Annotated in this window: 25 protein-coding genes (2 of these 25 only partly in view); 10 read left to right on the top strand and 15 right to left on the bottom strand. The window is 71.0% G+C overall.

The annotated features are described in order from the left end of the window. The 3 genes from CP982_RS37300 to CP982_RS37290 all read left to right on the top strand — a co-directional run. Positions 1 to 923, top strand: the 3' end of a protein-coding gene (locus CP982_RS37300; protein WP_150514517.1) for an ABC transporter transmembrane domain-containing protein. The gene continues 973 nt to the left of window position 1, outside the view; the window shows 923 of its 1,896 coding nt (coding positions 974–1,896); the start codon falls outside the window, past its left edge; the stop codon is at positions 921 to 923. Then, on the top strand, positions 920 to 2,701 hold the full coding sequence (locus CP982_RS37295) for an ABC transporter ATP-binding protein (RefSeq protein ID WP_150514516.1): 1,782 nt from the start codon (positions 920 to 922) through the stop codon (positions 2,699 to 2,701). The genes CP982_RS37300 and CP982_RS37295 overlap by 4 nt, the downstream gene beginning before the upstream one ends. Before the next feature lie 1,191 nt (positions 2,702 to 3,892). Further along, positions 3,893 to 5,359, top strand: coding sequence for an MFS transporter (locus tag CP982_RS37290; protein WP_150514515.1), 1,467 nt, complete (start codon positions 3,893 to 3,895; stop codon positions 5,357 to 5,359). A 144-nt stretch (positions 5,360 to 5,503) separates the two neighbouring features. Here CP982_RS37290 and CP982_RS37285 read toward each other — a convergent pair whose 3' ends face one another. Further along, entirely contained in the window at positions 5,504 to 6,298 is a 795-nt protein-coding gene (locus tag CP982_RS37285; protein ID WP_144322443.1) for a metal-dependent hydrolase, read from the bottom strand. A 61-nt stretch (positions 6,299 to 6,359) separates the two neighbouring features. Between CP982_RS37285 and CP982_RS37280 the strand changes: the two genes are divergently transcribed. The 3 genes from CP982_RS37280 to CP982_RS37270 are packed head-to-tail and all read left to right on the top strand — an operon-like array spanning position 6,360 to position 10,442. After that, positions 6,360 to 8,933, top strand: coding sequence for a DEAD/DEAH box helicase (locus CP982_RS37280; protein ID WP_150514514.1), 2,574 nt, complete (start codon positions 6,360 to 6,362; stop codon positions 8,931 to 8,933). A gap of 37 nt (positions 8,934 to 8,970) precedes the next feature. Then, positions 8,971 to 9,870, top strand: coding sequence for an acyl-CoA thioesterase (locus tag CP982_RS37275; RefSeq protein ID WP_150514513.1), 900 nt, complete (start codon positions 8,971 to 8,973; stop codon positions 9,868 to 9,870). Positions 9,871 to 9,914: 44 nt separating this feature from the next. Continuing rightward, the gene (locus CP982_RS37270) at positions 9,915 to 10,442 is read left to right on the top strand and encodes a tetratricopeptide repeat protein (RefSeq protein WP_150514512.1); all 528 of its coding nucleotides are present in this window, start codon (positions 9,915 to 9,917) and stop codon (positions 10,440 to 10,442) included. Here the strand turns inward: CP982_RS37270 and CP982_RS37265 are convergent. Both CP982_RS37265 and CP982_RS37260 read right to left on the bottom strand, forming a co-directional pair. Next, positions 10,439 to 11,434: a DUF6397 family protein gene (locus tag CP982_RS37265; protein ID WP_221514707.1), complete on the bottom strand. Its 996-nt coding sequence runs from the start codon at positions 11,432 to 11,434 to the stop codon at positions 10,439 to 10,441. The two genes, CP982_RS37270 and CP982_RS37265, sit on opposite strands and share 4 nt — an antisense overlap. A 143-nt stretch (positions 11,435 to 11,577) precedes the next feature. Then, on the bottom strand, positions 11,578 to 11,991 hold the full coding sequence (locus CP982_RS37260) for a roadblock/LC7 domain-containing protein (protein ID WP_150514511.1): 414 nt from the start codon (positions 11,989 to 11,991) through the stop codon (positions 11,578 to 11,580). A gap of 93 nt (positions 11,992 to 12,084) precedes the next feature. Between CP982_RS37260 and CP982_RS37255 the strand changes: the two genes are divergently transcribed. After that, positions 12,085 to 12,513 (top strand): PPOX class F420-dependent oxidoreductase, encoded by a 429-nt coding sequence (locus CP982_RS37255; RefSeq protein WP_150514510.1) that lies wholly within the window; start codon positions 12,085 to 12,087, stop codon positions 12,511 to 12,513. A 61-nt stretch (positions 12,514 to 12,574) separates the two neighbouring features. Here CP982_RS37255 and CP982_RS37250 read toward each other — a convergent pair whose 3' ends face one another. The 12 genes from CP982_RS37250 to CP982_RS37195 form a co-directional block, all read right to left on the bottom strand. Further along, entirely contained in the window at positions 12,575 to 13,189 is a 615-nt protein-coding gene (locus tag CP982_RS37250; protein WP_150514509.1) for a GTP-binding protein, read from the bottom strand. Beyond that, positions 13,170 to 13,583, bottom strand: coding sequence for a DUF742 domain-containing protein (locus tag CP982_RS37245; RefSeq protein ID WP_150514508.1), 414 nt, complete (start codon positions 13,581 to 13,583; stop codon positions 13,170 to 13,172). Before CP982_RS37245 ends, CP982_RS37250 begins: the two co-directional genes overlap by 20 nt. Positions 13,584 to 13,601: 18 nt before the next feature. Then, complete coding sequence (locus CP982_RS37240; protein ID WP_150514507.1) at positions 13,602 to 14,036, bottom strand: roadblock/LC7 domain-containing protein; 435 nt, start codon at positions 14,034 to 14,036, stop codon at positions 13,602 to 13,604. Then, positions 14,033 to 16,531 carry a sensor histidine kinase gene (locus CP982_RS37235; protein ID WP_150514506.1) on the bottom strand — a complete coding sequence of 833 codons (2,499 nt, stop codon included), beginning with the start codon at positions 16,529 to 16,531 and terminating at the stop codon, positions 14,033 to 14,035. The genes CP982_RS37240 and CP982_RS37235 overlap by 4 nt, the downstream gene beginning before the upstream one ends. A 64-nt stretch (positions 16,532 to 16,595) precedes the next feature. Beyond that, a complete protein-coding gene (locus CP982_RS37230) occupies positions 16,596 to 17,369 on the bottom strand; it encodes an MHYT domain-containing protein (RefSeq protein WP_150514505.1) in 774 nt (257 codons plus the stop codon). Between the two features lie 169 nt (positions 17,370 to 17,538). Then, on the bottom strand, positions 17,539 to 18,132 hold the full coding sequence (locus CP982_RS37225) for a cysteine dioxygenase family protein (protein ID WP_150514504.1): 594 nt from the start codon (positions 18,130 to 18,132) through the stop codon (positions 17,539 to 17,541). Beyond that, the gene (locus CP982_RS37220; protein WP_229879180.1) at positions 18,132 to 19,391 is read right to left on the bottom strand and encodes a cysteate synthase; all 1,260 of its coding nucleotides are present in this window, start codon (positions 19,389 to 19,391) and stop codon (positions 18,132 to 18,134) included. The genes CP982_RS37225 and CP982_RS37220 overlap by 1 nt, the downstream gene beginning before the upstream one ends. Positions 19,392 to 19,482: 91 nt before the next feature. After that, the gene (locus CP982_RS37215) at positions 19,483 to 27,921 is read right to left on the bottom strand and encodes a non-ribosomal peptide synthetase (RefSeq protein ID WP_150514502.1); all 8,439 of its coding nucleotides are present in this window, start codon (positions 27,919 to 27,921) and stop codon (positions 19,483 to 19,485) included. Continuing rightward, positions 27,911 to 31,267, bottom strand: a complete 3,357-nt coding sequence (locus CP982_RS37210; protein ID WP_150514501.1) for a non-ribosomal peptide synthetase — start codon at positions 31,265 to 31,267, stop codon at positions 27,911 to 27,913. Before CP982_RS37210 ends, CP982_RS37215 begins: the two co-directional genes overlap by 11 nt. After that, a complete protein-coding gene (locus CP982_RS37205) occupies positions 31,267 to 49,620 on the bottom strand; it encodes a non-ribosomal peptide synthetase (RefSeq protein WP_150514500.1) in 18,354 nt (6,117 codons plus the stop codon). Before CP982_RS37205 ends, CP982_RS37210 begins: the two co-directional genes overlap by 1 nt. 208 nt (positions 49,621 to 49,828) lie before the next feature. Further along, positions 49,829 to 50,056, bottom strand: coding sequence for an MbtH family protein (locus CP982_RS37200; protein WP_150514499.1), 228 nt, complete (start codon positions 50,054 to 50,056; stop codon positions 49,829 to 49,831). A gap of 334 nt (positions 50,057 to 50,390) precedes the next feature. Further along, positions 50,391 to 51,206, bottom strand: coding sequence for a thioesterase II family protein (locus CP982_RS37195; RefSeq protein WP_150514498.1), 816 nt, complete (start codon positions 51,204 to 51,206; stop codon positions 50,391 to 50,393). Between the two features lie 686 nt (positions 51,207 to 51,892). Here CP982_RS37195 and CP982_RS37190 point away from each other — a divergent pair. From CP982_RS37190 to sbnA, 3 genes are all read left to right on the top strand, one after another. Next, complete coding sequence (locus CP982_RS37190) at positions 51,893 to 55,396, top strand: non-ribosomal peptide synthetase (protein WP_150514497.1); 3,504 nt, start codon at positions 51,893 to 51,895, stop codon at positions 55,394 to 55,396. A gap of 212 nt (positions 55,397 to 55,608) precedes the next feature. Then, positions 55,609 to 56,652 carry a 2,3-diaminopropionate biosynthesis protein SbnB gene (gene sbnB, locus CP982_RS37185; protein ID WP_150514496.1) on the top strand — a complete coding sequence of 348 codons (1,044 nt, stop codon included), beginning with the start codon at positions 55,609 to 55,611 and terminating at the stop codon, positions 56,650 to 56,652. Between the two features lie 28 nt (positions 56,653 to 56,680). Further along, on the top strand, positions 56,681 to 57,671 hold the 5' portion of the coding sequence (sbnA, locus tag CP982_RS37180; protein ID WP_150514495.1) for a 2,3-diaminopropionate biosynthesis protein SbnA. Its footprint extends 17 nt past the window's final position; 991 of the gene's 1,008 nt are visible here — the first part of the coding sequence; its start codon is at positions 56,681 to 56,683; its stop codon lies off the right edge, out of view.

Here is a 57,671-nt window from a genome sequence, read left to right as displayed (position 1 = left end):
GGGTGCTGTCCCTTGAGCGCACGACGGCCGGGGGCACGGAGGAGGGCACGCCCGCGGCCCCCGCCGGAGCGGGGGCCGCACCTGGCGGAGAGCCGGTGGTGCCCGCCGGGGACCTCTACGACCCGGCCACGGGCCTGCTCGCCCCGGCCGGACGGCTCACGGCGGTCGTGTGCGGCGACCCGGACGCGGCCGGGCGGCTCGCCGAACGGCTCGGCGGGCACCCGGCGTTCGAGACGGACCTGCCGTCGGTGCGCCTCGGCGGCGTACCGCTCGACGGCCTGCCGCTCGACACCGCCCGCACCGCGGTCCTCGTCCAGGACAAGGACCCGGTGCTGCTCTCCGGAACGCTGCGGTCGCTGCTCGACGTACCGTCGTCCGGAGGGGTCGGCCCGCAGCGGGCGCTCGCCGCCGCGCAGTGCGCCGACGTCCTCGACGCGCTTGTGCAGGGCTCCGTGGCCGACGACCCGATGGACGCGCACCTCACCGAGCGCGGCCGGTCCCTGTCCGGCGGCCAGCGCCAGCGCCTTGCCCTCGCGCGGTCGCTGGTCACCGACCCGGAGGCACTGGTTCTCGACGAGCCGACGTCCGCCGTCGACTCCCACACCGAGGCCCGGATCGCGGACGGCCTGCGCGAGCTGCGCGCGGGCCGTACGACGGTGGTCCTCACCTCGTCGCCGCTGCTCCTGGACCGCGCGGAGCGCGTCGTGTTCCTGCGCGAAGGCGAGGTCGCCGCCGTCGGCGTGCACCGCGAACTCGTCGTCACACAGCCGGGGTACCGGGCGGTCGTGACCCGGGAGACCGACGAGGAGGCGGCCGAGGAGGCAGGGACCGCGCGGGCCGGACACCGTCCGGCCGACGACGGCCCGGGCTCCGCCGCGCCGCGAGCCCGTGTGAACACCATCGACATCGAGGAGACGGCATGATCGGCCTGGCGCCGCCGGAGTACGACCCGGCGGCCCCGACCACGTCGGAGACGCTGCCCGTCGGCGCCCCCGCGACCGTACGGGCTTATGTCCGCGAGCTGCTGCGACGGCACCGCAAGGCCTTCGTCCTGCTGGTCGTGGTGAACACGCTCGCCGTGACCGCTTCGATGGTGGGTCCCTATCTGCTCGGCGGCCTCGTCGAGGGCGTGTCGGACGACGCCCGGGAGCTGCATCTGGAGCGCACCGTGGGCCTGTTCGCGCTCGCGCTCGTCGTGCAGGCCGCCTTCGTGCACCAGGTGCGGCTGCGCGGCGCGATGCTCGGCGAACGGATGCTCGCGGACCTGCGGGAGGACTTCCTCGTCCGGTCGGTCGGACTGCCGCCGGGCGTCCTGGAGCGGGCGGGGACCGGTGATCTGCTGTCGCGCATCACCACCGACATCGACCGGCTCGCCAACGCCATGCGCGAGGCCGTGCCGCAGCTCGCCATCGGCGTGGTCTGGCTGGCGCTGCTCGTCGGCGGGCTCACCGTGGCGGCGCCGCCGCTCGCGCCCGCGCTGCTCGTCGCCGTGCCGCTGCTCGTCGTGGGCTGCCGCTGGTACTTCAAGCGGGCGCCGTCCGCGTACCGTTCGGAGGCCGCGGGGTACGCGGCCGTTGCCGCCGCGCTGGCCGAGACCGTCGACGCGGGCCGCACCGTGGAGGCGCACCGGCTCGGCGCGCGCCGCGTCGAGCAGTCGGAGCGGCGCATCAAGGAGTGGACGGCCTGGGAGCGCTACACGCTCTATCTGCGGTCGGTCCTCTTCCCCGTCATCAACGCCACCCACGTCACCGTCCTCTTCTCGGTGCTGATGATCGGCGGCTGCTTCGTCCTCCAGGGCTGGATCGGCGTGGGCCAGCTGACGACGGGCACCCTGATCGCGCAGATGCTCGTCGACCCGATCGGCATCATCCTGCGCTGGTACGACGAACTCCAGGTGGCGGGGGTCTCGCTGGCCCGGCTCGTGGGCGTGCGGGACATCGAGCCGGACGCCGGTGACGCGGGCGTGGCGCCCGACGGGCGCGACGTCCGCGCGGACGACGTGCACTTCGGCTACCGCAAGGACGTCGACGTGCTGCGCGAGGTGTCGCTGGCGGTCGCCCCGGGCTCACGGGTGGCGCTCGTCGGCCCGTCCGGCGCGGGCAAGTCCACGCTCGGCAGGCTGCTCGCCGGAATCTACGGTCCGCGTACGGGCCGAGTGACGCTCGGCGGCGCCGAACTGGCGCGGATGCCCGCGGAGGGCGTGCGCGCCCACGTGGCGCTCGTCAACCAGGAACACCACGTGTTCGTGGGCTCCCTGCGCGACAACCTGCTCCTCGCCCGGGCGGGGGCGAAGGACACCGAGCTGTGGGCGGCCCTCGGCGCGGTCGACGCCCAGACCTGGGCACGGGACCTCGACGAGGGCCTGGACACCGAGGTCGGCTCGGGCGGTCTGAGCCTGACGCCCGCGCAGGCGCAGCAGATCGCCCTGGCCCGGCTCGTCCTCGCCGATCCGCACACCCTGGTCCTGGACGAGGCGACCTCGCTCCTCGACCCGCGCGCGGCCCGGCACCTGGAGCGCTCGCTGTCCCGGGTCCTGGAGGGCCGCACGGTGGTCGCCATCGCGCACCGCCTGCACACCGCGCACGACGCCGACGTCATCGCGGTGGTGGAGAGCGGCCGCATCAGCGAACTCGGCAGCCACGACGAGCTGGTGCGCGCCCAGGGCGCGTACGCGGCGCTGTGGAAGTCCTGGCACGGGTGACGGTGGGACAGGGGCGGGGCGGTGGCCCGGTGCGCACCGGGCCACCGTCCTCCCCTCCTCGGCCGTGCCGCGCTCGGCACGGCCCCTCGGCAAGGTCTTCGGATGCGCCGACCGGTACGAGATCACCGGGGCCGCTGTCGCGGCGGGGGTCCGCCCGCTCCTCCCGGGGGAGGTTGAGGAGCGGGCGGACCGGTCTCAGACCGCAGGGCCGTGGCGGGTGCCACGGCCTGGACGAGTTCCTGCGCGGTCAACGACATCACATCCGCCCGATTCGGTGGAGAAGTACGGCAATTGCACGTGCCGAGGATCATTTCGGGGTCCGGTCACTGATTCTTAGTGCCCGTGCCCCATAGCGCTGTCGCACCGAATGAATACATTCCGGAAGACCGATATCGGAACCCTTCGACAGACGCGCGAGAACCACCTCTCTTATGCGGCAAGAAAGTACTAACAGGCAGTCGAACCGCAGCCAACACCCCGGGGTTCGATTCAGGCCGCCGGTCCGAAGGGGCGCCTCTTCCCGCTTGTCGCCGCGATATCCCAGGCCCGGCCGGGTGCTGGCGGCACGGACACGACGGATCGGCACCCGTACCCAGGTACCTCTGCGCGGCCCGCGGCTACGGGGCACCACAGGGCTTCGACGTCCGCCGGACCCCTCGGCGACGGTCCCGCATTTGATGGCCGAATCACGGCCTTCGGTATACGGAGAGCGTCGATTTGCACCAATTCCACGGGTGTGTGACCCCACACACGAAGGGGTTGGCAAGTGAATCCGTGTCAGTTACGGTGATGCTGCTTCAGTCGTCCGTTCGAGCGACGCCAGAGGGCAGCGGCCCTCCATTCAGCGCCCCTGCTCTCCTTTCGGCACTCGCGCTTCTTTCACCGGCTCCCAGGTTCTCCGGCTCTCACCTTTTCCGGATTCACCTTTCTCCGGTTCTCCGATTTTTCGGCCCTTGGGTCTCCGATTCCCTGGTCCGCGGCTCTCCCGATCTGCGGTTCTCAGGATCTCCAGCAGCAACGCTCTGTATACGAGGACGTTCTCCGGCTGCGCCAACCCCCTTCCGCAAGCAGCAGTTTCACCGCCGTACGTCCGTAGGGCGGTGTCCACGACGAGCGGCAAACGGCGCGCACGGGTCGGCGGGCAACGGTCGGCGAGCGGTGAGCGGCGGTGTCGCGCGGGAGGGCGGGAGTATGGCGGCGTCGGTCACGGAGCGGAGGCGGGCTCTCCTGGCCCTGTCCCTGGGTGTCTTCTGCGTCCAGCTCGATTCGTTCGGCCTGAACCTCGCCCTGGCGCGGATCGGCCGCGACCTGAACGCCGACGGGTCGGGACTCCCGTGGGTGATCAGCGCGTACCTGCTGTCCACCGGCACGCTGATGCTCGGCGCCGGACGCCTCGGCGACCTCTTCGGGCGACGGCGGCTCCTGGTCGCCGGGCTCGCCCTGTTCGGCGCGGCCTCGCTGGCGTGCGCGCTCGCCTCGACGCTGCCCTTCCTCGTGGGCGCCCGGGTGGCGCAGGGCGCGGGGGCGGCACTGATCATGCCGGTCGGTCTGTCACTGCTGACCAACGTCTACCCGAGCGACCTGCGCGGCCGCGCCACCGGCTGGGCGCTCGGCATCGGCGGCATCGCGACCGCCTGCGGGCCGTTCGTCGGCGGCGCCCTCACCGAAGCCGTGTCCTGGCGGGCGCTCTTCTGGCTCAGCGTCCCGCTCGCCGCCCTCGGCGCGGTCTGCGCCTCACGTACCGCCGAGAGCTACGACACCGGCGCGGCGCGCACCCTCGACCGGCGGGGTCTGCTCACCGCGACGGCCGCGCTCGGGGTGCTCGGCGTCCTCATCGACCGCGGCCCGGCCCTGCCCCGCCCCGCTGCCTTCGGCGGGGTCCTGCTCGTGGCGGTTCTGCTGTTCCTCTTCGTACGGCACGAACGGACCGCCCCGCATCCGCTGGTACGGCCCGCTCCCTTCCGCAACGGGCCCTACATGGCGCTCACGCTCGCCGGGGCCGCCGCCAACACCGCGACCGTCATGTTCCTGTTCGTCGTCCCCCTCACGCTTCAAGGGCAGTGGGGCCTCCCGGTGGCGTCAGCGGGCACGGCCTTCCTCGCCCCGGCCCTCGCCATGGCGCTCGCGGGCCCCGTCGCCGGGCGCGCACCGGCGCGGGCCGCCGTACCGCTCATGCTGAGCTGTCTGGGCACGGGGGCGCTCGCTCTCGGCACACTGCCCACGGCCTCGTCGCTGACGGCGTTCCTCGCCACCGCGACCGTGTGCGGCGCGGTCCTCGGCGTCGCCAACGCGCTGACCCTCATCGCCACACAGGCCGTCGTCAGGCCCGAGCGCGCCGGGGAGGCCTCCGGCGTCACCAAGACCACCATCACCGTCGCCGCCGGCCTCGGCGTGGGCCTCGCCGGAACCGTCACCGGCCGGCTCGACGGGGCGGGTGCCGGGGCTGCTTACGGCGGCGTGCTGCGGATCACGGCCGCGGTCTGCGGCACGGCATGCCTGCTGCTCGGTATATGGCGGGCGCTGGGAACGCGGCGAGCGCTGGGCACGCGGCGGGCTCGGGGACCGCTGCGGATCCTCGGGGCACGCGCGACGAGGGCGCGTACCGGAAGGGCGGACGTGGACGATGCCGGGCCGCCGGGCTGCGGCTCCGGACCGTGACCTCGGCTCTGGACCGTGACCTCACGGTGAGGTCGTGCCCCGGGGCATGGCCCGTGCCCCGGGTCACCCCGCGGCCCGGTCTCGCCCCGGTGCCCGACCGGGCGGCGGTGCGTCGGCTGGGCCGGAGGCGGGCTCGGCCCGGCCTCAGACGAAGTTCAGGGCGACCGCGCCGCCCGCTCCCCCCAGCAGCATGAACACCGGCATCAGCACCTTCAGCTCGACCCAGCTGCCCGCGCGGAACCGCAGCGCCCGCGGCGGCCCGATCGGGTACCAGCGCCTCCTGCCGATCGGGATGGGCCACAGGATCGGGCAGCCGGACACGGTCAGCGCGTCCCCGATGTCGTGCACCAGCGCGCCGAGCACCACCGGAAGCCCCAGCCACAGATACTCCTGGCCGTCCCCGGTGAACAGCCAGCCCGAACCATTGCCCGGTTTGTCCAGAACCCCGGCCATGATCCAGGCGCTGGTCGCGGCGAGCAGCCACACCAGCACATCGCTGCTCGAACCGCGCGCCGCCCGCCACAGCAGCCCTTCGATGGCGAGCACCATATGCACGAAGAGCAGGGCGAGCACGGCCCACCGGCCGCCGAGGACCGCGAGCGCCGACGAGCCCGCGCCGATCAGGACGGCCCACACCCAGGTGTGGGTGAGCGTCCGGTGCCCGCCGGAGCGGCGCGGGTCGCCCGGCTTGCGGGTGGCGCGGTAGACCGCGTACGAGAGCTTGTCGACGATCTCGCACACGCCGCGGGAGAGCGGGCCGAAGGCGCGCGAGATCGTCGCCGACTTGTGGTCGAGGTCCGGGGCGAGCGCGGCCCCGGCACAGATCAGGGCGCCGACGAGCAGTACCGGCCAGGGCATCGAGTGCCCGGCGGCCGTGGCGGCCGCGCCGACCCCCAGCCAGGCCGCCGCCCCCGACAGTGAGTGTGCCGGTCCCATCATTGCTGCCGCCCGCCCCATTTCCGTTGTCCCGATGCCCCGTTGGCGACCCAGCGTAGCGTTCATGATCTTCGTGCCGTCGTCCGGTTCCCTGATCCGGGCAGCGGGGAGGCAAGATGGGGGTGTGACCCTTATCGATCAGCTGCCGCAGGACGCCGACCCCGATGCCCTCTACGAAGCCTTTGAAGGCTGGGCCCAGGAGCGCGGCATCACCCTCTATCCCCACCAGGAGGAGGCTCTGATCGAGGCCGTGTCCGGCGCGAACGTGATCGTGTCGACACCCACCGGCTCCGGCAAGAGCATGATCGCGGCCGGTGCGCACTTCGCGGCCCTCGCGCGCGACGAGGTCACCTTCTACACCGCCCCGATCAAGGCCCTGGTGTCGGAGAAGTTCTTCGAGCTGTGCAAGCTCTTCGGCACCGAGAACGTCGGCATGCTCACCGGCGACGCCTCCGTGAACGCCGACGCCCCCGTCATCTGCTGCACCGCCGAGGTCCTCGCCTCCATCGCGCTGCGCGACGGCAAGGACGCCGACATCGGCCAGGTCGTCATGGACGAGTTCCACTTCTACGCCGAGCCCGACCGGGGCTGGGCGTGGCAGATCCCGCTGCTTGAACTGCCGCAGGCGCAGTTCATCCTCATGTCCGCGACGCTCGGCGACGTCGCCATGTTCGAGAAGGACCTCACCCGTCGCACCGGCCGTCCCACCTCGGTCGTCCGCTCCGCGACGCGCCCGGTCCCGCTGTCGTACGAGTACCGCCTGACGCCCATCACGGAGACGCTCACCGAGCTGCTCGACACCAAGCAGGCCCCGGTCTACATCGTGCACTTCACGCAGGCCCAGGCCGTGGAGCGGGCGCAGTCGCTGATGAGCATCAACATGTGCACGCGGGCCGAGAAGGACCAGATCGCCGAGCTGATCGGCAGTTTCCGCTTCACCACCAAGTTCGGCCAGAACCTCTCGCGCTATGTGCGGCACGGCATCGGCGTCCACCACGCGGGGATGCTGCCCAAGTACCGGCGCCTCGTGGAGAAGCTCGCCCAGGCGGGCCTCCTGAAGGTCATCTGCGGCACCGACACGCTCGGCGTCGGGGTGAACGTGCCCATTCGCACTGTGCTGTTCACCGCGCTCACCAAGTACGACGGCAATCGCGTGCGCACCCTGCGCGCCCGGGAGTTCCACCAGATCGCGGGCCGTGCCGGGCGGGCGGGCTTCGACACGGCGGGCTTCGTGGTGGCACAGGCGCCCGAGCACGTCATCGAGAACGAGAAGGCGCTCGCGAAGGCGGGCGACGACGCGAAGAAGCGGCGCAAGGTGGTGCGCAAGAAGGCGCCCGAGGGCTTCGTGGGCTGGACGGAGAACACCTTCGACAAGCTCATCGCCTCCGACCCCGAGCCGCTGACGTCCCGCTTCCGCGTCACCCACACCATGCTCCTCGCGGTGATCGCCCGGCCGGGCAACGCCTTCGAGGCCATGCGCCACCTCCTCGAGGACAACCACGAGCCGCGCAAGCAGCAGCTGCGCCACATCCGCCGCGCCATCGCCATCTACCGCTCGCTGCTCGACGGCGGCGTCGTGGAGAAGCTCGACGAGCCGGACGCCACCGGCCGCATCGTGCGCCTGACCGTCGACCTCCAGCAGGACTTCGCGCTCAACCAGCCGCTGTCCACCTTCGCCCTGGCCGCCTTCGAGCTGCTCGACCCGGAGTCGCCGTCGTACGCCCTCGACATGGTCTCCGTCGTGGAGTCCACGCTCGACGACCCGCGGCAGATCCTCGCCGCCCAGCAGAACAAGGCGCGCGGCGAGGCCGTGGCGCTGATGAAGGCCGACGGCGTCGAGTACGAGGACCGGATGGAGCGGCTGCAGGACATCACCTACCCGAAGCCGCTGGAGGAGCTCCTCTTCCACGCCTACAACACCTACCGCACCAGCCACCCGTGGGTCGGCGACCACCCCCTGTCCCCGAAGTCCGTGATCCGGGACATGTACGAGCGGGCGCTGTCCTTCACCGAATTCACCTCCTTCTACGAGCTCGCCCGCACCGAGGGCATCGTGCTGCGCTATCTGGCGAGCGCGTACAAGGCCCTGGAGCACACCATCCCGGACGACCTGAAGTCCGAGGACCTCGAGGACCTGATCGCCTGGCTCGGCGAGATGGTCCGCCAGGTGGACTCCAGCCTCCTGGACGAGTGGGAGCAGCTCGCGAACCCGGAGGTCATGACGGCCGAGGAGGCGCAGGAGAAGGCCGACGAGGTCAAGCCGGTCACGGCCAACGCCCGCGCCTTCCGCGTGCTCGTGCGCAACGCGCTCTTCCGCCGCGTCGAGCTCGCCGCCCTGGACCAGGTGGACGCGCTGGGCGAGATGGACGCCGAGTCCGGCTGGGACGCGGATGCCTGGGGCGAGGCCATGGACAAGTACTGGGACGAGTACGAGGACCTGGGCACCGGACCGGACGCGCGCGGCCCCAAGCTGTTGCGCATCGAGGAGGATCCCGAGCACGGTCTGTGGCGCGTCCGCCAGACGTTCGCCGACCCCAACGGCGACCATGACTGGGGCATCAGCGCCGAGGTCGATCTCGCGGCCTCCGACGCGGAGGGCCGCGCCGTCGTCCGGGTCACGGACGTCGGTCAGCTCTGAGCTCCCCACGTTCCCGGACAGGAGTCGAGGACTTCCCATGAACAACCCCGCGGACCGCCTGGTCGACCTGCTGGACCTCGAGCAGATCGAGGTGAACATCTTCCGCGGCCGCAGCCCCCAGGAGTCCTTGCAGCGCGTCTTCGGCGGGCAGGTCGCCGGGCAGGCGCTCGTCGCGGCCGGGCGCACCACGGAGGGCGACAGGCCGGTGCACTCGCTGCACGCGTACTTCCTGCGCCCGGGGCGTCCGGGCGTGCCCATCGTGTACCAGGTCGAGCGGGTCCGTGACGGGCGCTCCTTCACCACGCGCCGCGTCACGGCCGTCCAGCAGGGCCGTACGATCTTCAACCTCACCGCCTCCTTCCACAAGGCCGAACAGGGCGCCTTCGAACACCAGCTGCCGCCGCGCATCGACGCCCCCGACCCGGAGTCGCTGCCGACGGTCGCCGAGGAGATCAAGGAGCATCTGGGCGCGCTCCCCGAGCAGCTGGAGCGCATGGCCCGGCGCCAGCCCTTCGACATCCGCTACGTGGACCGGCTGCGCTGGACCGCCGAGGAGGTCAAGGACGCCGAGCCGCGCAGCGCCGTATGGATGCGTGCCGTCGGCCCGCTGGGCGACGACCCGCTCGTGCACACCTGCGCGCTCACATACGCGAGCGACATGACGCTCCTGGACGCCGTCCGCATCCCGGTGGAGCCGCTGTGGGGCCCGCGCGGCTTCGGCATGGCCTCGCTCGACCACGCCATGTGGTTCCACCGTCCCTTCCGGGCCGACGAGTGGTTCCTCTACGACCAGGAGTCGCCGATCGCGACGGGGGGCCGCGGCCTGGCGCGCGGGCGGATCTACGATCGTGAGGGACGGCTGCTCGTATCGGTCGTCCAGGAAGGTCTGTTCCGCCCGCACGCGCCCCGCCACCCGGATGGCCGGTCGGACGGCTGACACAGATTCCTCCTCACGCAGGGGGACGGGGACGGGAGCAGGGCATGAACGGCACCAGCGGCGCGGACGCCCAGGCGGGCACCGGACGGGACGAGACACTCGCCCGGGCCGTCCGGCTACGGGAGAGCGGCAGCCGCGAGGAGGCCCGCGCCCTCCTGCTCGCCCTGAGCGAGCGCCACCCCGACGATCCCGAAGTGGCCTACCAGACGGCCTGGGTGCACGACACGCTCGGCCTCGAGGCCGAGGCGCTGCCGCACTATGTGCGCGCGATCCGGCACCCCGGCCTGTCCGACGAGGACCGCCGGGGGGCGCTCCTCGGCCTCGGCAGTACGTACCGCGTCCTCGGCAAGTACCCGGAGGCCGTCGCCACCCTGCGGGACGCGGTGGCGGAGTACCCCGACGACGGAGCGCTGCGGACCTTCCTCGCCATGGCGCTGTACAACACGGGTCAGACCCATGACGCCATGACGATCCTGCTGAACCTGATCGCCGCCACGAGCCCGGACCCGGACATCGCCGGATACCGTCCCGCCATCGAGCACTACGCCAAGGACCTCGACGCGACCTGCTAGTCCTCCGGCCGTCCGCGCCTGCGGCGCAGCCACTTCAGCAGCCCGCGAGGCTCTTCCTTCCGGTCCGTCTCCCCCGCGCCGTCGCCGGTGACGGGCGCAGGCGGCTGCTCCGGCACGCGGTGCGGGCGCGGGGTGGCGGTGACGGGCGGACGGCCCGGCCGCGGCGCGGGCCGGTGCCGCCGTGCCTCTGCCAGACCGAGGCTCAGATTGGCCCGCAGCCAGCAGATCTCGTCGGGGTCGTCGGCCGTGGTGATCCGCTCGACGATGTGGGTCGTCGGGGATTCGGGGGCGGCCTGGGTGAGCGGCTGGGGCCTGAGACGGTGCAGATACGCCCGCTCATACGGATCCCTGACGAGTTGTGCGAGGCTCATCGGATCCAGGAAGGAGGCTGTCACGGCGACGCGCTCCCACGGATCCTCCGACTGCCTGAGGAGAAAGCCCATCTGCCGACGGCGCCAGTTGCGGGCCCGCAGGTCCGCACCGCTCGCCAGCTGCGCCCGCATCGTGTCCGGCGCACGGCCGGTGAACAGCGGGGCGTTGGCCTCGCAGGCGGCGAACTCGCGCAGCTCCTCCGCCAGATAGAGCCAGACGACGGCTCGATAGCGGTTCAGATAGAACTTCACCGGCGTCAGCACGCCCGTGCGGGCGAGCCGGGTGAAGCGGGCCTGTGTGATGTCGAGCAGGGCCGCGCCCTCGGCCGTCCCCACGGCCTTGACGCCCTCGCGCAAGGACTCCGGGAACCCGGGCGTCTCGCGGACGCGCTCGATCTCCGCGCGGCTCACCCTGCGGCGCGCCCCCGCCGGGTCGGCGACGGTACGGACCCGTCCCAGCATCACGGCCAGCTCGAACTCGCCCCGCTTGAGGCCCAGTTCCCGCGCGGCACTGCTGCGCGCCAGCGGCGCCGACCGAGCGGCCGGAACCGTCGGCGGCGCGGCCGCCTCCGTGGGCGTGGTGGACGCGGGCTGCGGAATGGTCTGCGTGTCGCCAGTCATGGCGGTTCTCCCCCGTGCTTGGTCACTGCTCCTGGGAAAAACCGTAGCCCGCGCGGCCCATCTCGCGCTCGGCCTGTGGATAACTCTGCCCGCGCCCGTGTTCGCGCAGGTCAGACACTGGTCAACCGCAGTTCACGTGCAGGTCAGGGGTCTACGACCGGTGTCCGCTGCGGATGCCGGGCGTCTACGCCCAGGTGCTCCCCCACACGGTTCACCAGCAGGGTCATCTCGTACGCGACCTGGCCTATGTCGGCCTGCGCCGTGCTGAGGACGCACAGACAGCTGCCCTCACCCGCCGCGGTCACGAACAGGACGGCGTCGTCGAACTCGATCATCGTCTGGCGTACGTTGCCTGCGTGGAAGTGGCGTCCTGACCCCTTCGCCAGGCTGTGCAGGCCGGACGACACCGCCGCCAGGTGCTCGGCGTCCTCGCGCGGCAGGTCCGAGCTCGCCCCCGTCACCAGGCCGTCGTTGGACAGCACCAGCGCGTGCCGAACGTGTTCCACGCGCTTCGTCAGGTCGTCGAGCAGCCAGCCAAGGCCCGTGTTCTGCGCCATGGTCCCTTCTCCCCGTGTGTCGCTCCCCCTGGCTGGAGGATCTGACCTGCCAGCCTTCACCACCTCCGGCGTCCCGGCAAGCATGATGGGGACATGGCACAGAAGATGACTGACGAGCAGTGGCGGGCCTTCGTCTCGCAGGGCACCCGCACGGGCAAGCTGTCCACCGTCCGTGCGGACGGCAGCCCGCACGTGGCTCCGATCTGGTTCCTCCTCGACGGCGACGACCTGGTGTTCAACACCGGCAAGGACACTGTCAAGGGGCGCAATCTCGCACGCGACGGGCGTGTGGCACTGTGCGTCGACGACGACGCGCCTCCGTTCGCCTTCGTCGTCCTGCAGGGCAGGGCCGAGCTGTCCGAGGACCTGGAGCAGGTACGGCACTGGGCGGCCCGCATCGGTGGCCGCTACATGGGCGAGGAGCGGGCCGAGGAGTTCGGCGCGCGCAACGGCGTGCCGGGCGAGCTCCTTGTACGGGTGAGGATCGACAAGGTGCTCGCGTACGCGGCCGTCTCCGACTGAGGGCGGCGCGCCACCAGGACCTCACGGAATCGGCCACTCGCCCGCGCGGCGGGGCGGCCCGTCAGCCCACCGAGTCGAGCAGCCGGGCGGTATGCCTCCGCCCGGCGTACTCGACGAGGCGGATCAGCACCTCCTTTCCCGAGTCCCGGTCCCGGGCGTCGCACAGCACCACGGGTGTTCCGCGGTCGAGGTCCAGGGCCCGTGACACCTCATGCGCGCCGTACGTCCGGGCGTTCGCGAAGCAGTTGACCGCCACGACGAACGGGATGTCACGGTGCTCGAAGTAGTCCACGGCGGGGAAGCAGTCCTCAAGGCGCCGTGTGTCCGCGAGGACCACGGCGCCGAGGGCTCCCTGTGACAGCTCGTCCCACAGGAACCAGAAGCGGTCCTGTCCCGGGGTGCCGAAGAGGTACAGCGAGAGCCCGGATCTGATGGTGATGCGGCCGAAGTCCATCGCGACCGTGGTCGTGACCTTGCGGTCCACGCCGTCGGTGTCGTCGACCGACTGCCCCGCCTCGCTGAGGAGTTCCTCCGTGCGCAGGGGCCGGATCTCGCTGACGGCGCCGACCAGGGTGGTCTTGCCCACGCCGAAGCCTCCGGCGACCAGGATCTTCAACGCCAGGGCCGTGTCGTCAACGGTCTCCTCGGGCATGGCGTCAGAGCGCTCGGAGCCCATCGATCACCTCTCGCAGAATCGTCTCGTCAGGTAGCTGGGCCGGAGGCACGGGCCGTCGCACCTGAACGCGGCCCTCCTCCAGGAGGTCGCCGAGCAGCACCCTGACCACGCCCACGGGCAGATCGGCACCGGCGGCGAGTTCGGCGACGGACTGGGTTTCGGCGCGGCACAGGTCGAGCAGCACCCGGTGTTCGGGGCCGAGGGCCACGTCGTCGCCCGGCAGCGTGGCGTCCTGGGTGAGGCCGACCAGGGCGATCAGGTCGAACCGCACCCCACTGGACGTGGGTCGGGTGCGTCCGCCCGTCATCGCGTACGGGCGGACCAGGGGTCCCGCCTCGCTGTCGTACCACTGGCTGCCGTGCCGTCGCGCGGCGCCGTCGCTGGTGTCGGTCATCGCTTCTGGCCGCCCCGGTCATCCGGTGCTCGGCGGCGGCTCGGAGAAGCGCGCGGGGGTCGTCAGATGCGCCCCGACGCGCTTGACCATGCGCGCCATCTCGTACGCGACGAGGCCGATGTCAGCGGTGACCGTGCTGAGGACGGCGAGGCAGGAGCCGTCGCCCGCCGCGGCCACGAACAAGAAGGCGTCGTCCATCTCGACCATCGTCTGGCGCACGCCGCCCGCCCCGAAGTGCCGCCCCGCGCCCTTGGCGAGGCTGTGGAACCCCGAGGCGACGGCGGCCAGGTGCTCGGCGTCCTCGCGGGTGAGGGCCGTCGAGGCGCCGACCGCGAGCCCGTCGTTGGACAGCACGACCGCGTGCCGCACGTCGCTGACGCGTGCCACCAGGTCGTCGAGGAGCCAGTCGAGTTCGCCGGACCGGTTCGCGGTGAGGCCGGTTTCCTGGATCATGCGGGGTCTCCTTCGCTGCTGTCGCTGCCGGGTGGGCGCCCGCCGCCCCGGGCCCAGCCGTCCCGGTAGGCGGCCAGTTGGCTCCGTACGCGCTCGGGGCTGCGGTCGTCGGCCGGTTCGGGGCTCCCGGTCGCGGGCGGACGCTCGCGCAGCTGCGGGGCGAGGCTCGCCTGGCGCACGCGGCGCGGCAGTTCGTCCGTCGCGTGCGGGGCGGGCTCGGGGGCCAGCGCGTCCCGAGCGGCTGCCGCGTCCGTGGGCCTGCGCAGGCGCAGTGCCGTGACGCCGGGAGGTGACGGCGCGGGCCGCTCGGCGGAAGGGCCCAGGGATCGGCGCTCGCCCGGTGGGGCACCGTCCAGCGCTCCGGGTACGCGGGCGGATGCGAACACCTCCTGTCGCTCTCCCCGTTCACGGCCGGGCACCCGGGCGGATACCTCGTTTTCCAGCAGTGCGACGGGCAGCAGGACCACGGCGGTCGTCCCGCCGTACGGGGAGGTGAGCAGGCGCACCTTGATGCCGTGTCGTGCGGCCAGTCTGCTCACTACGAAGAGGCCCAGTTGGTCGCTGTCGAAGAGGCCGAGCGCCTCGGACTCCTCGACCCTCCGGTTGGCCTCGGCGAGGCCGTCGGGGTTCATGCCGAGGCCTCTGTCCTCGACCTCCAGGGCGTAGCCGTTGCCCACGGGTTCGCCGGTGACCCGCACCTTGGTGTGCGGGGGCGAGAACTGGGCGGCGTTCTCGACCAGTTCGGCCAGCAGATGGGTGAGGTCGGCGACGGCACCGCCCACGACGGAGGCCTCGGGGAGCGGGCGTACCTCCACGCGCGCGTAGTCCTCGATTTCGGAGACCGCGGCGCGTACGACGTTCGTGAGGGGCACCGGAACACGCCAGGCGCGGCCCGGCGCCGCCCCGGAGAGGATGATCAGGCTCTCGGCGTGGCGGCGCATGCGGGTCGTGAGGTGGTCGAGCCGGAAGAGGTCCCCGAGCTCGTTCGGGTCGTCGGCGCGGCGCTCCATCGTGTCCAGGAGGCTGAGCTGCCGGTGGACGAGCACCTGGCTGCGCCGTGCGAGGTTCACGAAGACTCCGGAGATGCCGCTCGCCAGCTCCGCGCGCTCCACGGCGGCACGCAGCGCGGCGCGGTGCACCGTGCCGAGGGCCTCGGCGACCTGCCCCGCCTCGTCCTCGGCGGGCGGCCCCTCGGGGGCCTCGGCGGCGACGTCGACCTCTTCGCCCGCGCGCAGTCTCCGCATGGCGTGCGGGAGTTGACGGCGCGCGATCTCCAGGGCGCGATTGCGCAGTCCCACCAGCTCCACGACGAGGCCGCGGCCGATGCGTACGGAGATCACGAGCGAGGCCACGACGGCGGCGAGGCCGCAGAGCACGGCGGCGCCCGCGACGGTGAACACGCCGCGCGTCAGCGGGTCCGCGCGGTCAGCGGCGTCGCGTGCCGCGCGCTCCGCGATGGCGCGCTGGGTGTCCCGTACCGTCGCGTAGGCGGTGTCCCAGGTGCGGGCGGGGGCCGCTGCCATGGCCTTCTTGCCGGGCGGGGCGGCGAGCACCTTGTCCTCGACGGCGCGGACGTCGGCGTACGCGCGTTCCTTGGTGAGGCGTTGCCATGCCTCCCGCTCGGGTCCGCGCAGATCCGCCACGGCCGCTTCCGTGAGGGTCCGCCGGGTGTCCACGGCTCCGGTGAACCGGCGCAGCCGCTCCCCGTCGAGGGCGCCCGTGAGTCGGGCGCCGGCCAGCAGCGTGTCCTCGCGCGCCAGCATTTCGCCCGCCCTGGAGAACTCGAGCAGCACGCGCGCGTGGGAGCCCGGTTCGCTGCTCCGCAGCCCGGAGAGCGCGCCGTCGACTCCGAAGGCGGCCGTGATGGTCTTCGTGTACTGCCCGAAGGCGTCGTCCCACCCGGTGCGGCGGTCGAGGACGGACGTGCGCACGGTGCGCAGCCGCTCGGCGCCGGTGGCGAACTGTTCGAGCCGCCGCCCCACGGCTGCGGGCAGCCCGGCTCCGTCGGCGACCGTGTGGTCCTTGCCGAGGCGCAGCTTCGCCACGGCCCGGTCGGTCTGGTCCGCCTGTCTGCGCAGGGCGGCGGCCCGGTCGGCGGTGGGTTGCGTCGCGTGCCGCACGGCCGCGGCGCGTTCGCCCTGGAGGGCCGTGACGGCCGCGGCGACGGGCGCCCGCACGGCGGTGTCGACGTGCTGGGTCTGCCGCAGCGACGCGACGTCCTGGGCGGTGCTGACGGTCGCGTACGCCCACAGGGCGAGGAGGGACACGACCGGCACCATCAGCAGGCACACGACCTTGGCGCGCACGGTGCGGGGGCGGAACCACCGACGTCCCCCGCGCGGGGGCCTGTTGCCGGTGGGTCCTGTTCCGGTGGGCGAGGCCTCGCCCTCGGCGGACGGGGGTTCGTCGGCGGGCGGGCCCGCGTGCGCGCGGCGGCCACGGGCCGCGGGGGTGGCCGGGGTGCCGGTGTCGGGGGTGTTCCGGGGTATGCGCATGGCCTCCTCGCTCGGAAGGGTCGGGGGCGTGTGCCGCCCGCTCGTCGCCGGGTCGTGTGCGCCGCTACGGAGCGGTGCGTTCGGCGGGGCGTTGAGCCGTCGCGGAGGCCGCGCGTTCGCCCGCGCTGGGGGACAGCGCGACGAACGCCGAGGTCAGGAACAGATAGGAGCCCAGGCCCACGGCGAGGGGGAAGATGAACTGCATCGTCGTGGCCCCGGGCAGTGCCGCCCCTGAGGGGGCGACGCGCACGCTCACGGCGAGCATGCCGGTGTAGTGCATGCTGCTCACCGCGCCGCCCATGACGAGCGAGGCGACGGCCACCGCGAGCGTCGACTTGATGTTCAGGGCCGCCCAGAGGGCGGCCGTGGCCGCGACCACGGCGATCACCACGGACAGGGCGACGACGGCCGGGTCGTAGTCGACGTCTCCGTGGAGGCGCAGTGCGGCCATGCCCAGGTAGTGCATGCTCGCGACGCCGAGCCCCGTGCTGAGGCCGCCGAGGGAGAGCGAGCGCCCGCGGTCGCGGCCGTAGCCGACGGCGAAGACGCCGCCACCGACGACGGCCATGGCGACGAGCAGGCTCAGGAGCGTCAGCGGCACGTCGTAGCGGATCTCTGTGCCGCTGACTCCGAAGCCGAGCATCGCCACGAAGTGCATCGTCCAGATGCCGGTGCCGATCGCCGACGCCGCGGTGAGGAGCCAGTTGCGCCGCGAGCGTCCCGTCGTGCGCAGCGCACGCACGGTGCACTGCAGGCCGAGCGCGGCGCCGACGCACGCCATCGCGTACGACAGCGCGGGCGTCAGCCAGCCGAAGGTGGCGTGGTCCAGGTGTCCCATGGCCCAGGGACGCTAGACCCGCTGGGGGCGCGCGCCAGGGGCGCATTTCGAAAGCTGCTGGGATCTGGCACGGAGATGTCCCTGAACGATCGCGTCACGCTCGAACGTGCGCGCCCTGGTTCCCCCTTGAGGAGGCGCCGGGCCGGTGGAACCGGCCCGGCGCCCGGTGTCACGTACGGACGGCGGCGTCGCGGACCGGCGCGTCACCGACCGGCAGATCGCGGACCGGCAGGTCGTAGCTGCGCCGGATGCTGGTCCCCCGCGCTGCGACGTTCGCTCCGTAGATGTGCAGGGACACCACCTTGTCGCTGGTTCCGTTGCGTACGAGGTGGACGTCGCCGGGCGGGCAGACGGACGTCACGGAGCCCTCGGCGTTCACGCTGCGGGCCACCCGGACCAGATGCGGCCCCTGGTCGTCCGTGGCGACGCGGAAGTGCTCCTCCACCTCCTCGCCCCGGTGCACGCCCACCACGCACCAGGCCACGTGGTCATGGACCGGGGTCTCCTGGCCCGGCAGCCAGACCAGCGCCACCACGGAGAAGGAGCCGTCCGGTTCGGCGTGCAACAGGTGCTGCCGATAGGCGTGCGGATCGGCTTCCCACTGTTCCGGGGTCAGCAGGTCGGGGTCGTCGAGGAAGGAGGCCAGGACGTCCCCCGCGGTGGTCCACGGCTCCGGGTCCGCGCCGCCCGCCAGGGCCGTGGTGCCTATGCGGTCCCGCAGTGCGGACACCATCTCCGCCATCCGGGCGGTGACTGTCGTCATCACCGGCGCTCGCTCCCCACCGCGTGGGCGTCGACCGCGTCGAACAGCCCTCTGATGGAGTCGAGGGCCGCGTCGTGGGAGCCGTCCACCCGTACCCGGAGATGAGGCTCCGCCTGGCGCATCGCGTGGTCCCGGGCCATGCGTGCCCGGCCGCCGCCCGTGACGTTCAGGAGCACGGAGGCATCCCTCGGAATTCTGCCTTCCGCGACGGCGGTGAAGAGCGACGCCGCCGCCACCGCCGCGGCCGGTTCGAGGTCGATCGACTCCAGGTCGTCGAAGACCTGCCGGGCCGCCACGGCGGCCTCCTTGTCGACGGTGGCCACATCGCCGCCGCTCTCGGTGAGTACGTCGAACACGCCCGAGTGCACCGCGTAGGGCGGCCGCCGGTTGGTCAGCTCGTCCGCGAACACGTCACGGAGGGCGTTCTGGTCCCCTCCCGTGGGGGTGAAGGCGCGCGTCCGCCCCTGCCAGGCCCGGTGGATCGGGGCGAATCCGGCGTTCTGCGAGAGCATGAGGCGGGGCAGGGCGGTGGTGGGCGCGGACGTCGCCTCCCGTACGCGCTTGGCGGCCTCGTGCACGGCGATGGCGCCCGCGGCGCTGCCGACCGCCTGGAAGTAGTACTCGGGCAGTTCGCCCGTCTCTTCCGCCGCCGCGTACATCACGGTGCCGAGGCCGTCGCGGCGGGCGACGTTGCGCACGCCTCCCTCCAGGACGAATCCCGGCCATTTCGCGGCCTCTTCGGAGAGGGCGATCGCATCGGCGTAGTCGGCGTCCTCCACGACGACGAGGCGCACCGCGGGGTGCAGGTCCTCGCGCAGCTTGAGCCGGTCGAGGCCCGTCTCGGGAATGATCAGGAGGCACGGCACGGCATACCGGGAGCAGACCGCGGCGAACGCGGCCGCGGTGTTGCCCGCGGACGCGACGACCAGGACCGGCGCGTTCTCCGGCATCCGGCCGAGGACCGTGTACGCCTCCAGTTCCTTGAACGTCCCGGTCTCCAGGAATCCGCCCCGCTCCGGCCAGTAGCCGTTGAACGCGACGCGGAGACCGGGCATGCCGAGGAAGCGGCACAGGCGCTCGCTGCGCAGCACCGTCGTGCGCCCGGCCCCGGCGAACGTCCGGACGACCGGAAGCCACGGGCGGTACCGGAAGATCCCGTCGACGTCCCGCAGCGGCTCGAACGTCCGCGCCTCGTACTCCGTCTGCAACAGCGCCGGTGCGTGGTCGCTGGCGCAGGACAGCGTCAGTCCGTCGTCCACCTGCTTCAGCCCGCATACCGGACAGACCAGAGAATAATGGCGCATCTCTGATTTTCTCACTCTATTCCAATTCCGTCGGATGGCGGGTTCACTACCCCTGGATCGGGCGCGTGTGCTCGTTGGTCGGGCGCGCTTGCTCATGGGCCGGGCGCGCGTGTGCTGTCACGGCGTCCCAGACCCGTCGCAGCATGTCCGGGTGTGCCATGTCGTCATGCCGACAGGGCACTTCGGTCTCGGCCGTCGCGCCGGAGACGTGGGGGGCCCACAGTCCGGCGTCGGCACCGCTCTCCTCGCGGTCCGCGGCCGCCACGACGACGAGGGCGTCGCCGTCGAAGACCCCTGGCACGTGGGCGCGCTGGATGCGCGCGTTGTTCTCGATGACCCGCGCGAAGCGGTCGATCTCCTCCGGTGTCAGCTCGGCGCCGAAGCGGCCCGCGCCCTGCACCACGACCTCCGTGAGGTCCACGGGCTCGGCGCCGTCGTCGGCACGCTCCTCTTCCGGCATCGGATAGGCGTCCATGATCACCAGGGGGGCGACCTCGTGGCCGTCGGCCCGGAGCAGTACGGCCATCTCATGCGCGACGATGCCGCCGAAGGACCAGCCCAGGAGGTGGTACGGCCCCGTCTCCTGGACCGCGCGGATCTGGGCGACGTAGTCCGCCGCCATGTCCCGCACCGAGGACGGCAGTTCCTCCGGCACGGGGCCGAGGCCGCGCGCCTGCAGCGCGTACAGCGGCTGGTCCTGGGGCATGTGGCGCGTCAGCGGGACGTAGCACCAGCTGGCCCCGCCGGCCGGGTGGACGCAGAAGTACGGCGGCCTGCTGCCCTTGGCGCGGATGGGGAGGAGACCTCCGAGCGCTTCCTGGGTCATCCCGGCGTCCGCGAGGCGGGCGGCCAGGGCTTCGGGCGTCGGCGCCTCGAACAGGTCGCGGATGCCGATCTCGACGCCGAGCACGGACCGGATCCGGTCGGCGAGGCGCACCCCGAGGAGGGAGTGGCCGCCCAGCTCGAAGAAGTTGCCGTCGACGCCGACCTGGGGCAGCCCCAGGACCTCGGCGAAGACACCGCAGAGCACCTCTTCCTGCACCGAAGCGGGGGCCCGCCCGGCCACGCCGGGGGCGTGGTCGGGCGCGGGCAGGGCCCGCCGGTCCAGCTTGCCGTTGGCCGTCTGCGGCAGGGCGTCCAGGACCACGAAGGCCGCGGGCACCATGTACTCGGGCAGCCGGTCGCGCAGGTGGTCGCGGAGCGTGCCGGTCAGGGCCGCCGCGCTCCGGCTCCTGGCCACGGGGTTGTTGGTGTACGAGGCGAGGTCGGACCGGCTGGGACCCGCGGGCCGGTACGTGTCGGCGGATCCGACCGTACGGGGGACGCCGGAATCCAGTGCCTCGGAGACAGCTGGTGCGATGACGGCCGATGTGAAGACGGCCGGTGTGAAGACGGCGTCCATGGAGCCGTCGTCGGCGGCACCGGTCAAGGTGACCGCGGTCCGGTACCCGAGGCGCTCGCCCAGCAGGTGGAGGTCCTCGGCGTCCAGTGCCCCGGTCGCCGAGCCGTCGTCGCCGAGCGCGGCGAGCGCCGTGTCCACGGGCTCGCCCGCGTCCAGGAGGCGCAGCGCGGCGATCTCACCGGCGAGCCCGCGATGGGGCACGCGGGTCACGCGGAGCGTCCCGGACCGGTCGGCGCGCAGCAGGTCGGCGAGCCCGGCGAGGTCGGTCACGTCCGTGCCCCAGCGCAGCGTCGTCTCCTCAGTGCCCGCGACTGGCTGCGTGGGGGACTGTACGGAGAGCTGCACGGAGGACCGCGCGTTGGACTGCGCGTTGGACTGCGCGGACTGCGCGGACTGTGCGGAGGACGTCTTGTGCAGGACCACGTCGTAGCGGTGCCGGGACATCTCGTGGTGGTGCACGCCCCGCTTCACCAGGATCTCGGCGTGCTCCAGCTCCGCCGACGCGGCGCAGAGCGCGGGGAAGAAGTCGGGGTCGACCAGCAGTTCCTGCTCGCTCAGGAGCATCTGCTCGACGGCCCGGCGCACGGCATCCGCCCCGCTCCCCTGCTCGTGCCTGCGCAGCGCGACCGCGGCGGACAGATAGCGGTGCAGACGCAGGTTGCGCACGTCACCGATGAAGATCCGCCCGCCGGGGGCCAGGAGGTCCACGGCGTTGCGCAGGACTTCCAGGAGGTACTCCGTGTTCGGGAAGTACTGTACGACGGAGTTGAGCACGATGGTGTCGAAGTGCTCCCGCGGCAGACCGTCGGTGACGTCGGCCCCCTGCGCGCGCAGGTGGACCCGGTCGCGCAGTTCCGGCTGCTGCTCCACTCCCCGGCGGAGCACCTCGATGCCCTCGGCCGAGAGGTCGGTGCCCCAGTACTCCTCGCAGCGCGGTGCGAGGCGGGCCAGGAGCGGGCCGTTGCCGACGCCGAGTTCGAGGATGCGGCGGGGTTCCAGGTCGAGGATGCGGTCCACGATGACGGACCGCCACTCCTGGAGGTGGCTCTCCGGGATGCGGCTGCCGTCGTAGACGCTGATCCAGACGTCGAAGTTCTCGCCGAGCTCGGTGCCGTCGTCCGGTGCCATGTCCCGGTACAGGGAGTCGTACACGCTCTGCCAGTCCTCGACCTGGCGGTCCTCGCGCTCCTGGTCGCGTTCCTCCGCGCGGGAGCCCGGGACCACGTAGGCGACGAGTTGCCGCGAGCCGTGGGCGTCGTCGCGGGCGACCACCGCGGCCTGGGCGACCTCGGCGTGGGCCGTGAGCCCCGCCTCGATCTCGCCGAGTTCGATGCGGAACCCGCGGATCTTGACCTGGTCGTCGACGCGGGTGAGGTACTCCAGGCTGCCGTCGGCGTGCCAGCGCACCAGGTCGCCCGTGCGGTACATGCGCTCGCCGGGAGCCCCGAACGGGCAGGCCACGAAGCGCTCCGCCGTCAGGTCCGGGCGGCCCTGGTAGCCGCGCGCGAGCTGGTCGCCGGCCAGGTACAGCTCGCCCGCGACGCCCGCGTGGACCGGCTGCATCCTGTCGTCCAGGACGTATGCCCGGGTGTTCCACAAGGGGCGGCCGATCGAGGCCACGGAGCCCTGGCCGCCCGCGGTCAGTTCGGCGGTGGTGGCCCACACGGTCGCCTCGGTCGGGCCGTACAGGTTCATGGCCTTCCCGGGGGTGGCCAGCATCCGCTCGGCGAGGGTGGAGGGCAGCGCCTCGCCCCCCACGAGGATGCGGGCGCCCTTCAGGGCCGTGGGGTCCTCGTCGAGCAGGGCCTGCCACAGCGTCGGCGTGGCCTGCACGACTGTGACGTCGAGGCGTTCGGCGAGCGCCACGAGCAGGCGCGGGTCCCGTACCGCCGTACGCGGCGCGACCACCACGGACGCGCCCGCGAGCAGCGGCAGGTAGAGCTCCAGGACGTGGATGTCGAAGGCCACGGTGGTGACCGCGAGCAGGCGGTCCCGCTCGTCCAGCGGGCAGCGGTCGCCGATCGCCGCGAGGAAGTTCGTCACGGCCCGGTGCGGCACGGCGACGCCCTTGGGGCGGCCCGTGGAACCCGAGGTGTAGATGACGTACGCGGGGTGGGACGGCAGCAGCGCGGACGTGCGCTCCTTGTCGTCGACCGGCCCGGCGTCCAGGTCGGCCAGCGTGGACACCGTGCGCGGGTCGTCGACCACGATCCGGTCGGTGCCGTTGCCCGTCTCCAGTGCCGCGTCGGTGACACGGCTGGTGAGGACGACCGCGGGCCGCGCGTCGTCCAGGACGTGGGCGATGCGGTCGGCCGGGTACTCCGGGTCGATCGGTACGTACGCGCCACCGGCCTTCAGGACCGCGAGCAGCGTCACGACCAGGTCCGGCGAACGCTCCATGCAGACGGCGACGAGGGTCTCAGGACCCACGCCGTGCGACATGAGCAGCCGTGCGAGGCGATTCGCCCTGGCGTGCAGCTGTGCGTAGGTGAGTTCGTCGCGCTCGTGCCCGAGCCCGTCCTCGACGTCCTGGAAGAGCACGGCGACCGCGTCGGGGGTGTGCTCCGCCTGGTGCCGCAGCAGCTCCGGGAGGGTCCGCGCGGGGGTGCGGTGCTCGGTGTCGTTCCACTCCTCGAGGATCGTCTTCCGCTCGGCGTCCTCAAGGATCTCCACCCGGCTGAGGGGCGTCGAGGGGTCGGCCGTCACGGCGTCCAGGACCCTGGCGTAGAGCTTGGCCATCCATGCGGCCGTCGTGGGGTCGAACAGGTCCGTGGCGTAGATGATGCTGCCGTGCAGCCCGATCGGCTCGCCGCCGGGGCCGAACCGCTCGCTGAGGCCGATCTCCAGGTCGAACTTGGCGGACACGTGGCCCGCGGGCACGGCCTCGGCCCGGAGGCCGGGGAAGTCCAGGTCGGCCTGGGCGTTGTTCTGCAGGGCCAGCATGATCTGGAAGAGGGGGTGGCGTGCCATGGACCGCGTCGGCGCCAGCTCCTCCACGAGCCGCTCGAAGGGGATGTCCTGATGCGCGTACGCGCCCAGGCCCGCTTCCCGCACCCGCTCCAACAGCTCCGCGAACGACGGGTCCCCGCTCACGTCCGTGCGGATGACCAGCGTGTTCACGAAGAACCCGACCAGCTCCTCCAACGCCTCGTCCGAACGCCCCGCCACCGGAACACCGAACGGAATGTCACGGCCCGCACCCAAGCGGCTCAACAGCGCCGCCATACCTGCCTGCAACACCATGAACAGCGTCACGCCATGTGCCCGTGCGACCTCCACCAGCCGCGCATGGACGTCCGGCTCGACGCCGAGGTCCACGATGCCGCCGCGGTGCGACGCGATGGCCGGGCGCGGTCGGTCGACAGGGAGTACCAGCTCATCCGGTACGTCGGCCAGTGCCTGGCGCCAGTAGACCAGCTGCCGCGCCATCACACTCTCGGAATCACTCTCCTCCCCGAGCAACTCCCGCTGCCACAACGCGTAATCCGCGTACTGCACCGCAAGCGGCTCCCACACCGGAACACCACCCGCAGCACGCGCCGCGTACGCCACCGACACATCACGCGCCAACGGCGCCATCGACCAGCCATCACCCGCCACGTGATGCAACACCAACATCAACACATGCTCCTGCGGACCCGTCGTGAACAACCACGCCCGCAACGGAACATCCACCGACAGATCAAACACACACCCGGCCACCTCAGCCATCACCCCCTCCACATCCCGCGTGGAGACATCCGCGACCTTCAGCTCACACCCGGCCGAGCCGACGTCGAGAACCCGCTGCTGCGGCTGGCCCCCCACCATGGGGAACACCGTGCGCAGCACCTCGTGCCGTGCCACCACGTCGTTGAGCGCCGCACCCAGGGCTGCGACGTCCAGCTCGCCCCGCAGACGGATACCCGCGGGAATGTTGTACGTCGCGTTCGGCCCCTCCAACTCCCCCAGGAACCACAACCGCTGCTGCGCGAACGACAACGGCACCAACTCCGGACGCACCCGCGCCGACAACGCCGGCCGCGCCCCCTCAGCACCCTCCAACCGCCCCACCAACAACCCCACCGACGGCGCCTCAAACACCGCCCGCACACCAACCTCCACACCCAACACCGACCGCACACGACTCACCAAACGAACCGCGAGGAGAGAGTGACCGCCCAGCTCGAAGAAGTTGTCATCGACACCCACGCTGGGCACCCCGAGGACCTCCGCAAACACCGCACACAGGATCTCCTCCTGAACGTTCACCGGTGCCCGACCAGCCAAGACCATGTATTCAGGGGCGGGGAGCGCACGGCGGTCCAGCTTGCCGTTCACCGTCACCGGCAGCGCCTCCAGCACGACGACCGCCGAGGGAACCATGTACTCCGGCAGCACCCGGCCCACATGCGCCCGCAACACCGCCGCGTCCACTACGCCCTCGGCCGGGACCACATACGCCACCAGACGCTTGTCCCCGGGCACGTCCTCGCGCACCAGCACCGCCGCCTGCGCGACATCGCCGTGCGACAGCAACGCCGTCTCGACCTCGCCGAGTTCGATCCGGAAGCCCCGGACCTTGACCTGGTCGTCGGCGCGGCCGAGGAACTCCAGGTTCCCGTCCGCGCGCCAGCGCACCACATCACCCGTGCGGTACATCCGCTCACCGGCGGCACCGAACGGGCAGGCGACGAAGCGCTCCGCGGTCAGCCCGGGCCGACCCAGGTATCCCCGTGCCAGCTGTGCGCCCGCGACATACAGCTCGCCCGCGACGCCCACCGGCACCGGCCGCAGGCCCGCGTCCAGTACGAAGACGCGCGTGTTCGGCGTGGGGCCGCCGATCGGCGGGGCCTGGCCGTGGGACGGCGGGAGACAGCGCATGAGCGTGACGGCGACAGTGGTCTCCGTAGGCCCGTAACCGTTCCAGAACTCCCTGTCGGGGCTCGCCCATTGATCGACGAGTCGACCGGCGGGCAGCTCGCCTCCCGTGGACACCAGGCGCAGCGCGGGCAGTTCGTCGGGACGCAGCAGCGGCATCAGCGCGGGCGGCAGCTCGGCGACCGTCACCTCCTGCTCGGCCATGAGGGCCTGGAGCCGGTCGGCGTTGAGACGGTCCTCGTCCCCTGCCAGGACCAGCGTGGCCCCGACGAGCAGGGTGGTGAACACCTCGAAGACGGACACGTCGAAGGTGAAGGCCGCGAAGCCGAGGACGCGGTCCTGTGCGCCGATCTCGTAGGCCGAAGTGATGCCGGTGGAGAACTCGGCGGCGGACCCGTGGCTGACGACGACGCCCTTGGGGCGGCCCGTCGAGCCCGAGGTGTAGAGGACGTACGCGGGGTGGGACGGCAGAGCTGCCCGGGGCGCACGGCCGGCGGACGGTTCGGCGCGGTCCATGTCCTCGACGAGGAGCTGGGGCACGGCCGTGTCCGCGAGGCCCTCCGCCAGAGCCGCGGCTGTGATCAGTGCGATGGGGCGCGCGTCCTTCAGCACGTGCGCGGTGCGCTCGGCGGGGTGGCTCGGGTCCAGCGGCAGATAGGCGCCACCGGCCTTCAGCACCGCGAGGAGCGCCACCACCGTGTCCGCGGAGCGCGGCAGGGCGATCGCCACGAGCTGCTCGGGCCCGACGCCCTTGCCGATGAGCACCTCGGCCCATCGATCCGCCCGCGCGTCGAGCTCGGCGTACGTCAGTCGCGCGCTTTCGTCGACGAGGGCGACGGCCTCGGGCGCCCTGGCCACCTGTGCGTGCCACAGCTCGGTCAGCGTGGTCGGGCGCGTTTCCCGTGCCGTGTCGTTCCAGGCGGTGAGCACGCGGTGGCGCTCGGACTCGCCGAGGGCCTCGATGCGGCACAGCTCGGTGGCGCTCTCCTTTTCGAGCCCCTCTGCCCGCTCCTCTTCCAGTGCGCGGACGAGCTCCGCGGTGACGGTGTGGACCAGCGCGCAGACGTCGTGCGGCGCGATGGGGTCGGCCGCCTGGACGGTGACGCCGAAGTCCGTGCCCGCGTCGTCGATGGACACGGCGAGGGGGTAGTTCGTGCGCTCGTGGGCCGAGAGCAGTTCGACCCCCTCGAGGGCGCCGCTCATCGCGTCGTCCGGGCCCGCGCCACTGGCCATGTCGTGCCGGTAGTTGAGGAGGGAGGTGAACAGCGGGGTCTCCGCCGCGAGGTCAGCCGCCTGCTGGGCGAGGGTGAGCGGGGCGTGCTCGTGGACGAGGAGGTCGGCGAGCTGCTTCTGCATCCCCCGCACGGCCTCAGTCACCGAGACGTGCCCCGTGGGCACACGTACGGGAAGGGTGTTGATGAACAGACCCGGAGTCCGGTCCGCACCCGCGCCCGCCTGCATACGACCGAACAGCACACTGCCGAACACGACATCATCGCGACCCGACGTCACCGCGACGACCCGCGCCCACACCAGATGGAACAGCGTCGCCGGGCTCACACCCAGACGCCGCGCCTGCTCCCGCAAGCGCACAGCGAGACCGGCGTCCAGCGTGGTGCTCACGTCGGTGATGCCGGCGGATCCTTCCTTGCGCAGGTCGAGGAGACCGTACGGCGCCGTCGGCTCGGTCACGCCGTCGAGCAGCTCACCGAAGAACCGCTCGTGCTCCGTGCGTGACACACCGAGGCGCGCCTGCGCCACGAACTCCCGGAACGGGACCGGCGCGGCCAGCCCCTCCGCGTCACCGCGCAGCAGGGCACGCACCTCGTCCAGGAGGACATCAAAGGTGGTGTGGTCCAGTACGAGGTGGTGGTTCTGGAGGACCATGAGCCAGCGGTCGCCGCCGGGTTCGGCGGCGATGTACGCACGCAGCAGCGGAGCACGGCCGACGTCCATCGAAGTGGCGCACGCCGCGAGGAGCCGCTCGACCGGGTCCCCGTCGGCCTGCGCGTCGAGGTGGATCTCGTCGGCGGGGACAACGGCCTTGCGCGCCACTACCTGCACCGGTTCGCGCAGGCCCTCCCACGCGAATCCCGTCCGCAGGATGTCGTGCCGGTCGACCACCTTCTGCAGCGCGTCGAGGAACTGGTCGAGCCGCCCCCGGGAGTCGAACCGCAGCGCCGTCTGCTGGAGGTAGACGTCCGTTCCGCCCTCACCGGTCATCAGGTGGTGGAAGAACAGGCCTTCCTGGAGGGGGCGAGGGGTAGACGTCGGCGATGTTCGCCGCGCCGCCCGGCACCCGGGCCGAGATCCGCTCGATCTCCTCCGCCGTCAGGTCCACCAGCGGCAGCATCTCCGGCGTGATGGCCTCGGCGCCCGCCTGAATCAGGTTCTCCGGCACCGTTACGGCTTCCCGGTCCAGGGAGGCCGCGGCCAGCCCGGCCGCCGTCGGAGCGGCGAACAGCGCCCGCACGCTGACCGGCACACCGCGTGCCCTCAACCGCTCCACCAGCGATACCGCGAGGAGCGAATGACCGCCCAGCTCGAAGAAGTTGTCGTCGACACCCACGCTGGGCACCCCGAGGACCTCGGCGAACACCGCACACAGGATCTCCTCCTGGAGCGAGGCGGGGCCGCGGCTGCTACCAGCAGCCTTGTACTCGGGCGCGGGGAGCGCACGGCGGTCGAGCTTGCCGTTGACCGTGACCGGCAGCGCCTCCAGCACGACGACCGCTGACGGGACCATGTACTCCGGCAGCACCCGGCCCACATGCGCCCGCAACACCGCCGCATCCACTACGCCCTCGGCCGGGACCACATACGCCACCAGACGCTTGTCCCCGGGCACGTCCTCGCGTACCAGCACCGCGGTCTCAGTGACAGCAGGGTGGGACTCCAGGGCCGCCCCGATCTCACCGAGTTCGACCCGGAAGCCCCGCAGCTTCACCTGATCATCCGCGCGCCCCAGATACTCCAGGCTCCCGTCCGCACGCCAGCGCACCACATCACCCGTGCGGTACATCCGCTCACCCGCAGCACCAAACGGCGAAGCGACAAAGCGCTCCGCGGTCAGCCCCGCACGACCCACATACCCACGCGCCAGCTGCACGCCCGCCAGATACAGCTCCCCCGCCACACCCACCGGCACCGGACGCAAACCCGCATCCAACACAAAGACACGCGTGTTCCACACCGGACGGCCAATCGGCACCACCGGCCCCTCACCCGCACCACACGCCCACGCCGTCACATCCACCGACGCCTCCGTCGGACCATACAGATTGTGCAGCTCCACACCCTCAAGCACACCGAAGAACTGATCCCTCAGCTCCGCCGCCAACGCCTCACCACTGCACACCACCCACCGCAGCCCCGAACAAGCCCCCGCACCCGGCTCACGCAAAAACACCCGCAGCATCGACGGCACGAAATGCGCGACCGTCACCCGCTCTCGACGGATCAACTCCGCCAGATACCCCGCATCCCGATGACCACCCGCACGCGCCACCACCAGACCCGCACCCGCGACCAACGGCCAGAAGAACTCCCACACCGACACGTCAAAACCAAACGGCGTCTTCTGCACCACCCGGTCCGACCCACCCAGACCAAACACACCCTGCATCCACAACAGACGATTCACCACACCCCCATGCGGAACCGCCACACCCTTCGGACGCCCCGTCGAACCCGACGTATAAATCACATACGCCACATGCGACGGCAACACCTGACCACCGCGCTCGACATCGGTGACAGCGTCCCCGGCCAGCTCCGCCAGCGCGGACAGGGTCTGCGCGTCGTCGACGACGACCCGCTCCAGATCCTCCACCACCGGTACGACCGACTGGACCGACTCACTGGTCAGGACCAGAACGGGGCGTGCGCCCTCCAGGACGTACGCGATGCGGTCCGCCGGATACTCCGGATCGACCGGCACATACGCACCACCGGCCTTCAGCACCGCAAGCAGCGACACCACCAGATCAGCGGAACGCTCCATACAGACCGCGACCAGCGACTCCGCACCCACACCACGCGAAATCAACAACCGCGCCAGGCGATTCGCCCGCGCATCCAACTCGCCGTACGACCACTCAACACCCTCGAAGACCACCGCAGTCGCATCAGGGGTACGCGCTGCCTGAGCCGCCAACAACTCCGTCAACGACACCTGCGGAACAGACCGATCCGTGTCGTTCCACCCACGCACCAACCGATCCCGCTCCGCCCCGTCCAGAACCGGGACTTGGCGTACGCGGACCGACGGGTCAGTGGTGCACGCGTCCAGGACGCGTACGAAGCGGGCGCTGAGGTCGTCCACCGCCTCGCGGTCGAACAGGTCAAGGGCATAGGTGATCGACCCCTTGAGCCCGGCGGGGCGGCCCTGCGCGTCGAACTCCTCGCTCAGGTCGAAGGACAGGTCGAACTTGGCCGGGGCCTTGCCGCCGGGCAGCGCGCCGACCTGGAGCCCGGGGAGGTCGAGTACGGCCTGGGCGTTGTTCTGGACGGCCAGCATCACCTGGAACAGGGGGTGGCGTCCCATGGACCGCGTCGGTACGAGTTCCTCGACGAGGCGCTCGAACGGCACGTCCTGGTGGGCGAACGCGCTGAGGTCGGCGTCGCGCACCCGGGACACCAGTTCCGTGAACGACGGGTCCCCGCTCAGGTCCGTGCGCATCACGAGCGAGTTCACGAAGAAGCCGACGAGATCGTCGAGGGCGTCGTCCATGCGGCCCGCGATGGGAGTGCCGACCGGGATGTCGTCGCCCGCGCCGAGCCGGGAGAGCAGCACCGCGAGACCGGCCTGGAGCACCATGTAGAGGGTGGCGCCCTCCGCACGGGCCAGTTCGGTCAGCCGCTGGTGCAGCTCCGCGTCGATGCGGAGCGGCACCTGGTCGCCCCGGTAGGAGGCCGTGGCCGGGCGCGTCCTGGCCGCGGGCAGCCGGAGCTCCTCCGGCACGTCCGCCAGCGTGGTCCGCCAGTAGGAGAGCTGCTCGGCGAGCACGCTCTCCGGGTCGCTCGCGTCCCCGAGGAGGTCGAGCTGCCACATCGTGTAGTCCGCGTACTGGACCGGGAGCGGCTCCCACTGGGGGGCGTGACCGGCGCGGCGCGCGCCGTAGGCCTCGGAGATGTCCCGTGCGAGCAGCCCCATGGACCAGCCGTCGCTGGCGATGTGGTGGAGGACGAGGAGCAGGACGTGCTCCTGCGGCTCCAGTTCGTGGAGCCGGGCGCGGATCGGGATGTCCGCTGCCAGGTCGAACGGCTGGGCCGTGGCCTCGGCGAGGGCCGTGGCCAGGGCTTCCTCCCCGGCCGTCGGGATCACCGGCAGATCGAGGGACACCGCGCCCGTGTCCAGGATCCGCTGGTGCGGAGTTCCGTCGGCGGCGGGGAACACGGTCCGCAGGACCTCGTGCCGCTCCACCACGTCCCGCAGCGCGGCGCGCAGGGCGGCCACGTCCAGCTCACCCCTGAGCCGCAGGGCGGCGGGGATGTTGTACGTGGGGTTCGGGCCCTCCAGCTGCGCCAGGAACCACAGGCGCCTTTGGGCGAACGACAGCGGGATCATCAGTTCTCCTCCTGCATCGGCCTCGGCCGCGGCCGCAGTGCAGGCCGTGCTCTCTTCGTGTTCGTCTGTGCTTCGAGGCGGCTCGCGAGTCCGGCCACGGTCGGTGCCTCGAACAGCGTCCTGATCGGCAGCTCCGCGCCCAGGGCGGTGCGGATGCGGCTCACCAGGCGGGTCGCGAGGAGCGAGTGCCCGCCCAGGTCGAAGAAGGAGTCGTCGACTCCCACCTCCGGCAGCCCGAGGACCTCGGCGAACAGGTCGCAGAGCTCCTTCTCACGCGGCGTGCTCGGGGCCCGGTTCGAACCGGCGACCCGGTAGTCCGGCGCGGGCAGCGCCCGACGGTCCAGCTTCCCGTTGACGGTCAGCGGCAGGACGTCGAGCCGCATGACGGCGGAGGGCACCATGTGGTCCGGGAGCCGCTCGCGCACGTACCCGCGCACGGCCGCGGACAGCGCGGAGGCGGACAGGTCGGCGGCCGCCCCGCTGTTCTCCGCGGTCGGGTCCGCGACCACATAGCCGACGAGCCGCTTGTCCCCCGGGGTGTCCTCGCGTACGACCACGGCCGCCTGGCCGACGAGCGGGTGCGAGGCCAGGACGGCCTCGATCTCGCCCAGCTCGATGCGGAACCCTCGGACCTTCACCTGGTCGTCGGCGCGCCCGACGTAGTCCAGGTGTCCGTCGGCACGTCGGCGCACCACGTCGCCCGTGCGGTACATCCGCTCCCCTGCCGCTCCGAACGGGCAGGCCACGAAGCGCTCCGCGGTGAGGCCGGGGCGGTGCGTGTAGCCGCGCGAGAGCTGGGCTCCGGCGAGGTACAGCTCACCGGCGACGCCGACCGGAACGGGGCGCAGGCCGTCGTCGAGCACATACGCCCGGGTGTTCCACATGGGGCTGCCGATCGGCAGGACCCCGGCGCTGTCCTCTTCCCGGGCGCTGACGGGGTACGCCGTGCAGACGACGGTCGTCTCGGTCGGCGCGTACATGTTCACCAGGGCCGGAGCGTCCTCGGGGTGACGCGCGAACCACTCGGTGAGACGCCCGTGGTCCAGTGCCTCACCACCGAAGATCACGAAGCGAAGGGCGAGGCGGGAGCCCAGGTCGGGCGCCTCGGCATCGGCCTGGACGAGCTGGTAGAACGCCGACGGCGTCTGGTTGAGCACGGTCACCCGCTCACGGACGAGCAGGTCGAGGAACCCTCCGGGCGACCGGGAGATCCCGTGCGGCACGACCACCAGGCGGCCGCCGTGCAGCAGGGCGCCCCACATCTCCCAGACCGAGAAGTCGAAGGAGAAGGAGTGGAACCAGGTCCACACGTCGTCCGCGCCGAAGTCGTACCTGCTCTTCGCCGCCTCGAACAGCTGGACCACGTTGCGGTGCGGGACGGCCACCCCCTTGGGGTTGCCGGTGGAGCCCGACGTGTAGATGACGTACGCCGGGTGGTCCGGCAGCAGCGCCCGGCGCCGCTCGGCCTCGGCGAGTTCCCCGGCGTCCAGTCCCGCCAGGGCGGAGACCGTCTGCGGCTCGTCGACGACGACCCGTTCGAGGCCCGCCACGACGGGCAGGCCGCCCGCCGCGGACCGGCTGGTGAGGACGAGGACCGGTCGGGCGTCACCGAGCATGTACGCGATGCGGTCCGCCGGGTACTCCGGGTCCACCGGCACGTACGCGCCGCCGGTCTTCAGGACCGCGAGCAGCGCCACCACCAGTTCGGCGGACCGCTCCATGGACACGGCGACCACGGACTCCGGCCCCACGCCGCGGGAGATCAGCAGCCGGGCCAGACGGTTGGTGCGGGCGTCGAGGTCGGCGTACGACAGCTCCGTGCCCTCGAAGGTGACGGCGACGGCGTCCGGGGTCCGCCCGACCTGCTCGGCGAAGAGCCTGGGCAGCGTCGTGACCGGAACCTCGTGCGCGGTGTCGTTCCACCGCGTGAGGAGCTGTCGCTGCTCCGTCTCGTCGAGGACCTGCACCTCGTGGAGCCCGGTGGCGCCGGTCTCCTCTTCGAGCGCGGTGACGAGGTTCGCCGCGGCCGCGTGGATCAGGCCGGTCACCGCCTGCGGCGAGAGGGGCGCGGCGGCCTGGACGACGACGTCGAAGCGGGAACCCGAGTCGTCGACGGACACCGTGAGGGGGTAGTTGCTGCGCTCGTGGGCCGAGAGCAGTTCGACCCCCTCAAGGGCACCGCTCATCACGTCGTCCGGGCCCGTGCTTCCGGCCGTGTTGTGCCGGAAGTTGAGCAGGGAGGTGAACAGCGGAGTCTGCGCGGGCAGTCCGGCGGCCTGCTGGGCGAGGGTGAGCGGGGCGTGCTCGTGGACGAGGAGGTCGGCGAGCTGCTTCTGCATCCCCCGCACGGCCTCACCCACCGAGACCCGACCGGTCGGAACCCGCACGGGCAGGGTGTTGATGAACAGACCCGGAGTCCGGTCCGCACCCGTACCGGCCTGCATACGCCCGAACAGCACACTGCCGAACACGACGTCATCGCGACCCGACGTCACCGCGACGACCCGCGCCCACACCAGATGGAACAGCGTCGCCGGGCTCACACCCAGACGCCGCGCCTGCTCCCGCAGGCGGGTGGCCACGGCCGCGTCGAGGGTGCTCATGACCTCGTCGACCTCGGTGCCGTCACCCCGTACGTCGAGGAGACCGTACGGCGCTGTCGGCTCGGTCACGCCGTCGAGCAGCTCACCGAAGAACCGCTCGTGCTCCGCACGCGACACACCCAGGCGTGCCCGCGCCACGAACTCCCGGAACGGAACCGGCGTGGGCAGCGCGTCCTCCTGGCCTTCCAGGTGGGCACGCACCTCGGCGAGGAGCAGTTCCAGAGCGGTGTGGTCCTCGACGAGGTGGTGGTTCTGGAGGACCATCAGCCAGCGGTCGCTGCCCGGTTCCGCGCCGATGTACGCGCGCAGCAGCGGGGCACGACCGACGTCCATGGCCTTGTCCGCCGCGTCCAGCAGCTGCTGGACCGGGTCCTGGCCCTCGGAGGCCGCATCGAGTGCCACCTCGTGGACCGGCACTTCGGCGCGCCGGACCACGACCTGCACCGGCTCGCGCAGACCGTCCCACGCGAAGCCCGTACGGAGGATGTCGTGCCGCACCATCACGGCCTGGAGCGCCTCGACGAACCGGTCGACGCGCTGGCGGGCGTCGAACCGCAGCACTGTCTGCTGGAGGTAGACGTCCGTTTCGCCCTCACCGGTCATCAGGTGGTGGAAGAACAGGCCTTCCTGGAGGGGGGCGAGGGGGTAGACGTCGGCGATGTTCGCCGCGCCACCCGGGACCCGGGTGACGATGCGGTCGAGTTCCTCCGCCGTCAGGTCCACCAGGGGCAGCATCTCCGGCGTGATGGCCTCGGCGTCCGCCGGGATCAGGTTCTCCGGCACGACCACCGCGCCCTGGCCGCCCGCGCCGGCGGCGGCCGCGAGCCCGGCCACCGTGGGCGTCGCGAACAGGCTCCGCACGCTCACGGGCAGACCCCGCTCACGCAGGCGCTCGATCAGCGACACCGCGAGAAGCGAATGACCGCCGAGTTCGAAGAAGTTGTCGTCCACACCCACACTGGGGAGGCCGAGTACGTCGGCGAACACCGCGCACAGGATCTCCTCCTGGAGCGAGGCGGGACCACGGCCGTCGCCGTGGCCAGCAGCCGTGTATTCCGGTGCGGGGAGTGCGCGGCGGTCCAGCTTGCCGTTGACCGTCAGCGGCAGCGCCTCCAGCACCACCACTGCGGACGGGACCATGTACTCGGGCAGGGCCCGGCCCACGTGCGACCGCAACACCGCCGCATCCACCGAGCCCCCGGCCGGGACGACGTAGGCGACCAGACGCTTGTCCCCGGGCACGTCCTCGCGCACCAGCACCGTGCTCTGGGCGACATCCGCGTGCGACTCCAGCGCCGCCTCGATCTCACCCAGCTCGATCCGGAACCCACGGACCTTCACCTGGTCATCCGCACGCCCGATGAACTCCAGGTTCCCGTCCGCACGCCACCGCACCACATCACCCGTGCGATACATCCGCTCACCCGCAGCACCGAACGGACACGCCACGAAACGCTCCGCCGACAACGCCGGACGGCCCACATACCCACGGGCCAGCTGAGCACCCGCCACATACAGCTCACCCGCGACACCCACCGGAACCGGCCGCAGATCCGAACCCAGCACGAACACCCGCAAGTTCGGAATGCCCACACCGACCACACTGCCCGCACCACCAGCAACCACAGCCTCATCCAAAGCCATGTAACTGACGTGCACCGTGGTCTCGGTGATGCCATACATGTTCACCAACACCGGCGCATCCGCCGCATGCCGCGCATACCACTCACGCAACCGCGACAGATCCAACGCCTCACCACCGAACACCACCCACCGCAACACCAACCGCTCACCCAGCAACGGCTCCCGGCCCTCAGCCGCCATCAACTGATAGAACGCCGACGGCGTCTGGTTCAGCACCGTCACACGCTCAGCGACCAGCAACTCCAGAACCTCACGCGGACTCCGCGACACCTCACGCGACACCACCACAAGACGCCCGCCATGCAGCAGCGCGCCCCACAACTCCCACACCGAGAAGTCAAACGCGAACGAGTGGAACCACGCCCACACATCACCCGCACCAAACCCAAACCAGCCATCCGTCCCACCGAACAGCGCCACCACATTCCCATGCGGAACCGCCACACCCTTCGGACGCCCCGTCGAACCCGACGTATAAATCACATACGCCACCTGCGACGGCAGGACCTGACCACCGCGCTCGGCATCGGTGACAGCGTCCCCGGCCAGCTCCGCCAGCGCGGACAGGGTCTGCGCGTCGTCGACGACGACCTGCTCCACATCCTCCACGGTCGGCACAGCCGACTGGACCGCCGTGCTGGTCAGCGCCAGGACCGGCTGCGCGTCCTCCAGGACGTACGCGATGCGGTCCGCCGGATACTCCGGGTCGATCGGCACATACGCACCACCGGCCTTCAGCACGGCAAGGAGTGCCACCACCAGATCAGCCGAACGCTCCATGCAGACCGCGACCAGCGACTCCGCACCCACACCACGCGAGATGAGGAGTCGGGCCAGCCGATTCGCCCGCGCGTCCAACTCCGCGTACGACCACTCCGTACCGCCGAAGGTGACCGCCGTCGCATCAGGCGTGCGTGCTGCTTGAGCCGCGAACAGCTCCGTCAGCGACGCCTCCGCCACCGGACGGGAAGCACCACTCCACTCCCGCACCAGACGATCCTGCTCCGCCTCGCCCAGAACCGGCACGCGCTCCAGAAGCAGGTCCTCGGACTCCTTCTCCAGTGCCGTGACGATGCCCTCGGCCGTGGCGCTGACCAGGCCGCACACCGCTTGCGCAGCGATCGGAGCAGCCGCCTGAACCGTCAGGCCGAAGCCTTCGCCGGTGTCATCCACCGACACCGTCAGCGGGTAGTTCGTCCGCTCGTGAGCCGACAGCAGCTCGACGCCGTCCAAGCCGGTGTTGAGCTCTTCGATCGACCTGCCGAGCCGCTGAGCGGCGTTGGCGTTCTGCCGGTAGTTGAGGAGGGAGGTGAACAGCGGCGTCTCCGCCGCGAGGTCAGCCGCCTGCTGGGCGAGCGTGAGCGGGGCGTGCTCGTGGACGAGGAGGTCGGCGAGCTGCTTCTGCATCCCCCGCACGGCCTCAGTCACCGACACCCGACCGGTCGGAACCCGCACGGGAAGGGTGTTGATGAACAGACCCGGCGTACGATCCGCACCCGCGCCCGCCTGCATACGGCCGAACAGCACACTGCCGAACACGACGTCGTCACGACCCGACGTCACCGCAGCAACCCGCGCCCACACCAGGTGGAACAGCGTCGCCGGGCTCACACCCAGACGCCGCGCCTGCTCCCGCAAGCGAGTAGCGAGACCCGCATCCAGCACCTCCGTCGCCTCAGCGACATCGGAGCCGTCACCATGCACGTCCAACAGCCCGAACGGCGCCGTCGGCTCGGTCACGCCGTGGAGCAGCTCACCGAAGAACTGCTCGTGCTCCGTGCGTGACACGCCAAGCCGCGCCTGCGCCACGAACTCCCGGAACGGAACCGGTGCGGGCAGTTCCTCCGCCTCACCGCGGAGCAGCGCGCTGACCTCTGCGAAGAGGACGCCCATCGCCGTGTGGTCCTGGACCAGGTGGTGGGCCTGCATGACCATCAGCCAGCGGTCGCTGCCGGGCTCCGCCGCGACAGTGGTCCGCAGCAGCGGGGCCTGCCGGATGTCCATGGACGGGCTGCACAGGTCGAGCAACCTCTGTACCAAGTCCCCGTCGGCGCCCCCGAGATCCACCTCGTTCACGGGAATCTCGGCGTGGCGCACCACAACCTGCACCGGCTCGCGCAGACCCTCCCACGCGAAGCCCGTCCGCAGGGTGTCGTGCCGGTCCACGGCTGTCTGGAGCACGCGCAGGAACTGGTCGAGCCGTTCCCGGGAGTCGAACCGCAGCACCGTCGGCAGCACGTACACGTCCGCGCCGTTCTCGTTGCCGATGACGGAGTGGAAGAAGATGCCTTCCTGGAGGGGGGCGAGGGGGTAGATGTCGGCGATGTTCGCCGCGCCGCCCGGCACCCGGGCCGTGATCCGCCCGATCTCGCCCGTTGTCAGCTCCACCAGCGGCAGCATCTCCGGCGTGATGACGTCGGCACCCGCCGGAATCAGGTTCTTCGGGACGGTGACCGCGCCCTGGCCCTCCGCGCTGACGGCGGCTGCGAGCCCGGCCGCCGTCGGCGTCGCGAACAGGCTCCTCACGCTCACGGGCATGCCCAGCTCACGCAGGCGCACGACGAGCTTGACGGCCATGAGGGAGTGCCCGCCGAGTTCGAAGAAGTTGTCGTCTACGCCGACCTGCGGCAGGTCCAGCATCTCGGCGAACACCGAGCACAGGATCTCCTCCTGCACGGACGAAGGCCCACGTCCCCGAGCGGGCTGTCCCGCGTCGACAGCCGTCGACGCGTTCGGCTCCTGCTCGTCGCGCGCCTTGCCCACGAGTTCCAGGCTGCCGTCCGCGCGCCAGCGCACCACGTCGCCCGTGCGGTACATCCGCTCACCGGCGGTCCCGAACGGGCACGCCACGAAGCGCTCCGCCGTCAGGCCGGGACGACCCTCGTAGCCGTGGTCCTTCAGACCGCCCGCGACGTACAGGTCGCCCGCGACACCGGCAGGGACCGGCTGGAGCGCCGCGTCGAGTACGAACACGTTGCTGCCCGTGTCCGCTCCGCCGTGCGGGGCGGCGTCCAGCACGGGCAGCGTACGGGCCGGAACGCCCGCCGCGGAGTCCTTCCACTCGTTCAGGATCCGGTCCCGCTCCGTGGCGCCGAGGATCTGGATCCGGCTCACGGGCTGGTGCGGATCGGTCGTCACGGCGTCCAGCACGCGTACGAAGCGCTCGACGAGCTCCGCGACCGTGGGCTCGTCGAACAGGTCCACGGCGTAGACGACCGTGCCGTCGAGACCGGCCGGGGCACCGGAGGCGTCGAACCGCTCCCTCACGTTCAGGTCGAGGTCGAACTTGGCGGCCACCTCCTTGCTCGCGATCACTTCGGCCTCAAGCCCGGGCAGGTCCACGACCGCGTCCGCGTGCGTGTCCAGACCCAGCATGATCTGGAAGAGGGGGTGGCGTGCCATGGACCGCGTCGGCGCCAGCTCCTCCACGAGCCGCTCGAACGGGACATCCTCATGGGCATACGCGCCCAGGCCCGCTTCCCGCACCCGCTCCAACAGCTCCGCGAACGACGGATCACCGCTCACGTCCGTGCGGATGACCAGCGTGTTCACGAAGAACCCGACCAGCTCCTCCAACGCCTCATCCGAACGCCCCGCCACCGGAACACCCAGCGGAATGTCACGGCCCGCACCCAAGCGGCTCAACAGCGCCGCCATACCTGCCTGCAACACCATGAACAGCGTCACGCCGTGCGCCCGAGCGACCTCCACCAGCCGGGCGTGCACACTCGGCTCCACGTCGAGCCGTACGACACCGCCCTGATACGTGGCCACGTCGGGTCGCGGTCGGTCGACGGGGAGTACCAGTTCGTCCGGTACGTCGGCCAGTGCCTGGCGCCAGTAGGCCAGCTGCCGCGCCATCACACTCTCGGAATCACTCTCCTCCCCGAGCAACTCCCGCTGCCACAACGCGTAATCCGCGTACTGCACCGCAAGCGGCTCCCACACCGGAGCACCACCCGCAGCACGCGCCGCGTACGCCACCGACACATCACGCGCCAACGGCGCCATCGACCAGCCATCACCCGCCACGTGATGCAACACCAACATCAACACATGCTCCCGCGGACCCGTCGTGAACAACCACGCCCGCAACGGAACATCCACCGACAGATCAAACACACACCCGGCCGCCTCAGCCATCACCCCCTCCAGCTCATCCGAGGAGACGTTCACGGCCTTCAGTTCACAACCATGTGACGCGGCATCAAGTACCCGCTGCTGGGCCGTGCCCTCGACCATCGGAAACACCGTGCGCAGCACCTCGTGCCGTGCCACCACGTCGTTGAGCGCCGCACCCAGGGCTGCGACGTCCAGCTCGCCCCGCAGACGGATACCCGCGGGAATGTTGTACGTCGCGTTCGGCCCCTCCAACTCACCCAGGAACCACAACCGCTGCTGCGCGAACGACAACGGCACCAACTCCGGACGCACCCGCGCCGACAACGCCGGCCGCGCCCCCTCAGCACCCTCCAACCGCCCCACCAACAACCCCACCGACGGCGCCTCAAACACCGCCCGCACACCAACCTCCACACCCAACACCGACCGCACACGACTCACCAAACGAACCGCGAGAAGCGAATGACCGCCCAGCTCGAAGAAGTTGTCGTCAACACCCACACTGGGAACGCCGAGGACCTCCGCAAACACCGCACACAGGATCTCCTCCTGAACGTTCACCGGTGCCCGACCAGCCAAGACGGTGTACTCGGGCGCGGGCAGCGCACGGCGGTCCAGCTTGCCGTTCACCGTCACCGGCAGCGCCTCCAGCACGACGACCGCTGACGGGACCATGTACTCCGGCAGCACCCGGCCCACATGCGCCCGCAACACCGCCGCATCCACTACGCCCTCGGCCGGGACCACATACGCCACCAGACGCTTGTCCCCGGGCACGTCCTCGCGTACCAGCACCGCGGTCTCAGTGACAGCAGGGTGGGACTCCAGGGCCGCCCCGATCTCACCGAGTTCGACCCGGAAGCCCCGCAGCTTCACCTGATCATCCGCGCGCCCCAGATACTCCAGGCTCCCGTCCGCACGCCAGCGCACCACATCACCCGTGCGGTACATCCGCTCACCCGCAGCACCAAACGGCGAAGCGACAAAGCGCTCCGCGGTCAGCCCCGCACGACCCACATACCCACGCGCCAGCTGCACGCCCGCCAGATACAGCTCCCCCGCCACACCCACCGGCACCGGACGCAAACCCGCATCCAACACAAAGACACGCGTGTTCCACACCGGACGGCCAATCGGCACCACCGGCCCCTCACCCGCACCACACGCCCACGCCGTCACATCCACCGACGCCTCCGTCGGACCATACAGATTGTGCAGCTCCACACCCTCAAGCACACCGAAGAACTGATCCCTCAGCTCCGCCGCCAACGCCTCACCACTGCACACCACCCACCGCAGCCCCGAACAAGCCCCCGCACCCGGCTCACGCAAAAACACCCGCAGCATCGACGGCACGAAATGCGCGACCGTCACCCGCTCTCGACGGATCAACTCCGCCAGATACCCCGCATCCCGATGACCACCCGCACGCGCCACCACCAGACCCGCACCCGCGACCAACGGCCAGAAGAACTCCCACACCGACACGTCAAAACCAAACGGCGTCTTCTGCACCACCCGGTCCGACCCACCCAGACCAAACACACCCTGCATCCACAACAGACGATTCACCACACCCCCATGCGGAACCGCCACACCCTTCGGACGCCCCGTCGAACCCGACGTATAAATCACATACGCCACCTGCGACGGCGAGACCTCAACAGAGCGAACAGGCTCAGCAGACAGCGTCTCCAACTGCGCCAGCACCTCGGCACCGTCCACCACGACGCGCGCCGGGACGCCCGCCCCCTCGGGAACGACACCTTCCGTCGCCCTGCTGGTCAGCACCAGAGCCGGCTTCGCGTCCTCCAGGACGTACGCGATGCGCTCCGCCGGATACTCCGGATCGACCGGCACATACGCACCACCGGCCTTCAGCACCGCAAGGAGTGCCACCACCAGGTCAGCCGAACGCTCCATACAGACGGCGACCAGCGACTCCGCGACCACACCACGGGATATGAGGAGCCGCGCCAGACGATTCGCCCGCGCGTCCAACTCCGCGTACGACCACTCAACACCCTCGAACACCACCGCAGTCGCATCAGGGGTGCGCGCTGCCTGAGCCGCCAACAGCTCCGTCAACGACACCTGCGGAACAGACCGATCCGTGTCGTTCCACCCACGCACCAACCGATCCCGCTCCACCTCATCCAGAACCGGAATCCGGTGCAGAACCAGGCTCGCGGCCTCGTCCTCCAATGCCGTGACGATGCCCTCGGCCGCGGCGCTGACCAGGCCGCACACCGCTTGCGCAGCGATGGGAGCAGCCGCCTGCACCGTCAGGCCGAAGCCCTCGCCGGTGTCATCCACCGACACCGTCAGCGGGTAGTTCGTCCGCTCACGTGTGTAGACGATGTCTACGCCGCCGAGGTCGAGGCCCATCTCCTCACGCGGTCGGTCGTTGTGCCGGTAGTTGAGGAGGGAGGTGAACAGCGGCGTCTCCGCCGCGAGATCAGCCGCCTGCTGGGCAAGGGTGAGCGGGGCGTGCTCGTGGACGAGGAGGTCGGCGAGCTGCTTCTGCATCCCCCGCACGGCCTCAGTCACCGACACCCGACCGGTCGGAACCCGCACGGGAAGGGTGTTGATGAACAGACCCGGCGTACGGTCCGCACCCGCGCCCGCCTGCATACGGCCGAACAGCACACTGCCGAAGACCACGTCGTCACGACCCGACGTCACCGCAGCAACCCGCGCCCACACCAAGTGGAACAGCGTCGCCGGGCTCACACCCAGACGCCGCGCCTGCTCCCGCAAGCGAGTAGCGAGACCCGCATCCAGCACCTCCGTCGCCTCAGCGACATCCGAGCCGTCACCATGCACATCCAACAGCCCGAACGGCGCCGTCGGCTCACTCACACCACCCAACAGTTCGCCGAAGAACCGCTCATGCTCCGCACGCGACACACCCAGGCGCGCCTGCGCCACGAACTCCCGGAACGGAACCGGCACCGGCAGCGCCTCCGCGTCACCGCCGAGCAGCGCACGCACCTCGCCCAGGAGAACAGCCAGAGCGGTGTGGTCCTGGATCAGGTGATGGACCTGCAAGGCGAGCAGCCAGCGGTCACTGCCGGGCTCCGCCGCGACCGTGGCCCGCAGCAGCGGCGCCTGCCGGATGTCCATGGACGGGCTGCACAGGTCAAGGAGCCCCTGCGCCAGATCCCCATCGACACCCTCAAGGTCCACCTCGTTCACGGGAATCTCGGCGTGGCGCACCACAACCTGCACCGGCTCGCTCAGACCCTCCCACGCGAAGCCCGTACGGAGGATGTCGTGCCGGTCCACGACCGACTGCAACGCCTCAAGGAACCGCTCAGCCCGGCCACGCGAATCAAAGCCCAAGACCGTCGGCAACACATACACATCCGCACCGGAGTCACCCCCCAGCACCGAGTGGAAGAAGATGCCCTCCTGCAACGGGGCAAGCGGATACACATCGGCGATGTTCGCCGCACCGCCCAGCACACCGGCAGAGATCCCCTCGATCTCGTCCGCCGTCAGCTCCACCAGGGGCAGCATCTCGGGCGTGATGGCCTCAGCACCCGCCTGAATCAGGTTCTCCGGCACCGACACCAGCTCGCCGTCGGCCGAAGCCGCCGCCAGGCCGGCCACCGTCGGGGCTGCGAACAGGTCGCGCACGCTGACCGATACGCCACGCTCACGCAGGCGCTCGATCAGCGACACCGCGAGGAGCGAATGACCGCCCAGTTCAAAGAAGTTGTCGTCGACACCGACGCTGGGGAGGCCGAGTACGTCGGCGAACATGGCGCACAGGATCTCCTCCCGCACACCCGACGGAGCCCGGCCCACCGACACGGTGTATTCCGGTGCGGGGAGCGCGCGGCGGTCGAGCTTGCCGTTGACCGTCAGCGGCAGCGCCTCCAGGACGACCACTGCGGACGGGACCATGTACTCGGGCAGGGCCCGGCCCACGTGCGACCGCAACACGGCCACATCCACCGTGTCGCCGGAGACGGCCGGGACGACGTAGGCGACCAGGCGCTTGTCCCCGGGCACGTCCTCGCGCACCAGCACCGTGCTCTGGGCGACATCCGCGTGCGACTCCAGCGCCGCCTCGATCTCACCCAGCTCGATCCGGAACCCACGGACCTTCACCTGGTCATCCGCACGCCCGATGAACTCCAGGTTCCCGTCCGCACGCCACCGCACCACATCACCCGTGCGATACATCCGCTCACCCGCAACACCGAACGGACACGCCACGAAACGCTCCGCCGACAGCCCCGGACGGCCCACATACCCACGGGCCAGCTGAGCACCCGCCACATACAGCTCACCCGCGACACCCACCGGAACCGGCCGCAGATCCGAACCCAGCACGAACACCCGCAAGTTCGGAATGCCCACACCGATCACACTGCCCGCACCACCAGCAACCACAGCCTCATCCAAAGCCATGTAACTGACGTGCACCGTGGTCTCGGTGATGCCATACATGTTCACCAACACCGGCGCATCCGCCGCATGCCGCGCATACCACTCACGCAACCGCGACAGATCCAACGCCTCACCACCGAACACCACCCACCGCAACACCAACCGCTCACCCAGCAACGGCTCCCGGCCCTCAGCCGCCATCAACTGATAGAACGCCGACGGCGTCTGGTTCAGCACCGTCACACGCTCAGCGACCAGCAACTCCAGAACCTCACGCGGACTCCGCGACACCTCACGCGACACCACCACAAGACGCCCGCCATGCAGCAACGCGCCCCACAACTCCCACACCGAGAAGTCAAACGCGAACGAGTGGAACCACGCCCACACATCACCCGCACCAAAACCGAACCAGCCATCCGTCCCACCGAACAGCGCCACCACATTCCCATGCGGAACCGCCACACCCTTCGGACGCCCCGTCGAACCCGACGTATAAATCACATACGCCACCTGCGACGGCGAGACCTCAACAGAGCGAACAGGCTCGGCGGACAGCGTCTCCAACTGCGCCAGCACCTCGGCACCGTCCACCACGACGCGCGCCGGGACGCCCGCCCCCTCGGGAACGACACCTTCCGTCGCCTGGTTGGCAAGCACGAGAACGGGGCGCGCGTCTTCCAGGACGTACGCGATGCGGTCCACCGGATACTCCGGGTCGACCGGCACATACGCACCACCGGCCTTCAGCACCGCGAGCAGCGACACCACCAGATCAGCGGAACGCTCCATACAGACGGCGACCAGCGACTCCGCACCCACACCACGCGAAATCAACAACCGCGCCAGGCGATTCGCCCGCGCGTCCAACTCCGCGTACGACCACTCCGTACCGCCGAAGGTGACCGCCGTTGCATCAGGCGTACGACCCACCTGAGCCGCGAACAGCTCCGTCAGCGACGCCTCCGCCACCGGACGGGAAGCACCACTCCACTCCCGCACCAGACGACCCTGCTCCGCCTCGCCCAGAACCGGCACGCGGCCCAGCAGCAGGTCCTCGGACTCGTCCTCCAGCGCTGCGACAACGCCCTCGGTCGCGGCACCCAGCAGGTCACGCACGGACTCGGCATCAATGGGAGCAGCCGTCTGAACCGTCAGACCGAAGCCGTCACCCGTGTCGTCGACCGACACCGTCACGGGGTAGTTCGTACGCTCACGAACAGACAGCAGCTCGACGCCGTCCAGGTCGATGCTCGGCTCGTCACCCGGTCCGCCCGCGCTGTGGCGGTAGTTGAGGAGGGAGGTGAACAGCGGGGTCTCCGCCGCGAGGTCAGCCGCCTGCTGGGCCAACCCCAGGGACGCGTGCTCGTGGACGAGGAGGTCGGCGAGCTGCTTCTGCATCCCCCGCACGGCCTCAGTCACCGACACCCGACCGGTCGGAACCCGCACGGGAAGGGTGTTGATGAACAGACCCGGCGTACGATCCGCACCCGCGCCCGCCTGCATACGACCGAACAGCACACTGCCGAAGACCACGTCGTCACGACCCGACGTCACCGCAGCAACCCGCGCCCACACCAAGTGGAACAGCGTCGCCGGGCTCACACCCAGACGCCGCGCCTGCTCCCGAAGACGCACCGCAACACCCGCATCCAACTGCGCCGTCGCCTCAGCAACATCCGAACCGTCACCATGCACATCCAACAGCCCGAACGGCGCCGTCGGCTCACTCACACCACCCAGCAGCTCACCGAAGAACCGCTCGTGCTCCGCACGCGACACACCCAGGCGCGCCTGCGCCACGAACTCCCGGAACGGAACCGGCGCCGGCAGCCCCTCCGCGTCACCGCCGAGCAGCGCACGCACCTCACCCAGCAGGATCTCAAGGGTGGTGTGGTCACGGATCAGGTGGTGTGCCTGGAGGGCGAGCAGCCAGCGGTCCGTGCCCGGCTCCGCGGCGAGGGTGCCCCGCAGCAGCGGGGCCTGCCGGATGTCCATGGAGGGGCTGCACAGGTCAAGGAGCTGCTGCACGTGGTCGGTGTCCGGCTGCGGGTGGAGCTGGAGTTCCTCGACGGGAATGGCCGCCTTGCGCAGCACTACCTGGACCGGCTCGCGCAGGCCTTCCCACGCGAAGCCCGTACGGAGGATGTCGTGTCGGTCCACGACCGACTGCAACGCCTCAAGGAACCGCTCAGCCCGGCCACGCGAATCAAAGCCCAGAACCGTCGGCAACACATACACATCCGCACCGGAGTCACCCCCCAGCACTGAATGGAAGAAGATGCCCTCCTGCAACGGGGCAAGGGGATACACATCGGCGATGTTCGCCGCACCGCCCTGCACCCGGGCCGAGATCCGCTCGATCTCCTCCGCCGTCAGGTCCACCAGCGGCAGCATCTCCGGCGTGATGGCCTCGGCGCCCGCCGGAATCAGGTTCTGCGGCACAGTGACACCGCCCGCGCCCGCCGACGTGGCGGCGAGACCGGCGGCCGTCGGAGCGGCGAACAGGTCGCGCACGCTCACGGAAACGCCCCGCTCGCGGAGCCGTTCGATCAGCGACACCGCGAGGAGCGAATGACCGCCCATCTCAAAGAAGTTGTCGTCGACACCCACACTGGGAACACCGAGGACCTCCGCGAACACCGCGCACAGGATCTCCTCCTGGAGCGAGGCGGGAGCGCGGCCGCCGCTGGCAGCGGTGTACTCGGGCGCGGGGAGCGCGCGGCGGTCCAGCTTGCCGTTGACCGTCAGCGGCAGCGCCTCCAGGACGACCGTCGCCGACGGAACCATGTACTCGGGCAGGGCCCGGCCGAGGTGGCTCCGCAGCGCCGCCGTGTCCACCGTGTCGCCGGAAACGGCCGGGACGACGTAGGCGACCAGGCGCTTGTCCCCGGGCACGTCCTCACGCGCCAGCACCGCGGCCTGCGCCACATCCGCGTGCGACTCCAGCGCCGCCTCGATCTCGCCCAGCTCGATCCGGTAACCGCGGATCTTGACCTGGTCGTCGGCGCGGCCGAGGAACTCCAGGTTTCCGTCCGCGCGCCAGCGGACCACGTCACCGGTGCGGTACATGCGCTCGCCCGCGGCGCCGAACGGGCAGGCGATGAAGCGTTCGGCCGAGAGGCCGGGCCGGCCCAGGTATCCGCGCGCGAGCTGGTCGCCCGCCAGGTACAGCTCACCCGGGACACCCGCGGGGACGGGCCGCAGAGCCGCGTCCAGGACGTAGACGCGCGTGTTCCACATGGGGCGGCCGATGGGCAGCGTGCCGGTCTCGGTGTCGTCGTCGGCGGTGACCACGTAGTCGGTGCAGCCGACGGTCACCTCGGTGGGACCGTAGTGGTTGACGACGGCCACGGACGGGTGGCGGCGGCGCCAGTCGCGGATCTGAGTGCCGCCGACGGCCTCGCCGCCGACCATGAGCTGACCCGTCGGGGCGCAGCTCTCGTCGAATCCGTCCATGTACGCGAGGTGGCTCGGGGTGGCCTTCAGGAAGGCCAGTTCCTGGGTGCGCAGCCTGGCGGGCAGGTGCTCGTCCATGGGCGCGACGATCACGCGGCCGCCGCACGTCAGGGCGCCGTACAGCGCGGTCACACCGGCGTCGAAGGAGATGGACGCGTGCAGCAGGGTGGTGCCGTGGAGGTCGGGGTAGGCCTCCGTGCACCGGGTCACGTAGTTGACCAGGTTCTGGTGCGTGATCAGGACGCCCTTGGGGCGCCCCGTCGAACCCGAGGTGTAGATGACGTACGCGGGGTGGGACGGCAGCTGCGGTCCGCCGCGCTCGGACGCGGTCAGGGCGGCGGTGTCGAGGCCGTTCAGCGCGGCCGTGACCTGCGGCTCGTCGACGACGACGCGCTCGGGGCCCACCACGTCGGGCAGGGACGGTGCGACCGCCTCGCTGGTGAGGACGAGCACGGGCCGCGCGTCTTCCAGCATGTAGGCGATGCGGTCCGCCGGGTACTCCGGGTCCACCGGCACATAGGCGCCACCAGCCTTGAGGACCGCGAGGAGTGCCACCACCAGGTCGACGGAGCGTTCCATGGAGACGGCGACCAGGGACTCCGGCCCCACACCGCGGGAGATCAGAAGGCGGGCCAGCCGGTTCGCGCTCGCGTGCAGCTCCGCGTACGAGCGCTCCACGCCCTGGGAGGAGACGGCGGGCGCGTCGGGGGTGCGGGCCGCCTGCTCCTCCAGGAGCGCGGTCAGCGTGGTCGCGGGGACGGGCCGGTCCGTGTCGTTCCAGTCCTGGAGGACCTGGCGGCGCTCGGCCTCGTCGAGGATCTCGACGCGTCCGACGCGGTCCTCGGGGGCGGCCGTCGCGAGCCAGGTCAGGACGTTGTGGAGGCGGTCCGTGTGCCGCTGGTTGGCGTCCTGCGAGTACAGCTCGGGGTTGGCGTCCGTGGCGATCTGGATCCGGCCGTCCGCGGACCGGTCGTAGACGCAGAACGCGACGTCGTTGAAGTGGCCGCTGCTCAGCGCGTGGGCGCGGACCTCGCAGTCGCCGAAGGAGAAGTCGTAGGCGTAGGGGACGACGTTGACGACCATGCTGGCGAGGTTGCCGCGGCCGATGAGCCGGAGGTCCCTGAGCATGTCCTCGTAGCGGTACTTCTGGTGGCGCAGGGCGCCGCGCACCTGGACGGAGACCTGGCGTACGAGCTCCTCGACGGTCATCGAGGAGCGGACCGTCAGCCTGATCGGCAGCAGGTTGGTCGCCATGCCCGGGGTCTGGCGCTGGGCGCTGCCGAACCGTCCGAAGACGGGGAGGGCGACGACGACGTCCTCGGCTCCCGTGGCGCGGTTGAGGTAGACCGCGGCGGCCGCGATCGCCATGCCGGAGATGCTGGTGCGCAGCGAGCGTGCCGTGGCGCGCAGGTCAGCGGCGGCCTCGGGGCGCACCTCCGCCGTGCCGCGGATCAGGTGGTGCGGTGTGCCGGTGGGGAGTTGGCCGCTGAGGCTGACCGGGGTGGGCAGGTCGGCGAAGATCTCGCCCCAGTACGCGCGGTCCTTCGCCTGCTCCTCCGAACCGCGGTAGGCGCGGTCGGCGTCGAGCAGGTTGGAGAAGGGGGCGAGCGCGCCCTCGTCGTAGGTGTCGCCCGCGCTGAGGGCCGCGTAGATCTGCGCGATGCGGTTGTTGACCAGAGGGCCGGAGAAGCCGTCGCCGAGGATGTGGTGGCAGCGCTGGTACCAGTACACGTGGTTCGGGCCGAGCCGGAGCATCGCCTGGGTGAACAGGGCGCCGGTGCGCATGTCGACCGGGCGGCGCATGTCCGTCCGCATCCACTCCTCGGCGCGGGCCCGCGGGTCGGGCTCGCCGCTGAGGTCGATCTTGTGGAAGGGCCAGTCGTCCGACACCTTGACGTGCTGCCGGACGGATTCGCCCTCGCCGACGAAGCGGGTGTGGACGGCCTCCGCTTCGCGCAGCGCGGAGCGCAGGGCCCGCTCGAAGAGTTCGACGTCCAGGTCGCCGTGGATCTCCATGTATTCGCCGACGTTGTAAATGGGGTTGTCGGGGTGCAGATGCTGAGCAGTCCAGATTCCCAGCTGCGCAGCCATCAACTCGTGGAAGACGCCGTCCTGCTCAGACACACCAATACCCCTTAATTGATCTATTCAAAGAGTTCTGCGGGCGGCGGGCAGTCCACATGCGGCCGTCCGGGCATTCCTGTGACACGCCGGAAGTCGGCGCGGCCCGGTACACGGGCCGGCCGCTCCTGGACGCCGACGGTCACGAGAAGACGGGTTGCCGGGGAATCGGGAACCGGCACCCGGAAAGTATCGAAAGGACTGACCTGCGTCAGGCCTTGGCTTCAACTCCGGCTTCCATGGCGGAGATCAGGCTTGCCGGACGCATATCGGTCCAGGACTGCTCGACGAACTCGAGGCACTCGGTGCGCCCGGCTTCACCGAACACCTTGGTCCAGCCAGCCGGAACGTCGGCGAAAGTGGGCCAGAGCGAGTGCTGGCCCTCGTCGTTGACGAGAACGACGTACGTGCCGTCGGCGTCTTCGAACGGGTTGCTCATCGGTTTCTCCTCTTGCGTGGGAACTTGACTGGGATCTCGGGTGGGATCTTGTGTGGATCTCGGGTGGGGCTTGCACCCGACTTGCGCGGGCTCGTGCGCGTCTTGATGCGGGCGTAGAGGGGAACTCGCGGGTCCTACTGGGGACTTGACAACGGCTTGCCTGAGATCTCGTACGGCATTCCCGGTGCGCCGACGATCCGGCGATCCGAATCCCCCGAACACCGGCCGCGGCATGCCGAAGAGGCCGAGGCGCGTGCGTCAGCGGGCCGCTCCGACGCCGTGCGGGGCGGCGCAGTGGTGCCGTACGAGCTCGCGACCGGTTGGCGGCGGCGGGTCAGCGCACCCGTCTGTCCAGGAGGGGCCGGAGGCTGCCGACGACGTCGCCGACGAGTTCCTCGGCGTGCCGCGCCAGGTAGAAGTGGCCGCCGGTGAAGCTCCGCGCGGCGAACGGGCCGCTCGTCACGGCCGCCCACGCCTCGATCGCCTGCGCGTCGAGATAGGTGTCGTCGTCACCGTAGTAGGCGTGGACGGGGATGTTCAGGGCGCGGCTGCCGGGGCTCTTCCTCCCGTAGCGCTCCACCAGGCGGAAGTCCGAGCGGATGACGGGAAGGACCAGATCACGGAGTTCCGGATCGGCGAAGGCATGCGCCTGGGTGCCGCCCATGCCGATGACTTCGTCCATCAGTTCCTGGTCGTCGGCCTCGCCCAGATTCCGCGTGCGCTCGTGACCGGGGCCCGCGCGGCCGGAGAGGAAGAGCGCCATGGGTGCGGTTCCGTGGAGCGGGGCGCGTTCCGCGTGCGGTCGCGCCGTCGCGTGCAGCCGCGCCGCGACCTCGTAGGCGACGGACGCCCCCATGCTGTGCCCGAAGAACGCCACCGGTCTGTCGAGCAGCGGCCGAACGGCGGACAAGACGTCGTCGGCCAGTTCCTCCATGGACTCCGCGAAGGGGTCCATGAGGCGGTCTTCCCTGCCGGGATAGCGGACCGCCAGTACTTCGATGTCGGACGGGACGAGGCGGGACCAGCCACGGAAGTAGCTAGCGGTGCCGCCGGCATGGGGAAAGCAAATGAGGCGGGCCCGCGGGCTTCCGCCCCACGTGGTGATCCGCCGGAACCAGCGGTCGGCCGGGGCAACGTTTTCGCTAAGCATGTGCCAAGGTTTCTTCAATAAGCCTGGGAGATACGGAAAGTGCCGGGACAGCACCTGTTCGGACGGCCGTCCCGATGGGGCGCCTTACTCAACGGGACACTGCCCATTGCGCGGCGACTCCCTTTCCGACAGTCGATGTCGTCGTACACGCCGAATCGCTGAAACCCATCACACTTCCCCCGTTTGCCCGTTTTCGCGGCCTCGGCACCTACCGCCGACCGCGTGCAGATCTTGCCTGCAGGTCAGCACCGATCCAAGGCCCTGTGAGATTACTCACCGATGCCGTCAGGCAACATCAAGACGTCTGCGTCCTGTTGACGTCCGCCATCGGTCGCGCCCTCACGACACTGTCATGAAGACCCGATCTGGACAAAATTCATTGGCCGTCGCGTCCAGCCGTACCGGACGCGCCGTCAGTTCCCTGTCGAGCAAGGGCGGAACGCCCTCAGGAACGGGCTCTCGGCGGCATCCTCGATGCGGTCCGGAACGCCCTCGCGAACACCCTCCCGACGGTCCAGACCGGTGAGGTAACGTTTGACCGTCTTCGACTACGAGTAGTTCAGGGGGATCGGGCACGGGCCCGACATTCGTAGCCGTTCCACGGGGCGTCAAGCTGCTTTCCGTCAACCGGATTTCGATGCGCCGTTCACCCCTCCCCTCGGCTTCCGGCCCCACAGGAGAGAGCGATGACGATCACTGGAGCACCGCAGCGGCTGATACCTCGTTGGGTGCCGCCGACCAGTGCCCGACCCGGACACGCGGAGCTGACCCGGACGGTCCCCGTGCGCCTGGCCGCTCGCGTCCGCCTCCTGGCCCGCCGTTCCGCCGCGCCCTGGGAGGCGGCGGCGCTCGCCGCGCACACCGCGGTCCTCGGCGCGCTCAGCGGTGAACAGGCCTTCGTGACGGGGTACGTCGCCCCGACCTCCGCCGCCGCACCGGTCGATGTCCGGGCATGCACGCTCACCCTGGACGACGGAAGCTGGCGGAAGCTCCTGACCACGGCCGCACGCGCCGCGCAGGACACCGCGGGCGGCGCCTTCGAGACCGTCCTCGACCTCGGCCCCGGGCAGCCGCACCAGAGCCCCGACGCCGCCCTGACCGTCGCCCTGCGGAACGGCCCCGAAGGGCCGACGCTGCGTCTGCGCTACCGCCTCGACGTCCTGGACGCCGAGGCGGCCGAGCGCATCGCGGGGTACTACGTGACGGCCTGGGAGCACATGGCCGCCGCGCCCGACGCGCCGTGCCGCAGCCGCGTCCTGCTCTCCGACGACGAGCTCCGCCGCCAGCTCCACGACATGGCCGGGCCCGCGCGCGAACTGCCCGACCGCCGCTTCCACGAACTGTTCGAGGAACAGGCGGCGCTGCGGCCGGACGACATCGCCGCCGTGCACGGGAGCGAAAGCCACACCTATGGCGAGCTGAACGCGAAGGCCAACCGCATCGCGCACGCGCTGCTCGCCAGGGACCTCGGCCCGGAAGCGGTCGTGGCCGTCGTGACCGAGCGTCACCTCGACTGGCAGGCAGCGGTGATCGGCATCTTCAAGGCCGGAGCCGCCTACCTGCCCGTCGAGCCGGGCCTCCCGGCGGAGCGGATGGCCCGGATGCTGGAGCGCAGCGGCTGCCGCCTCGCCCTGACCGAGGAGGGCGGCTCCGGGCAGCTGGCGCGGGCCGCCGCCGCGGACCTGGACGTGCTGACCGTCGCCGCCGCCCTCGCCGAAGGCCGCTCCGAGCACAACCCCGGGGTCCAGGTCGCCCCCGGCCAACTGGCCTACCTGTACTTCACCTCGGGCTCCACCGGCGAACCCAAGGGGGCCATGTGCGAGCACGAGGGGTTCGTCAACCACCTGTACGCGAAGATCGACGACCTGGGCATCGACGAGGGGCAGGTCGTGGCGCAGACCGCGCCGCAGTCCTTCGACATCTCCCTGTGGCAGCTCGTCTCCGCGCTCGTGGTCGGCGGACGCACCCTGATCGTCGAGCAGGACGCCATCCTCGACGTCGACCGCTTCCTGGAGACGGTGGAGCGGGGCGGGGTCACCGTGCTCCAGATCGTGCCGTCGTATCTGGAGGTCCTGCTGTCCCGGCTCGAGGACGCTCCCGGGCGGCTGTCCCGGCTGCGCTGTGTGTCGGTCACGGGCGAGGCGCTCAAGAAGGAACTGACCGTGCGCTGGTTCGCACGGTTCCCCGCCATCGCCCTGGTGAACGCGTACGGGCTCACCGAGACGTCGGACGACACCAACCACGCGGTGCTGACCGCGGTCCCCGAGCGCGACTCCGTGCCGCTCGGGCCGCCGGTGCGCAACGTGACGGTCTACGTAGTCGACGACGACCTGCGCCCGGTCCCCCTCGGCGCCCCCGGTGAGATCGTCTTCTCCGGGGTGTGCGTGGGTCGCGGCTACGTCAACGATCCCGTGCGTACGGAGCAGGCGTTCGGCGAGGACCCGCACCGCCCGGGCCATCGGCTGTACCGCTCGGGTGACTTCGGGCGCTGGCTGCCGGACGGCTCGCTCGAGTTCCTCGGCCGACGTGACGCGCAGATCAAGATCCGGGGCTTCCGCATCGAGATCGGTGAGATCGAGAACCAGTTGCTGCGGCTTCCCGGAGTCCGGGACGGCGCCGTCGTGGTCGTCGACAACGGCGAAGGGGACCGTGAGCTCGTCGGCTTCCGGACCGGCTCCGAGCTGCCCTCCGAAGAGCTGCTCGACGGGCTGGCGCAGAGCCTTCCGGTGTACATGGTGCCGCGCAGGGTCGTGCTTCTGGACGCGCTGCCGCTGACGTCGAACGGCAAGACCGACAAGCGGGCCCTGCGGGCGCTCGCCCAGGAGCTCCTCGCGTCCGCCGAGCAGGAGACCCAGGACGCGCCGCGCACCGACGAGGAACGCCGGATGGCCGAGGCGTGGGCCGAGGTGCTGCGGGTGCCCGTCGAGAGGATCGGCCGCGAGAGCGACTTCTTCGCCCTGGGCGGGACCTCCCTCTCGGCGATCCGGCTCGTCGTGAAGGCCGAGCGGGCCTTCACCCTGCGGGACGTGCGCGAGCACCCCACGCTCGCCGCTCTGGCCGCCCTCCTTGGCACGGCGGAGGACCGCTCCGCCGCGCCCGCCTCCCCCTCCCCGGAAGCCGATGCCACGGCCCCGTCCGCCCCCCGGGACGACCAGCGAGACGAAGGATCCGAGCACACCATGGCACCGACGCCGAGGCCCGCCGCCGACGCCCCGTTCGACGTGGTCAGGACCGAGGGACGGCCCGCCGTGCTCGACCTCGGCGCCGACGCGCCGTCCGACCCCGTCGCCTGGGCCGCCGAGCACCGCGCGCGGCTGCACGCGACCGTCGCCCAGCACGGCGCCCTGCTGGTCCGCGGCCTGGGCCTGCGGGACGCGGAGACGGTCGGTCGGATCAGCCGGGAGCTGCTGCACGAGGTGATGACCGAGCGGGAGGGCTTCGCGGCGCGGAGCGTCCTCGCGGACGGCGTCTACTCGTCGTCCGAGTGGCCCGCCGAGCAGCCGATGTGCATGCACCACGAGCTGAGCTACGCCCGCGAGGTGCCGGGCACCCTGATGTTCGCCTGTCTGACGGCGCCGTCCTCCGGCGGCGTGACGGCCGTGGCGGACTCCCAGGAGGTGCTGGAGGCGCTGCCCGCCGACCTCGTGGAGCGGTTCGGGAGCGAGGGGTGGCTGCTCGACCGCAACTACACCGACCTCACCGGCATCAGTCTCGCGGCGGCGTTCGGCACCGGGGACCGTGCGGCCGTGGACGCGTACTGCGCGGACCGCGGCATCGAGACCCGCTGGGCGGGCGACGGCGGCCTGCGCACGCGCCAGCGCTCCGCGGCCGTCCTGCGCCACCCGGTGTCGGGCCGGCGGGCCTGGTTCAACCAGGTCTCGTTCCTCAGCGAGTGGACGCTCGACGCGGCGATCCGCGAGTACCTGAAGTTCGAGTTCGGCGACGACGGCCTGCCCTTCAACACCCGCTACGGCAGCGGCGCGGCGATCGACGAGTCCACTGTGCTCGCCATCAACGAGGTCTACGAGAAGCACACGTTGCGCGAGCCGTGGCGAGCCGGAGACCTCATGATCGTCGACAATCTGCGGATGGCCCACAGCCGGGAGCCGTACGAGGGGAGCCGTGAGGTCGCGGTCGTCCTCGGTGACCCCGTGGCGCTTCCGGCCTTCCCCGGCGCGGCGCAGTCCTGACACCGGGGCGTTTCCGGGCCGCGGCGCAGTCCTGACAGCGGGGCGCCACGGGCCGGAGGCGCCTCCCTGCCCCCTGCGCGGCGCTTCCGGCTCACGATCCGGCGCGGCCCCGCTCCCGGGGCGCGCTCCCGAGCGCCGCGGCGGCCTGCACCCGCGCCCCGCCGCACACCCAGCAGTCACCAAGTCACGCATCCTCACGGTTGGAGTCAGCCTTGTCCCACGAGCCCGTCGTGCCGTCATTCGCCGTGATCACCGGCGAGCAGGTCGCCCAGGTGCTCACCGGCGGCGAGACGCAGGTGGTGGATCTGATCGAGGAGGTCTACCGGCTGCACGGCCGGAACTCCACGGTCAATCCCCCGTCGTACTTCCTGCGGTTCCCGGACCGGCCCACGTCACGGATCATCGCCCTGCCCGCGTCCGTGGGCGGCGAGCAGCCGACGGACGGCCTGAAGTGGATCTCCAGCTTCCCCGACAACGTCGCGTCCGGCATCCCGCGCGCGTCCGCGGTCCTGATCCTCAACGACCACGACACGGGCTACCCGTTCGCGTGCCTGGAGAGCTCGATCATCAGCGCCTCCAGGACGGCGGCTTCGGCGGTCCTCGCCGCCGGGCGCCTCAGCCCGGGCGAGCGGCCGCGTCGCATCGGCTTCATCGGCACCGGGCTCATCGCCCGCTACATCCACCACTACTTCGAGGCCACCGGCTGGACCTTCGACGAGGTGGGTGTCCACGACCTGTCCGAGGACCACGCGGGGGCGTTCGCGCAGTACCTGAACGGCCGCCCGGGCGACGCCCGGGTCGTCGTCGGGCGTACCGCCGAGGACGTGATCCGGGACAGCGACCTGGTGGTCTTCGCCACCGTCGCGGCGAGCCCGCACGTCCACGACCCGGCGTGGTTCGCGCACAACCCGCTCGTGCTGAACGTGTCGCTGCGGGACGTGGCCCCGGACGTGGTCCTGGCATCGGCGAACTTCGTCGACGACGTGGAGCACTGCCTGAAGGCCGACACCTCCGTCCACCTGACCGAACAGCGGACGGGCAACCGGGACTTCATCGACGGCACGCTGTACGACGTCCTGGAGGGCCGGGCCCAGGTGCCGACGGACCGGCCGGTGATCTTCTCCCCGTTCGGCCTGGGCGTCCTCGACATCGCTCTCGGCAGGCACGTCCACGACCGGCTGCGCGAGGCGGGACGGCTCGGCGTCGTGGACGGCTTCTTCCACGAGCTCGACCGCTACGGACGTACCGGCGCCTGATCGGCGCCCGAACGAAAGGGGTGATGAAGTGCCGGTTGTCTCAGCCCCCTACGAGATCAACGCGGATGACGTGTTCGTGAATCTCGCATCGGTCTTCGGGGTGCCGCTCCACCTCAAGTGCGAGGGCTTCAACCTCGCGGGCTCCATCAAGCTCAAGGCAGCTCTGGAGATGGTGCGCGCGGCCGAGCGGGACGGTGTTCTCACCCCTGGGTCCGTGATCGTCGAGTCGTCCTCGGGCAACCTCGGCATCGCGCTGAGCATGATCGCGGCGCACCGGGGCTACGGCTTCGTCTGCGTCACGGACTCCCGGTGCAACCGCGCGAGCCGACGGCTGATGGAGTCGTTCGGCGCCGAGGTGCGCGTGGTCACGCAGGCGGACGAGAGCCGCGGTCTGCTGGGCGCGCGGATCGACCTGGTGCACCGGATGTGCGAGGAGGACGCGCGGTACGTCTGGCTGAACCAGTACGCGAACCCGAACAACTGGCGGGCGCACTACCGCAGTACGGCGCCCGCCATCGCGGCCGAGTTCCCGGAGCTCGACGTCCTCTTCGTGGGGGCGGGCACCGGCGGCACGCTGATGGGCTGCGCCCGCTACTTCCGGGAGCGGAGCAGGCCCGTGACGATCGTGGCCGTCGACAGCGTCGGCTCCGTGACCTTCGGCGGTCCCGCGCTGCCCCGGATGATTCCGGGTCTCGGCGCGGGCGTGCGGCCTCCGCTGCTCGACGCGAGCCTGGTGGACGACGTGGTGATGGTGCCCGAGAGGGACACCGTCAACAGCTGTCACGCGATGGCGCGGCACGGCTTCCTGTTCGGTGGTTCGACGGGCACGGTGGTCAGCGGCGCGCTGCGCTGGCTCGCCGCGCGCGGGGACGCGCCCGCCCTCACCGCCGTGGCGCTCGCCCCCGACCAGGGCGAGCGCTATCTCGACTCCGTGTACGACCCCGCGTGGGTGGAACGGCACTTCGGGTCGCCCCAGAGCTGGGGCGATCCGGTGGAGCAGCCCGTGCGGCCGCAGGAGT

Source organism: Streptomyces spectabilis, assembly GCF_008704795.1.
In the GTDB taxonomy this organism is placed as follows: Bacteria; Actinomycetota; Actinomycetes; order Streptomycetales; family Streptomycetaceae; genus Streptomyces; species Streptomyces spectabilis.
Note: the sequence above shows the minus strand (reverse complement) of the source record. Positions and strands in the feature narration are given on the sequence as shown.

What these genes read in the sequence shown, in the direction of transcription:
- CP982_RS37250 (WP_150514509.1), bottom strand. Translation starts at nt 13,189, where the DNA reads ATGGGCTCCGAGCGCTCTGACGCCATGCCCGAGGAGACCGTTGACGAC.
- CP982_RS37255 (WP_150514510.1), top strand. Translation starts at nt 12,085, where the DNA reads ATGGCACAGAAGATGACTGACGAGCAGTGGCGGGCCTTCGTCTCGCAG.
- CP982_RS37245 (WP_150514508.1), bottom strand. Translation starts at nt 13,583, where the DNA reads ATGACCGACACCAGCGACGGCGCCGCGCGACGGCACGGCAGCCAGTGG.
- CP982_RS37225 (WP_150514504.1), bottom strand. Translation starts at nt 18,132, where the DNA reads ATGACGACAGTCACCGCCCGGATGGCGGAGATGGTGTCCGCACTGCGG.
- CP982_RS37235 (WP_150514506.1), bottom strand. Translation starts at nt 16,531, where the DNA reads ATGCGCATACCCCGGAACACCCCCGACACCGGCACCCCGGCCACCCCC.
- CP982_RS37260 (WP_150514511.1), bottom strand. Translation starts at nt 11,991, where the DNA reads ATGGCGCAGAACACGGGCCTTGGCTGGCTGCTCGACGACCTGACGAAG.
- CP982_RS37210 (WP_150514501.1), bottom strand. Translation starts at nt 31,267, where the DNA reads ATGATCCCGCTGTCGTTCGCCCAAAGGCGCCTGTGGTTCCTGGCGCAG.
- CP982_RS37280 (WP_150514514.1), top strand. Translation starts at nt 6,360, where the DNA reads ATGATCTTCGTGCCGTCGTCCGGTTCCCTGATCCGGGCAGCGGGGAGG.
- CP982_RS37295 (WP_150514516.1), top strand. Translation starts at nt 920, where the DNA reads ATGATCGGCCTGGCGCCGCCGGAGTACGACCCGGCGGCCCCGACCACG.
- CP982_RS37230 (WP_150514505.1), bottom strand. Translation starts at nt 17,369, where the DNA reads ATGGGACACCTGGACCACGCCACCTTCGGCTGGCTGACGCCCGCGCTG.
- CP982_RS37285 (WP_144322443.1), bottom strand. Translation starts at nt 6,298, where the DNA reads ATGATGGGACCGGCACACTCACTGTCGGGGGCGGCGGCCTGGCTGGGG.
- CP982_RS37290 (WP_150514515.1), top strand. Translation starts at nt 3,893, where the DNA reads ATGGCGGCGTCGGTCACGGAGCGGAGGCGGGCTCTCCTGGCCCTGTCC.
- CP982_RS37275 (WP_150514513.1), top strand. Translation starts at nt 8,971, where the DNA reads ATGAACAACCCCGCGGACCGCCTGGTCGACCTGCTGGACCTCGAGCAG.
- CP982_RS37215 (WP_150514502.1), bottom strand. Translation starts at nt 27,921, where the DNA reads ATGACCGGTGAGGGCGGAACGGACGTCTACCTCCAGCAGACGGCGCTG.
- CP982_RS37195 (WP_150514498.1), bottom strand. Translation starts at nt 51,206, where the DNA reads ATGCTTAGCGAAAACGTTGCCCCGGCCGACCGCTGGTTCCGGCGGATC.
- CP982_RS37270 (WP_150514512.1), top strand. Translation starts at nt 9,915, where the DNA reads ATGAACGGCACCAGCGGCGCGGACGCCCAGGCGGGCACCGGACGGGAC.
- CP982_RS37190 (WP_150514497.1), top strand. Translation starts at nt 51,893, where the DNA reads ATGACGATCACTGGAGCACCGCAGCGGCTGATACCTCGTTGGGTGCCG.
- CP982_RS37265 (WP_221514707.1), bottom strand. Translation starts at nt 11,434, where the DNA reads ATGACTGGCGACACGCAGACCATTCCGCAGCCCGCGTCCACCACGCCC.
- CP982_RS37200 (WP_150514499.1), bottom strand. Translation starts at nt 50,056, where the DNA reads ATGAGCAACCCGTTCGAAGACGCCGACGGCACGTACGTCGTTCTCGTC.
- CP982_RS37240 (WP_150514507.1), bottom strand. Translation starts at nt 14,036, where the DNA reads ATGATCCAGGAAACCGGCCTCACCGCGAACCGGTCCGGCGAACTCGAC.